This is a genomic window from Micromonospora sp. WMMC273, assembly GCF_027460285.1.
Lineage (GTDB): Bacteria > Actinomycetota > Actinomycetes > Mycobacteriales > Micromonosporaceae > Micromonospora > Micromonospora aurantiaca.
In genome coordinates, this window is sequence record NZ_JAPZBE010000001.1 from 4,740,001 (window position 1) to 4,796,050 (window position 56,050).

Genomic DNA, 56,050 nt, shown 5'->3' on the forward strand with positions numbered 1-56,050 from the left:
GCTGTCGATCAGGCGCCTGGCCCGGCGCGGCCCCTCCCGGATGACCACCGCTCTCCTGGTCACTGCGGCGGCGATCGCCGGGATCGCCGCCCTGGGCCTGCTCTTCGGGGGCTGACCTCGGCTCAGAGCCGGCGGTTGGCCAGGCTGGGCAGCTCGGCGCGGATCGTCCGCAGGCGCTCCAGGTCGATCTCGGTGACCGCCAGCCCGGGGCCGTCGGCGACCTGGCTCAGCACGGTCCCCCACGGGTCGACCACCATGCTGCGCCCGAAGCAGGTCCGGCCCGGGTCGTGGTCACCTGTCTGTCCGGCCGCCGCCACGAAACACTGGTTCTCGATCGCCCGGGCCCGCAGCAGCACCTCCCAGTGGTCCCGCCCGGTGTGCATCATGAACGCCGCCGGCACCACGAGCAGTTCGGCGCCGCCGTCGGTCGCGAGCTGCCGGTACAGCTCCGGGAACCGCAGGTCGTAACAGATGGACAGACCGACCCGCAGGCCCTCGACGTCGACCACCACGGGCTTCTCGCCCGGCGCGACGGTTGCCGACTCGAGGTAGGAGACGCGGCCGGGGATCTCCACGTCGTACAGGTGGATTTTGCGGTAGGTGGCGGCGAGCGCGCCCTCGCGGTCGAAGACCAGCGAGGTGTTCCAGGTGTGCGCCGGGTCCGGACCGGCCTCGTGGAACGAGCCGGCGATCACCCACATGCCCAGCCGGCGGGCGGTCTCCGCGAAGAACCGCCCCACGGTCCCGTCGACCGGCTCGGCGGGCGGCATCCGGTCGGCGTGACCGAGGTAGTCGACGTACTCCGGAAGGAGGGCGAGATCCGCGCCCGCCGCCGCGGCCCTGACCAGCAGGGCCTCGGCGGCGGCGAGGTTCGCCGCCCGGTCGTCGCGGGCGTTGAGCTGGCAGACGGCGACGCGCATGACCCGAGGGTACGGGCGGAAGCGGGCGCGCGACAGGGCTCAGACGCTGGACAGGACGAGCGCCGCCGCGGCGAAGCCGAGCCCGGCCACCTGTGCCGGCCGGAGCCGTTCCCGGTCGACGGCGAGCGCGAGCAGGACGGTGCTCGCCGGGTAGAGCGAGGCGATGGCGGCCACCACGCTCAGGTGCCCCCGGCCCGCCGCGGCGAGGAACAGCGCGTTCGCGGCGGAGTCGAGCAGGCCGGCGGTCGCGGCCCAGCCGAGGACGCGCCGCCCCAGTCGCAGGCGTGCGCCGGTGCGGACGGCGAGCGCGAGGCCGAACGCGATCGAGCTGACGCGTACCGCCAGAACCGGCCACATGCCGGCCGCCTCGTCGGCCTGGCCGAGCAGCGCGAAGAAGACGCCGAAGAGCAGCCCGGCGGCCAGTGCCATGCCGATCACGCGGCCGGAGACGCGGCGTGCCGCTCCGCGCTCTCCCAGGCTGACCAGGCCGATGGCGACCACGGCGAGCCCGGCGCCGCCGAGCGCTACGGCACCCGGCGAGTGCGCGAGGACCAGGCCGGCGACGATCGGCACGATCGCCGCGGTGATCGCGGTGACCGGCGCGACGACTGCCATCACGCCGGTGGCGAGCGCGCGGTAGAGCAGCATGACGCCGCCCGCGCCGGCTACCCCGGCGAGCAGGCCCCAGCCCAGGTCGAGTGGGCTCGGCGTGCCGGGCACCACGAGGACGAGGACGAGCAGCAGCGGAACGCTGAGGATCTGCGACACCACGGTCACGGCGATCGGGTCGGCGCGCCGGGACGCCTTGCCGCCGGCGAAGTCGGCGGTGCCGAAGGCGAGCGCGGAAACGGCGGCGAGGACAATGGGGAGCACCCCGCAGTCGTACCACAATAGTGACCGTGAAGGACAGTGTGATGACCGAGACCGGTGGACGGGTCGGCGCGGTGACCTCAGCCGTCGCCCGCCAGGTACGTGAGCTGCGAGCGGCGCGGGGCTGGTCGTTCGAGGAGCTGGCCGGCCGGTCCGGGGTCAGCAAGGGCATGCTGGTGCAGATCGAGGGGGCGCGCACCAATCCGAGCATCGGCACGCTCTGCCGGGTCGCCGACGCGTTCGGCGTCAGCATCGCCCGGCTGCTGGAGCCGGCGGAACAGAGCACGGTACGGGTCAGTGCGGCGGACGAGGCGCCGGTGCTGTGGCGCGGCCCGCACGGCGGCCTGGCGCGTCTGCTCAGCGGACTCGGCGAACCCGACCTGGTCGAGCTGTGGGACTGGCGGATGGAACCCGGGGAGGCGTTGCGCTCCTCGGACCACGCCCACGGCACCCGGGAGATCCTGCACGTGCTCGACGGCACCGCGACGGTCACCGTCGACGGTGTCGACCACGAGGTACGCGCCGGTGAGACGGTCGAGTTCCACGCCGACCGGGAGCACGGCTACCGCACTGCCGGTGACGGGCCGGTGCGCCTGATGATGGTGGTGGTCACCCCGTCGGGCGAGTGGGACCGGCGGACCCGTTCACGCGGACCGCGCCCGAGCTGACCCGGGCGCGGTCGCGACGGCGATCAGGCCGATTTCTCCTCGCGGTCCCGCCGGCGCCGGCCGGTGAACTCGCGGGGCACGATCGTCGGGTTGACGTTCTCCAGGACGACCTCGCGGGTGATCAGCACCCGGGCGGCGTCGGGGTTGCTCGGCACCTCGTACATCACGGAGAGGAGCACCTCTTCCATGATCGCCCGCAGTCCGCGGGCGCCGGTGCCGCGGAGCATGGCCTGGTCGGCGATGGCCTCCAGCGCGGGCTGCTCGAACTCCAGCTCGACGCCGTCGAGCTCGAACAGGCGCTGGTACTGCCGGACCAGCGCGTTGCGCGGCTCGGTCAGGATCCGCACCAGGGCCGAGCGGTCGAGGCTGCGCACGTTGGTGATCACCGGAAGCCGGCCGATGAACTCGGGGATGAGCCCGAACTTCAGCATGTCCTCCGGCATGACCTGGCTGAAGATGTCGTCGGTCGACCGCTCGGACACCGACCGGAGCCGCGCGCCGAAGCCGGTGCCGCCGGAGCCGGTGCGGGCCTCGATGATCTGGTCGAGCCCGGCGAACGCGCCACCGCAGATGAACAGCACGTTCGTGGTGTCGATCTGGATGAACTCCTGGTGCGGGTGCTTGCGCCCGCCCTGCGGCGGCACGTTGGCGACGGTGCCCTCGAGCATCTTCAGCAGCGCCTGCTGCACACCCTCCCCGGAGACGTCACGGGTGATCGACGGGTTCTCCGACTTGCGGGCGATCTTGTCGACCTCGTCGATGTAGATGATGCCGGTCTCGGCGCGCTTGATGTCGTAGTCGGCGGCCTGGATCAGCTTCAGCAGGATGTTCTCGACGTCCTCGCCGACGTAGCCCGCCTCGGTGAGCGCGGTGGCGTCCGCGATCGCGAACGGGACGTTGAGCATCCGGGCGAGCGTCTGCGCCAGGTGCGTCTTGCCGCAGCCCGTCGGGCCGAGCAGCAGGATGTTCGACTTGGCCAGCTCGACGCCGTCGGTGCCGGAGCCCGGCGCTCCAGCGGCCTCGGCCTGGATCCGCTTGTAGTGGTTGTAGACCGCGACGGCGAGCGCCTTCTTGGCCTGCTCCTGACCGACGACGTAGTTGTCGAGGAACTGGCAGATCTCCATCGGCTTGGGAAGCTCTTCCCACTTCACCTCGCCGGACTCGGCCAGCTCCTCTTCGATGATCTCGTTGCAGAGGTCGATGCACTCGTCGCAGATGTAGACACCAGGGCCCGCGATGAGCTTCTTGACCTGCTTCTGCGACTTGCCGCAGAACGAGCATTTCAGTAGGTCGCCGCCGTCACCGATCCGTGCCACCTACGTTCTCCCTGCACTCGTCGGCCGGAACGCCGGCCCTGACCTGCGAGCGCCGGAGCGCCCGTCCGTCCTGTCGTCCCACCATGCTGTCGGCTCCACCTGATCCGACCGGCGGAGCGGTACAGACCCGACGTTACCCGGTGGCCGGGTTTTCTCCGACCCCCAAAACGGGTGTGTCAGAGGTCGACCGGGAACGATACCCCGACCGACCTCCGACCACACGTTGCTCAGCCCGCGGCGTGTGACGCCAGCAGACCCTTCTTGCGGCTGGTCAGGATCGTGTCGACCAGCCCGTACTCCTTGGACTCCTCGGCCGTCATGATCTTGTCACGGTCGATGTCCTTGCGGACCTGCTCGATCGGGCGGTTGCAGTGCCGGGAGAGCATGTCCTCCAGCTGCGTCCGCATCCGCAGGATCTCCCGCGCCTGGATCTCGATGTCCGAGCCCTGGCCGTAACCGCCCTCGGTGGCCGGCTGGTGGATGATGATCCGCGAGTTCGGCAGCGCCATCCGCTTGCCCGGGGTGCCGGCCGAAAGCAGCACCGCCGCCGCGCTGGCCGCCTGCCCGAGGCAGACGGTCTGGATGTCCGGCCGGACGTACTGCATGGTGTCGTAGATCGCCGTCATGGCCGTGAAGGAGCCACCGGGCGAGTTGATGTACATGATGATGTCGCGGTCCGGGTCGGTGCCCTCCAGCGTCAGCAGCTGGGCCATCACGTCGTTCGCCGACGCGTCGTCCACCTGCACGCCGAGGAAGATGATCCGGTCCTCGAAGAGCTTGTTGTACGGGTTGGACTCCTTCATCCCGTACGACGTGCGCTCGACGAACGACGGAAGGACGTAGCGGTTGTGCACGGCCGCGAACTGGGGCGGCAGGCTCAGGTCGGTCATCGTCAGCTCCTCGCTCAGCTCAGGGTCCCGGCGCCATCCGGAACCTGGGCGGCTCCGATGATCACCTTGTCGATGAAGCCGTAGTCCATGGCCTCCTGGGCGGTGAACCAACGGTCGCGGTCCGAGTCGGCCTCGATCTGCTCCTGGGACTGGCCGGTGTGGAACGCGACCCGCTCCTGGAACATCCGCTTGGTGTAGAGCATCTGCTCGGCCTGGATCGCGATGTCCGACGCGGTGCCGCCGAGACCGCCCGAGGGCTGGTGCATCATGATCCGCGCGTGCGGCAGGGCGTAGCGCTTGCCCTTGGTGCCGGCGCAGAGCAGCAGCTGGCCCATGGAGGCCGCCATGCCCATCGCCACTGTCGAGACGTCGTTGTCGATGTACTGCATGGTGTCGTAGATCGCCATGCCGGAGTAGACCGAGCCACCCGGCGAGTTGATCCAGAGGAAGATGTCGCGGTCCGGGTCCTCCGCGGCGAGCAGCAGGAGCTGCGCGCAGATGCGGTTGGCCACCTGGTCGTTCACCTCGCTGCCGAGGAAGATGATCCGTTCCTTGAGCAACCGGTTGTAGACCGAGTCGTCGAGGTTGCCAATGGAGTCGCCACCGCGGGCCTCGTTCACCCGGAGCGACTTCTTGGGGATGTGCATGTCGGTCATGGCAGCCCTTCGCTCTCCGTACCGTCCTACCCGACACTAACCGCTCAGCCGGGAGGCGTACTCCCGGTCGGGGCACTGTTCGCTCTCAGCGCAGTCACCCGCACGGCGTACCCCGGAAAGGGTTTCGGCCGCCTCCCGGCGCGCAGCGCGGGACGGCGGCCGACACCCCCGATGATCAGTGCTGGTGGTCGTGCTCGGCCTCGTTCTGGGCCCGCAGCGCGTCGAGGGAGACCTCGTTGCCCGCCGAGTCCTTGATCTTGATCTTCTCCATCACCGCGGCGAGCGCCTTGCCCCGGCGGACGTCGCCGAAGACGGCAGCGGCGGCGCCGGAGCGGACCAGCTGGTCGTAGTACTGCTGCGGGGCCATGCCGGCGCGCTGCGCCCGGTGCACGATCTCGTGACCGAACTCGTCGTCGGAGACCTGCACGTCCTCGGCGTCGGCCAGCGTGTCCAGCAGAAGCTGGATCTTGACGCCGTCGGTCGCCGCCTCGGTCAGCTCGGTGTCGATCTGCTCCTCGGTCTTCTCCTCCGCCGCGAGGTATTCCTCCAGGGAGGCGCCGATGCGCTCGAGCTGGTCGACCATCGCGGCCTTGCGGCTCTCGACCTCCTCCTTGACGACGCCCTCGGGCGCCGGCACCTCGGCGGCGGCCACCATCTGCTCCAGGGCCTTGTCACGGGCGGCGTAGATCTGCTCGACCTGCTTGCCCCGGGTGACCCGCTCCCGCAGGTCGCCGCGCAGCTCGTCGATGGTGTCGAACTCGCTGGCCATCTGCGCGAAGTCGTCGTTGAGCTCGGGGAGCTCCTTCTCCTTGACCGTGCGGACGGTCACCGCCACGTCGGCGTCGCGGCCGGCGTAGTCGCCGCCGACGAGCTGCGTGGTGAAGGTGGTGCTGTCGCCGGCGGCCAGGCCGACCAGCGCCTCGTCCAGACCCGGCAGGAGCTGCTTGCTGCCCACCTCGTGCGAGATGTTGCTCGCCGAACCGCCCGGGACCTCCTCGCCGTCGACGGTGGCGTTGAGGTCGATCTGCACGAAGTCGCCCTCCTGGGCGGCCCGCTCGACGGTCTTCAGCGTGGCGAAGCGCTCGCGCAGGCTGTTGATCTGCTCGTCGATCTCGCTGTCGGCGATCTCGATCTCGTCGACGGTCACCTCGATGGTGGCCGGGTCCGGCAGGGTGATCTCCGGCCGGACGTCCACCTCGGCGGTGAAGTTGAGCGAGTCGCCGTCGTTGAACTCGGTGATGTCGACCTCGGGACGGCCGAGCGTCTTCAGGTCGTGCTCCCGGACCGCGGCGAGGATGTTCTGCGGGATGGCCTCCTGGATCGCCTCGTTGAGGACGGTCCCCCGGCCCACCCGCTGGTCGATCACCGCGCTGGGAACCTTGCCCCGGCGGAAGCCGGGAACCTGGACCTGCTGGCCGATCTCCCGGTACGCCTTCTTGAGGCTCGGCTCGAGCTCGACGAACGGCACCTCGATGGCGAGCCGCACGCGCGTCGGGCTCAGAGTCTCGACGGTGCTCTTCACAGGCGTACTCCTTGACGGATCTGGGTGTTCAGTCTGGGGCGTGATTGCGCGCATCGAGTGTAGGCGAGCCGGCCGACGGCATCGGCAGGGCCCGGGTACCGCGCGGAAAAAACCGGCGGTTCCCGGGACGATCCGGTCGCGAACGACAGTCGGGGTGGCGGGATTTGAACCCACGGCCCCTCGCTCCCAAAGCGAGTGCGCTACCAAGCTGCGCCACACCCCGGTGGCGACGAAGAGTGTATGCCGTCCGGCCACCCGCGCGGGTGACGGGGCACGGCGCGGCGGCCGCCGGGGCGCGGCCGGGCGGGCGGTGCCAGGCGCCAGTTCGGGGAAGTGGCTGGGTCCGAGGGCCCGGGAAGGCGCCACCTCGCCGAAGTGGCGTGGATCTTGAAGGTCGGCGGGAACCTCCGGGTACGCGCTGCGCGGTGGCCGTGGTTCATTGGGTACGCTGTCGGCGCGCCCTGCTGTGGTGGGGCGCTCGCGGGCGTAGCTCAATGGCAGAGCTTCAGTCTTCCAAACTGACGGTGCGGGTTCGATTCCCGTCGCCCGCTCCAACCACGAAGGCCCAGGCAGACCGCATGAACGCGGCACCTGGGCCATCTCACGGTCACGCCGATGGTGTGCTGATGGAGCAGGGCCGCCCGCATGGTGCTGTGACCCCTGCGCTAGCCGCCGCGTCTCCCCGAGTGACTGAGATGCGCGCACGGCATCTCCGCCTCCCGCTCCCAGGCGCTTCCTTTTACGGCGACGGGGTAGCTGACCTCTCTGACCTGCCGGTCGGCGGTCTCGACCGAGAACCGTATCGACAACGGCTCACTCTCGAACGCGGTGGCACCAGCGCACTCGACGCGCACCTCGACCTCGATCCAGCCGGTACCGCCAGGGCGTAGCAGCTTCGGCTGGCCGGTGTCACGGACCTGGATGCCGGGTCGTTGACCGACAGCCGCACCGACAGTGATCGGCGCGGGTCCCGTGTTGATCACCGCGAGCTGTCCGTTCAGCTGGATGACGCCCAGGGCTTCAGTACCCGAACCTCCGCTGACCCTGTCTTGAGGTAAGGCCACGAGCGCGACCGAGGCGTTCCGCTCCCGCTCGTCCCGCGAGACTCGCAGCTCGCTCACACCGACACCGCCGAGCACAGCGCCGATCACGAAGGCAGCAACGAGCCGTACGTTCATTGTTCGTCCGGACACGCGGCGACCGGGAACAGCGCCGCTCGAATCCGCCGGCCGGTGATCGCGTTCGTCCAGGTCGATCACTTCGTGCTCCGCCGACATGGCGTCAGCCTAGGGCTCTCCCCGGCCACGCATCGACCGGCCGTACAGCCGGGATCGCGATGAGTTTCGTTACCGCGTCCGGTCAGCATTCCTGTGCACCTATCTCCGGACACCGGGCAGAGCGTCATGACCGCTACGCGCAGGAGGCAAGCGTGAAACTTCTCCTCACATCCGCAGGCGTCCAGAACCCGAGCATCAACGATGCTCTGGTCGACCTGCTGGGCAAGCCGATCGCCGAATCCAGCGCACTCTGCATCCCCACTGCGGCGTACCCGATGGGCGGACCGGCCTCGGCCTGGCGCTTCATCACCGGTCAGACGCCGCTGCCCATGAGCGGCCTCGGCTGGAAGTCGCTGGGCGTACTCGAACTGTCAGCGCTACCCAGCATCGGCCAGGAGCACTGGGTCCCCTGGGTCCGGGAGACCGACGTCCTGCTCGTGCACGGCGGCGACGCGACGTACCTGTGCCACTGGATGCGGCAGTCCGGGCTGGCGGACCTCCTGCCGTCGCTGCGGGACACCGTCTGGGTGGGGCTGAGCGCCGGCAGCATGGTGCTCACCCCCCGGGTCGGCACGGAATTCGTCGAGTGGCAGTCCGCACCCGACGACCGCACGCTCGGGCTCGTCGACTTCTCGATCTTCCCGCACCTGGGCCTCGAACCGGACAACACCATGGCGGCTGCCGAGAAGTGGGCGGCCGAGATCGCCGGTCCGGCGTACGCGATCGACGACCAGACGGCCGTCAAGGTGACCGACGGCGCCGTCGAGGTCGTCTCCGAGGGGCAGTGGAGGTGGTTCCCCGCGTGAGCACCCGCCCATGCCGCGATCAGCGCGCCGCGTACCCCGGGTCGGTCGCCGGTAGACGGCGCTGCAGCCAGGTGACGACGAGTTCGTCGAAGCCCGGCGCCCGCTCGGCAGGGGTGTAGCGCCCCTCCCTGACCTGCGCGGGCCCTTCCCCCGTGTAGACGCGGATGCTGTGGTCGGCGCCGGGGAAGACCACGGTCGTGTGGTCGGCGTGGCGTGCGTCGTCGAGGGTGCCGCTGATGGCGCGCACGCTCGCCTCCACCGGCACCAGCAGGTCGTCCGCGCCGAAGATCGCCAGCAGCGGGCAGCGCAGAGCCGCCAGTGCCGGGGCGGGGTCGTAGTCCGCGATGCCCGCGATGAACGCGATGGACTCGGGTGTCGTCCCGGCGAGCATCGGATACCAGGGAGCGCCGTGCCAGTGCGCCTGCGCGGCGTGCACGCGCGCCGGGTCGTCGCCCGACTGGACCCGCCGGATCTGGTCGCGTAGCAGGAGAAGGGCCTGCTGGATGTCGGCGCCGCCGAAGCCCTCCGCAGCGAGTTGGTGGCGGAGCCGGTACTCCTCCTGGTCCCGTACGCGCACGCCCGGACCCGACACCGTCACCACCGCCGCGATCCTGTCGTCCGCTGCCGCCGCGAGGTGAGCCACCCAGCCGCCCTGGCTGCCGCCGATCAGCGCGACCGCGCCGGACAGCACGTCCTCGCGGCTCCGCACGGCCCGGACCGCGGCCACGGTCTCGGCGGCGCGGTCGGCCATGGTCTGACGGGTCCAGTCACCCGTCGACGCGCCGGAACCGGGCTTGTCATGGGCGAGGCTCGCGAAGCCGGCTGCGGCCAGCCTCGTCTGCCACGACCCCTGGTCGCGACCGCCCGGCCCGGAACCCTCGACGAAGACCACCGCCGGGTACGGCCCCGGCCAGGGCGGCCGCACGAAGTTCCCGACCAGTTCGTTCCCGTCGCCGAGGAACGGGAACTCCGCGGTCACCGGTTCGAACAACACCCCGTCGACCGTACGAGGCTCCTGCCACCCGCCCGCGTCCTCAGGCATTGGCCCCGCATGCTCGCTCGATGTCGAGCAGGTCCTGGACGTTGTTCTCCCTGACGCAGGCGAGGAACCGTCGACGGGCGATGACCCGGCTGATCCGATGGATCGGTGAGCCACCGGTCAAGGTGTAGGTGAGCTGGAGGTCGGTGGTACCAACCGCGGCACCGGGAACCAGCCGGTACTCGGTCACACTGTGCCCGCCCGCGAAGCACTCGACGACGTAGCGGAACGGGGGCCGGCAGTCGGTCACGCGGAGTTCCACGGTGACGGGCCAGCCGTACGGCCTGCGGGTCTCCCGCCATCTCGTGCCCGTTCCGAACGCCTGGCTGTGGAGCAGCTCGGTCGCGTCGACCTTGGTCAGCAGCGCCGGATACCGCGCGACGTCGGCGAGGCACCGCCACACCTTCTCCGGCGGTGCGGAGATCGTGTGGCTGAATGTCATCGGCTGCAATGTCTGTCCTCTGCTGGGCGTACGGTCGAGTCGGAGGCCACCTTCGGAGTGCCGGCCGCCGACTACGACGCGATGTGTGACGTCCTCAACGACCCGGAGCGCTGGCCGGCGGTCTCGGTGCGGCTCGACGCAGACGTGTGGCTTCGGATCGTCTACCGCAACCTCGAGGACGAGGCGGGACTCGACTTCGTGGAGGACCGGCCGGGGCAGCCGGCGAAGGTTCTCGCCTCGGTCGGCGGCCACGGGTTCACGTCCGCGATGACCTGGGCGGAACTGCTCGCCGTGGCGGCACTGCCGGACGAGCGGCTGGGCGCAGCGGCTAATCCTGATACTGCCGATGCTCGGTCCGCGGGAACTGCCCGAGGACGCCGGGAACGTCATGCACCGGGCGCTGGAGGGATCGGCGCGGCGAATCGGTCGGCCCTGGTAGAGGTCCTGCTCGCCGCCATGGACTGGCGTACCCACCAGCTGGAACTCCGCTCTCATCGCCGAGAAACTGCCCGATGGCGCCGCGAAGACGCTGGTCCGGGTCACGAGGGCCCGGACCGGCGTCGGAGGACGGGCGACCGGCGACGAGCTCCGCCAGAACCGACCGCAGCCGCTCCCGTTCCGTTCGCAGGCCCGACCACGCCGGGCCGGGAAGCCGCAGCACGTTGGCGAGCAGGTCACCCGGGTAGTAGTCGCCCTCGGCCAACGGATCGCGGAGCAGGACCTGTACCGCGAGAGGCAGCAGAGCCGACACGCCGATCCCCTGCCCGAGCATGATGCGCAGGTCTTCCACGGTGAACTCGGCCAGCGGCTTGCGTCGTAGCTCCGAGCAGCGCCTCACGAGAGACGTGGCCTCCCGGCCGGGGTCCGGCCAGACGTCCCGTTCCAACTGCTCGATCGTCGTCACGGCGGTCAGGCTAGCCCGCATCCGGCGGCTGTCTTCCTCGTCCCGGGCCGCTTCCCGTCGTCGACGAAGCGCAGCCCCCGAAGAATGGACGAACCACCGAAGACCCATCGGCATCCGCTGGTGCCGAGCCAGGCCGAGCACGAACCCTGCGGCCACGAACGAGATGGGAGTGGCTGACTCATGACGAGCCCCTGGCATGTCCTGACCGAGGCAGAGCGAGAGCAGTGGACGTACACGCCGTCGGTCAGCGTGGAACCTCTGCGGTTCGGAATGAGCCCCGACGAGGCCGCCGAGGCGCTACCCGGGTTTACTGCATCGGTCTGTGTCGCACAACACGACTCTGACCAGCCGAAAAAGGCAGAGTTCCGCAAGGCCAGGGCCCGAGGGCCAGGCCGGCCGTGCCGAACAGCAGCGCGCCGAGCAGCGCCATCGCGACGTACCCAGCCGACGCCCCACCGGCCCACCCGCTGACGCCGTGCGGCAACAGCGCAGCCATCGCGCGCCATCCGCACTGCCCGGCTCGGAGCCCTCGCTCCGCAGGCACCAGGCGCAACTTCCCGCCGAGGGTCACTCGCTGATAGTTGTCCTCGGTCGGTCGTCACGCCTCGTCAGACAGCTTGGATCCGTCGTCCCGCGCTGCGGGGTGCCATGAGGTGCCCGGCTTCATCTCGGCGAACGGCTGGCCGGCGGTGCCGGCCAGCCGTTCGCACTGAGCTGATCAGGCCGCATGACCTAGTGCCCAACCACCGCCCGACCCCCCATAGCGAGGTCGGGTTGCTCAGGGTCGCTTGAGGAGCTGCGGCACGCCGCACTCGGGCGCGCAGAGATAAACGTGAACGCTCAGGATGCCACCGACAGGCCCTTCCTGGGTCCAGTTGAAACTGCGGCAGGCGCCATCAGGGGCCGTGCGACTCTCATAACTGTGCGGGGTGCCGGAGCCGGTGCGGTTGGTGTAGAAGTAGAACCACGCGGCGGTCGTGGTGCCGCCGCCATTGCAGACCTCGCCTTGCACGCCGACTGAGCGGTTGTACCAGGTGATTCCACCCTTTGTGTGGCCAAAGTCTGAACCGGCCGAGATACTGAAGGGAGTCGGGGATGCGGCATGCGCCGGCGCGGCCGCGAGCCCGACCGATGCCATAAGCGCGCTGACGGTGACAATGACACCGAGTTTTAGGCGATGCACGAGTCTCTACTCCTCTTCCTGGCAGCAAATGCCGATCTGGCAGGCCGCGAAAGCACGGCCGACCAAGTTGATCGTGGGAAGAAGCTATCAGGAGAAGTCGATGTCCGGGGCCCCTGCGGTAGGCCGACGGCCTAGTAGTGGTCCTCGATCGGCCGCCGCGCCTCGTCGAACAGCGCCGGCCCGTCGTACCGCACCGGACGCGGCGCGGGCGTCGCGGGCTTGACCTGCTCGAACTGCTCGGTGGACAGCGCGTACACGACCCGGCCGAGACCTGATGCGTTGATCGCGACCGTGCACATCGGGCAGGGTTGGCAACTGGTGTACATGGTGGTGGCGACAGCCGCCTCGGGGGCGAGCTGACGGGCGGCCCAGCGGGCCAGCTTCAGCTCCGGGTGGGCGGTGACGTCCCGGTCGGAGACCACAGTGTTGTGGTCCTCGATCAGGACGGTGCCGTCCGCGCCGACGAGCAGCGACGCGAACGGCCGCTCGCCGGACGCGCCCGCCCGGTCGGCGAGTTCCACGGCACGGCGCAGGAACGCCTCGTCGTCGGGTGTCATCAGCCCTCCACGTGTCGGCGGTACCGAGCCGAGGCCGTCAGTCGGCGGCGATCTGCTCGACGGATCGGGCGGCCACGGCGCGCAGGGCCGGGTCGCCGCTGCGGGCGTACGCGTCGCTCAGGGTGTCGATGAATTTGATCGCGTGCGCGTCCCCGGTGTCCAGCGCCCGCGCCATGACGTCGTCGAGTTCCGGCCCGGCGGCCGTCGGAAGGGCACGGGCCCCGGCCGGGGCGTAGGCGGCGGTGACGGCGGCGGTCGCCGCCCAGGCGGCGGCCAGGCTCGGCTGCCAGAGCACAGGCGGCAGGGCCGGCAGCGTACGCAGGACGGCATTCGGCGCGGTCGCCGCGTGCACGAGCATGACCGGGGCGGCGTACCCGTGCGTGCCGTGCCGCGCCACAGCGGCGTCGACGACGGCGGCGAGGCGGGCCGGCACCTCGGCGGCGGCGTCGCCGGGCACTGCGGCCGCGGCGGCCGGCCACCGGTCCAGGTCGGCGAGCTGCGCCAGGCGGGACCGGATGCCGAACCGCTGATCGGGTACGCGGGGCACGGCGTCGAGCGCGGACCGGGCGTCGGTTGCTGGGTACGCCCCGGTGCCGGGCGGGGCGAGCGGCTGCCAGCGGGCGGCCCAGTAGGCGAGCCCCTGGCCGAGTTCGGTCACCCGCGGTGCGGTCTCGGCGTCGAGCAGCGCGCGCACGGCGTGCCCGACCCGGATGACACCGTGCGTGGCCCCGGCGGCGATGCCCGGCAGCAGGCGCGGCCACCAGCGGGTCAGCACGTCGCGCCACGGCTCGCCGGCCAGCTCGCGGTCGAAGAGGTCGAGCCAGTCGCCGGTACGCACCGGGTCGCCCAGCGGGTCACGCCACTCGTCGACGGCGATACGCCGGATGCCGCGCGGGCGTTCCTCCAGCCGGCCGGCGTACGCGTCGATCCAGCGGTGCACCGCTCGCCCGTGGCCGTGGCGCGTCAGGGCCTCCGCCGCCATCGGTACGTGGTTGGACAGCCACCCGTTGCGCTCGGGACCGGTGTCGCGTACGCGCTCGTACGCCTCGTCGAGTACGGAGTTCAGCACACCGGGAAGCGTCCGACCTGAAGTGTGGTTCAGGTCAAGCGGCGGCGGATCCGCGCCATGTCCTCCTCCGGGAGCGCGTCGGCGACCAGCAGCCGGGGCAGCAGGTCCGTCTCCAGCGTGATGGCCCGGAACACCAGCGCCACCGTCACGTCGTGGTCGGGCCGGTGCACGACCTCGACCGGGTCTCCGGCGCCGACGCTGCCCGGTGTGACCACCCGCAGGTACGCCCCGGGTCGTACCTCCTCGGTGAACCGCTTGATCCAGCCGCGTTCGCCCAGCCACCCCTGGAACGTGCCGCAGGGGATGCGCGGGCAGGAGACCTCCAGCACCAGGTCCGGACCGATCCGCCACCGCTCGCCGATCAGCGCGCCGTTGACGTCCAGCCCGCTGGTGGTCAGGTTCTCGCCGAAGCTGCCGTCGGCGAGCGGGCGGCCCAGCTCGGCCTCCCAGTGGTCGAGGTCCTCCCGCGCGTACGCGTAGACCGCCTGGTCGGTGCCGCCGTGGTGGGCCACGTCGTAGACCCGGTCGCCGGCGAGCCCGACGTCGCCGTTGCCCTTGGGGCCGGGCGCGGTGACGGCGACCCGGCCGTCCACGGGCCGCTTGTCGATGCCGGTGGCCCCGATGCCCTTCCACGGGTTCGGTTGCGGTCGGCCCACGTTGACGGAGATCACCCTCATGACGGCGACGGTATGCGGCGCAGGGCCGGACGGGCCAGTCCATTCCCCGGGCCGGGGGAACGGCGAGGCGGCGCGGCCTGCGTACGATGCGGGCCGGACATCCTCGTCGGGTGGTGGAGGTAGCCGCGGATGGCAGGCCAGCAGGACGGTTTCGCCCTCGGCGTGGACCTCGGCACCTCGAACACGGTGGCGGTGCTGCGCTGGCCGGACGGGCGGACCCGGCCGGTGCTCGTCGACGGCCATCCGATCCTGCCGTCCGGCGTCTACGCCGACGCGGACGGTCACCTGCACGTCGGGCGGGACGCGCAGCGCCTCGCCCAGGCCGACCCGGCCGGCTACGAGCCGAACCCGAAGCGCCGGGTCGACGAGGAGACGGTGGAGCTGGGCGGGCGCGCGTACCGGCCGGCGGAGCTGCTGGCCGCGACGCTGCGCGCGGTCGCGGACGCGGCGGTGGCGGCGGTCGGGCTGCTGCCCCCGGCGGTGGTCACCCACCCGGCGGCCTGGACGCCGGCCCGCCGTCAGGTGCTGCACGACGCGCTGGAACTCGCCGGCTGGCCGGCCGCGGCCGAGCACACGCTGGCCGGGCCGATCGCGCCCGGCACCCGCCTGCTGCGGGAGCCGGTGGCCGCGGCCCGCTACTTCACGCAGGTGCTGCGCCGGCCGGTGCCGGTGGGCGGTGCGGTGGCGGTGTTCGACTTCGGCGGCGGCACGCTCGACGTGGCGGTGCTGCGCAACGAGGGCGCCGACCCGTGGGGCGACTCCGGTTTCCAGCTGGTCGCCACCGGCGGGATCCCCGACCTCGGCGGCCTCGACCTGGACGCGGCCCTGCTCGGACGGCTCGGCGAGCTGGTCGGCCCGGCCCACCCGCGCGAGTGGGCCCGGCTGACCGACCCGACGACCACCGCCGAGCGGCGGGACCGCCAGCAGTTGTGGGACAACGTGCGCGGCGCGAAGGAGATGCTGTCCCGGGCGATGGTCGCGCCGGTGGCCGTACCGGGGGTGGAGGCGGCGGTGCCGCTGTCCCGGGAGGACTTCGAACGCCTGGCCGCGCCGCTGCTGGCCCGGGCGGTGACGGAGACCCGCGAGGTGACCGCCGCCGCCGGGCTGCGCCCGGAGCAGCTCTCCGGTCTGTTCCTGGTCGGCGGGTCGACCCGGGTGCCGCTGGTGGCCCGGCTGCTGCACGCCGAGCTGGGCATCGCGCCGACGGTGCTGGAGCAGCCGGAGATGCCGGTCGCCGAGGGCGCGCTCACCGACCTGCCGCTGCCCCGGCGCTCCGGCCGTCCGGCCGTGCCGGTCCAGGCCGCGCCGGCACCACCCACGCCGACGCAACCCGAATCGACACGGCCCGCGCCGGCCGCGGGCGAGACCGCCGCCACGGTCCCGGCCGGTGGGACCAGGACGAACCCGACCGCGCCGCTCGGCGGTCCGGACGCGGCGTCCGCCGGACCGCACGGCACGCTGGTCGCCGACGGCCCCGCCCCGCAGACCGCCGCCACGAGGTACGACGGCACGCCCGGCCCGGTTCCGCCACAGCCCACGAGGTACGACCACATGCCGGCCACCCACGGGCCGGTTCCGCCTCACCCCGCCGGCTACGGCGTACCCGGACCGTCCGCTCCCCCGCCCGGCGGCTGGCAGCCCGGCGTACCCGGGACGCCTTTCTCCCCCGCTCCGGGCGGTGTCCGGCCCGGCGGCGGCCGGCCCCGGCGCGGCCGGTGGATCGCGCTCGGCGCGGGTCTCGTGGTCGTCGCCGTGGCGGCGTCGGTGCTGCTCTGGGTGTTCCGGGACCGGCATCCGGCGCTGGACTTCCACACCGCGGAGCTGGTGAAGACGGTGGCCGCCGGTGACACGCGGCCGGACCAGATGTTCACCGCGACGCTCGGGGAACGTGCCTACCTGGCCCGTTCGCTGCCCGACGGGCACCTCCACGTGACAGCCGTCGAGGCGGCCACCGGCAGGACGGTCTGGGAGAAGCGGACCGACGCGACGACGCAGCGGTGGGCGGGGATCCGGGCGCTGCCCGACGGGCTGCTCGTCCTCGGCGACGCCACCGGAAGCGACACCCCCCGCGTGCTCGCGGTGCTCGACGAGGACTCCGGGGACCAGCGCTGGCGGACCGACGTCGGCCGCGACGACACCCTGTACCTCGGGCCGGACACGATCGTCCGGCTGGACCGCACCGGCGAACGCCTGGTCGGGCTGCGGCTGAGCGACGGCGGGCAGCGGTGGGAACGGCCCAACCCGCGCACCGAGTACGGCGACGCGCGCACGAAGGTGGTCCCGGTCGGCACCGGCGCGGCACTGGACGGGCCCGGCAACGCCGAGGGCTCGCCGCTCGCCCCGTGGGCGGGGCAGGCGGACCGGCTCGTCCAGGTCGGCGCGGACCGGTCGGTCCGGGTGCTGGACATGCGCAGCGGCAAGGTCCTCAAGGACCGGGGCAACGTCGCCGGGCTCGACGATCCGGTGGCCGCCCGCGACGACCGGCTGTACGTGGCGGAGAACGAGCGCGGCCTGCGGCTGCTCGCCTACGACCTGGGCGGTCTCGGCACGCCCAGCATGCTGTACGAGGCGCCGGAGCAGGGCGGCCGGGTGAAGGATCTCGTCACCTGCGGAGAACGTCGCGTGTGTCTGCTGGAGACGCCGGGCAGTGGCGCCGACGACACCCGGGTGGTGGCGGCGACCGAGGGCGAGGGCACCCGGCAGTGGCCGGCGCCACGCGCCGAGTCGCTGGTGCCGGTCGGTGAGCACGTGCTGGCCGGGCAGGACTCGCCGGACGCGGTGACGCTGTTCGCGCCGGACGGCACGCCGGTGCTGCGCGACCGGGACGGCGTCGCGGTCCGGCTCGACGCCGGCAACCTGCTGATCTTCTCCGAGGCGCCCAGCGCGTACGAGGACGACCGCGTCCTCGCCGGGACGGCGGTGGACGGCAAGCCGGTCGAGATGGGGCAGCTCAAGCAGATCCGCAGCGAGTCCTGCTCGTGGAACACGGAGATGCTGGTGTGCGGCGCGGAGAAGGAGTTCCGGTTGTACCGGTTCGCCGGCTGACCGGAACTGAGCTTGACAGTGATCGATGTCTCGGCTGGTGTGAACGGCAGAGAGATCGACGTTCGTCAGGAGGCCCCGTGTTCGTCCGACGACGGTGGACCGCACTCGCCACCACCAGCATCCTGATCGCCGCGGCGCTGGCCCATCCCGGGCCGGGCGCCGCCGCACCATCCGCCCCCACGATCACGCTCGCCCCCGCCGAGACCGCGCTGGTCCGCGTCCGACTGGCCGACCGGGCGCAGCTCGACCGCCTGGTCGCAGGCGGTGCCGACCTGGCCAACCGCCCCCGATCCCGCGACGGCGAGTGGATCGCCGACCTGGTCCTCACCGGACGGCAGCTCACCGACCTCACCCGGCAGGGGGCCACCGCAGTGCAGGTGGTGCAGCGCGCCGGCGACGGGGACCGGCACCTGGCCGAGAGCCGCCGCGCCGCACAGGAGCGCACCCGCGCCGGGCTGCGCGCGAGCGGCGCTGCCACCGCTGTCGACACGCTCCAGTTCCTCCAGGCGTACTGGTGGACCACCAGCGGCCGGACGTTCCTCCAGGCCCAGGTCGCCACCACCGCCACCGACGACCCGGACGTGGAGATCACCGTCACCTGGCGGACCGCCGACGGCGCCACCGGCTCTTTCCCGCTGTACCGCTTCGAGGACTCGGGCGAGTACCAGTACCACTACGCTCTGCCGCAGCCGGTGCCGAGCCGGCCGGTGCAGCTCACCGCCACCTCCACGCTGGGCGGCACGAGCCGGCCGGTGACGCCGTCGCTGTGGCCGAACGCGACCCCGCCGCCGCAGCCGGCCGGCTACCAGAAGGACTTCATCGACGCGTACCTGACGCCGGTGGACATCAAGGCGCGCATCGCCCGGCTCGGCCGCCAGTACCGCGACCTGGTCGACGTGATCGACCTGCCGAACAAGACCCAGGGCTACCGGCGGAACGCCGCCGCCTACCTGGGCGACCCGGCGGCCGCCGCCGTGGTGGTGGAGTCGGTCCGCTTCGGTGACCAGGGCATGAACGGCGTGCAGGTACGCACCGTCGACCCGGGCCGGCCGAACCGGCCGCTGAGCATGCGCTACCGGGACCGGGTGCTCACCGTCTCGCTGGCCACCGACCGCGCGGGCAAGGTCACGAGCACCACCGACGACGTCGCCGCCCTGATCAACGCGCCGCGCGGCGCCCGCTTCCGGGCCACCGTGGAGGACGGCTCCGCCGGGCTGCCGATGCCGGTGGCCGGACCGGTACGCCTCGACGACGGGTTGCAGGGCACCGAGGTGCCGGCCCGGCCGTGGACGGTGCAGGCGCTGCGCATCGGCAAGCACCGCGACGGCTCCCGGATCGGTGTGCTGGCGTACTCGCAGGAGCACGCCCGCGAGTGGGCCACCCCGCTCGTCACGCTGGAGTTCGCCGAGCGGCTGCTGGCGAACGCGCGTACCGACGCGGCGACCCGCAGGCTGCTGGAGCAGGTGGACGTGTTCGTCATCCCGACGGTGAACCCGGACGGCGCGAACTACTCCTTCAACGACTACAACTTCCAGCGCAAGAACCTGGTCAACCACTGCACCGGCGCATCCCGCGACCCGAAGTACCGCACCATGTGGGGCGTCGACGTCAACCGCAACTACACCGTCGGCTCCCTGTTCGACGGGTACGTGGGCGCGAGCGCGAACTGCCTGTCCGGCAACTACGCGGGCACGGCGGAGCTGTCCGAGCCGGAGAGCCGCAACGTGATCGACCTGGCCAAGGCCCACCCGAACATCAAGTTCGCGATGAACGTGCACTCGTACGGCGGCTACTTCATGTGGCCGCCCGGGGCGTACAAGGCCGACGGGCGGGTGACGCTGCCGCGCCCGTCGATCGACGAGTCGACGCTGTTCCTGGGCAGCGCGCGGCGCATCGTCGGCGCGATCGCGGCCGAGCGCGGCACCGTCACCTGGCCGTCGCAGACCGGCCCGGTCGCCGACGTGCTGTACTCGGCGGCCGGCAACTCGGCCGACCAGCTCTACTACGAGCTGGGCATCTTCGCCTGGGACTTCGAGGTCGGGAACGACAGGTGGAACGAGGCCACCGGCCAGTGGGAGGGCGTCGGCTTCCAGCCGCCGTTCGACGAGGCGCACGCCGAGGCGCAGGAGTACGCCGGCGGCCTGGTGGAACTGGTCCGCGTCGCCCGCGACTACGCCGCCGACAACCCGGTCCGGCGCTGACCGCAGGCGGTCCCCGGCCGGACTCCACCGGCCGGGGACCGCGTCAGTGCGTCCGGGGCGGGTCCGCCCGGCCGGCTCAGTCGGTGGTACCGAGGTCGCGGAAGACGGTGAGCGCGCCCGGGTCGTCGATGGTCGCCGGGACCGGCTCGTCGCGCCCCTCCACCAGGCCCCGCATGGTGCGCCGCAGGATCTTCCCGGAGCGCGTCTTGGGCAGCGCCGGCACCACAGTCACCCGGCGGAACGCCGCCACCGGGCCGATCCGCTGCCGGACCAGCGCGACCAGCTCGGCGGCGAGCGCGTCCGGGTCCACGTCGGCGCCGGCCTTGAGCACCACGTACCCGCTGGGCACCTGCCCCTTGAGCGCGTCGGCCACGCCGATCACGGCGCACTCGGCCACCGCCGGGTGCGTCGCCAGGACCTCCTCCATCGCGCCGGTGGACAGGCGGTGCCCGGCCACGTTTATGACGTCGTCGGTGCGGCCCATCACGTACAGGTAGCCGTCCTCGTCGAACCTGCCGCCGTCGCCGGTCAGGTAGTGACCCGGGAACGTGGACAGGTAGGAGCGGACGAACCGCTCGTCGTCGCCCCAGAGCGTGGGCAGGCAGCCGGGCGGCAGCGGCAGCCGGATCACGATCGAGCCGTCCGTGCCGGGCGGCACGTCCCGGCCCGCGCCGTCGACCACGCGCACGTCGTAGCCGGGCACCGGCACCGACGGCGACCCCGGCTTGATCGGCAGCGGCTCCAGGCCGCGCGGGTTGGCCGCCACCGGCCAGCCGGTCTCCGTCTGCCACCAGTTGTCGACCACCGGTACGCCGAGCCGCTCCCCCGCCCAGGCCCAGGTGTCCGGGTCCAGGCGCTCACCGGCGAGGAAGAGGGTACGCAGCGCACTCAGGTCGTACTGCTCGATGTGGCTGCCGTCCGGGTCCTGCCGGCGGATCGCCCGGATCGCGGTGGGCGCGGTGAACAGGGCCGCCACCCGGTGCTCGGCGGCGACCCGCCAGAACGCGCCGGGGTCGGGGGTGCCGACCGGCTTGCCCTCGTAGAGCACCGTCGTCGCGCCGGTGAGCAGCGGCGCGTACACGATGTAGGAGTGGCCGACCACCCAGCCCACGTCGGAGGCGGCCCAGAAGACCTCGCCCGGCTCGATGCCGTAGACGTTGCGCATCGACCAGCGCAACGCCACCGCGTGCCCGCCGTTGTCCCGCACCACGCCCTTGGGCCGGCCGGTGGTGCCGGAGGTGTAGAGGACGTAGAGCGGGTCGGTGGCGGCCACCGGCTCGCACGGCGCCGGTTCCGCGTCCGCCATCACCTCGGCCCAGGTCAGGTCGCGGCCCGGCACCAGCGGGGCCGGTTCCTGCGGGCGCTGCACCACCACGCAGCGCTCCGGCACGTGCGCGGCCTCGTCCAGCGCGGCGGCCAGGATCGGGTGGTACGGCACCACCCGGTCGGCCTCGATGCCGCAGGAGGTGGCCACCACCACCTTCGGCCGCGCGTCGTCGATCCGGACGGCCAGCTCGTGCGCGGCGAAGCCGCCGAAGACCACCGAGTGCACCGCGCCGATCCGGGCGCAGGCCAGCATGGCGATCACCGCCTCCGGGACCATCGCCAGGTAGAGCAGTACCCGGTCGCCCCGGCCGACGCCGAGCCGGCGCAGCGCACCGGCGAACCGGGCCGTCTCGTCGAGCAGCTCGGCGTAGGTGAGCGTCCGGACCGTGCCGGTCACCGGGCTGTCGTGGATCAGCGCGGGCTGGTCACCACGGCCGGCGGCGACGTGCCGGTCCAGCGCGTTGTGGCAGGTGTTCAGCACCCCGTCGGGGAACCAGCGGTAAAGCGGCGCCGTCTCCTCGTCGAGGATGCGTTCCGGCGGGATGACCCAGTCGATGTCGGCCGCCGCGTCCCGCCAGAAGCCGGCCGGGTCGGCGATGCTCCGCTCGTACGCTGATCGATACGCGCCCATACCGCCATGCTGCGCCCCGGCGCCACGCCGGCACGACGGCCGGACGGGTCCGGTGCGCCGGAAGCACGTCCCGGCTCGCTGAACGGCCGGTCACGGCGGTGGGCGGTGACCGCTCAGCCCAACGGGCGACGGATGAAGCCCGCGGGGCGGGGTAAGGCAACACGGTCCTGGTGGAGAGACGACCGGTGTCGCGGCGTACCGCGGCCGGGCACGCGGGCGGGCGGCGCGAATGCCGCCCGCCCGCGCATCCCGGGGCCGACCCGGGCAAACCGAGTTTGATCGATGACGACCGTCGACTAGCGTGCGCAGGCGTGAAAACCAATCGGATCTTGCCGATCCTCCTGACCTGTGCCGTGCTGGGGCTCACCGCGTGCGGCGACGAGAAGCCCTCGACCACGGCCGGGCCGGCGGCCACCTCGGCCTCCGCCGCCCCCTCCTCGGCTGCCCCCTCGCCGTCGGCGGCCGCGATGAGCGACAAGGAACTCTGCACCGCCGCCGAGAAGATCAACAAGGACATGCGGGCGAAGCTCATGACCGCCGTGCAGTCGGGCGGCGACCTGACGAAGCAGACCGGCGCGATCCTGACCGAACTCGGTGACCGGGTGACAGAGCTCGCCGGGACCGCCGGCGACGGCAAGGCGGCCACCGCCCTGAAGGAGTTCGGCGCGGAGGCCGGCAAGGCGGGCTCGGCCGCCGACCCGGGCACCGCCGCCGACAACCCCGCCATGGAGAAGGCCAGCAAGGACATCAACGCCGCCTGCAAGACGGCCGGCGCGCCGACCACCTTCTGACGCCGGCACCCCGGGTCGTCCCGTCCGGCGCGTACCGGACGGACGACCCGCCGGCTCAGTTGCCGGTCACCCAGTTCCAGGCGGAGACCACCCACTCGGTCTGCTGGAGATACGCCACCCCGACGCCGGCCAGGAACAACGCGGTGACCAGGTGAGCACCCTTGGCGCTGCGGCGCACCCGGCCGAGCTGCCGTTCCAGGATCAGCCGGCCGAGCAGCCGGGCCAGCGCGAACAGGCCGACCGCGGTGAGCAGGCTGAGCACGAACGTGAGCAGCGGAGCGACCAGGTTGCCCCGGCCGGAGATCGCCCAGATTCCCCAGCACACGAACGCGAACAGCGCGCCGGCGGCGCTCAGCTCCCCGCCCTTGCGCGCCTGGGCGAGATGCCAGCTCATCGGCCGGCGCGGCGCCGGCTCGGCCGCCCAGTCGCCGTGCTCGACAGTGGGGAACTGCTCGGTGCGGGGCGTACGCGAGTCGCGCGGCCGGCCGACCGCCGCCACCCCGCGCTGGAACGCGTCCCGCTGCGGGGGCACCACCCCAGGCTGGGGCGGCACCTCCACGGTGCGCTCGGCCCACGGCTGTGTCTGGTCCGCCATCTTCCGTCCTCCCCCTCGACCGATTCCGGCCTCGGTTCCGAGGGTAGCCAGCCCGCAAATAGGGTGCCGACCCCCATCGCGGTGCGATACACACGTGCCGTGGCTGACGTGCTGGTATCCCGGGCCGAGGACTTCGACGACATCGCGGCGCTGCTGGCGCTGGCCTTCCACGGCGATCTCGACCCCGACGTGCAGGCGCTCGAACGCCCGATCTTCGAGCCGGACCGGTCGTTACTGGTCCGCGACGGCGGGACGGTCGTGGCAAACGCCGCCGCGTTCAGCCGCGAGCTCGCGGTACCCGGCGCGAACGTGCCGGCCGCGCACGTGACGATGGTCGCGGTCGCGCCGACGCACCGGCGGCGCGGCCTGCTCACCACGCTGATGCGGCGCCAGCTGCGGGACGTCCGCGACGCCGGCCGGGAACCGATCGCGGTGCTCTGGGCCAGCGAGGGCCGCATCTACCCCCGGTTCGGCTACGGGTCGGCGGCCCCGCGCTACGTCCTGTCCGTGGACACCACCGGCCTGCGGCTGCCCGCCCCGGCGCCCGCCGAGGGCAGGCTGCGTCTGGACCGTCCGGACGCGCACCGGGACGAGCTGGCCCGGCTGTACGAGCGGGTCCGCGCCGAGCGTCCCGGCTGGTCCCGGCGGGACGAGCGCTGGTGGTCGTACGTGCTGGCGGACCTCAAGGCGCACCGGGGTGGCGCCACCGAGCGCCGGGTGCTGCTGCACGAGGGCGCCGACGGCCTCGACGGGTACGCGCTGTACCGGACGAAGGACAGCTCGACGGCCGTCGGGCCGCAGGCCGAGGTGCAGGTCGGCGAGGTGGTGGCGGCGACGCCGGAGGCGTACACGGCGCTGTGGCGGCTGCTGCTCTCGGTCGACCTGACCCGCCGACTGTCGTTCGGCATCGCGGCCCTGGACGAGCCGCTGCTGCGGCTGGTGGACGAGCCCCGCCAGCTCTCCCCGCATCTCGCCGACGCGCTCTGGGTGCGGGTGGTGGACGTGCCGGCCGCGCTGGCCGCCCGGCGCTACGCCACCGACGTGGACGTGGTGATCGAGGTCGCCGACGAGCTGCTGAAGGAGAACACCGGCCGCTGGCGGCTGGTCGGCGGCCCCGACGGGGCGGAGTGCACGCCCACCACCGCACCGGCCGGGCTGGCGTGTGACGTACGTGCCCTCGGTGAGCTGTACCTCGGCGGCGCGAACCCGTACGCGCTGGCCGCCGCCGGCCGCGTGAAGGAGCTGATCCCCGACACGCTGACCGCGCTGACGCCCGCCTTCACCTGGCACCGCGCCCCCTCCCCCATGGAGGTCTTCTGACCGCCCCGCCCGCCCCGCACCCCTCCCCGCCCACCCCCGCCCACCCCAGCCCGGCTGGCCCGGCTGGCCCGCGCGATCATGAAGTTAGCGGCGCGGATCGTCCGATTTGTTCCGGCTAACTTCATGATCGCGCGGGGGCGGGGGCCGGGGGCATGGGGCGCGCACGCCCGTCGCGGGACTCGTCGGCGCGCGCCTCGTCGACCTTGGAGTTGTGGCACCTCACATACCTCGCTGACCGGGCACTCCGGGCGCCACAACTCCAAGATCGACGGAGGCTGGCGGGATCGGGTGTGCCGGGAGCGGGTATGGGACGGCTGGGTCAGCGGGCCGCGCGGGGTGCTAGCGGCGCGCGGGTGGGCTCGGGGACGGTACGGTCGGGGGATGGGTGAGGCGGAGCGACGGCGACGACGGCTGCGGCATCACGGCGAGGCCGCCCCGCCGACGGAGACCGCCGGAACCGGTGCCGACGGCACGGGCACTGGCGGCACCACCGCCAGCACCGCCCCCGTACACGACGACGTGGTGCCCCGGTCCCCGCGCGGCGGCCGGCCGGGCGAGCCGGAGCCCCGCGGACGCCGCGCCGCGCCGCCCGCCGAGGAGGGCGAGCGCGGGCTGCGTGGGCTGGTCGGCTCCGGCTCGTCGCAGGTGAGCGTGACGGCCGCGCTGCGGGCACGCGACGCCGCCCGCCCCACCGAGGACGACCTCGCCGAGGCCGAACAGCGGGTGGTGCTCATCCGTCGCAACTGGGTGCCGCGCGAGGACCTGCCCCGCAACGGGCGCTGAGCCCGGAGGTGTCCGCTCAGGCGGGCAGCTCGGGCAGGCGGCGGCTCTGCTCGTAGGCGGCCACCTGCTCGATGCGCCGGCTGTGCCGGGGGTTGCCGGAGAACGGCGTGGTCAGGAACGCCTCGACCAGCGCTGTCGCCTCGTCCAGCGTGTGCTGCCGGGCGCCGATCGCCACGACGTTCGCGTCGTTGTGCTCACGGGCCAGCTGGGCGGTGTCCACGTTCCAGGCGAGCGCCGCCCGGACGCCCGCGACCTTGTTCGAGGCGATCTGCTCGCCGTTGCCGGAACCGCCGATCACCACGCCGAGGCTGCCCGGGTCACCGACCACCCGGTCACCGGTGTGCAGGCAGAACGCCGGGTAGTCGTCGTCCGGGTCGAACACGTGCGGTCCCACGTCCACCACCTCGTAGCCCTGCTTGGCCAGGTGGTTGGCGAGGTGCACCTTCAACTCGAAACCGGCGTGGTCGGATCCCAGGTAGACGCGCATACCGCGCAGTCTGACAGGCCCGCCTCCGGGCCGGCGAACCGGCGGCGACCCGGAGGCGGATTCGTCACACGGTCAGTGCGGCAGCTCGGCCACGACCAGGCCGGCCCGCGCCTTCGGGGTGAACCAGGTGCTCTTGCGCGGCATCTTCTCCCGGGCCAGGTTCACCGCGACGAAGTCGTCGACGGTCACCGGCGCGACGAGCACCGCCAGCTCGGCCCGGCCGGCGTCGACCTCACCGACGAGCCAGTTCGCCGGGTAGTCGCCGCCCACGTACGTGATCCGCTTGTCGCCCGGGTCGAGGCCCAGCGCGTCGCGCAGCAGCAGGCGCTCGACGAGCGCGTGGTCGAGGTTCTCCAGCCGACCGGCGCCGACGTGCGGCAGCGTCACCGCGTACCCCCGGCCGCCGAGATAGAGGTGCACGACGCCTCCGGTCGCCGGCACGTCGGCCGGCCCGTTCACCGGGGTGATCTCCGCGCCCGCCGCGCGCAGCCGGTCGAGCAGCTCGTCCGGCGTGGTGGTCAGCTCGCTGACCAGCCGGTTGTAGGGCTGGATGGCGACCGACGCGGGCGTGGTGACCACCGCGAGGAAGCGCGGGAAACCGCCGGTCTGCGCGGCCAGGCTGCGGTGGTTGCCGTCCGCGACCACCAGCTCCCCGCCACCGGCCAGCGCGGTCAGCTCGTCCTGCACCGGGCCCGGACCGAGCAGCCAGATCGCGTGCGTCCGGCCGGACTGGTCGACGTCCGTCGCGGCGGGCGCACCGGCCGCGTCGGTCGCCGCCGCGAGCGCGGCGTGCAGCTCGTCGCCCCTACCGGTCTGGAGCAGGAGTACGGGCGAGAGCAGGTGACCGAGCGCCTCGGCCAGCGCGACGCGCTCGCGCACCTTGGCGATGAACACGTCCTCGTTGCGGATCACCAGTCCCGGCTCGTCGGCGCGGGTGGAGATCTGGTCGGTGTCGACCATGACCCACAGCCCGTACGCGCTCTCCTCGCCCGGCGCGCTGATCCGGTAGAGCACCACCACCTGCTCGGCCGGCGTGTAGCTGCCGTCCGCCTTCGCCTCGGCCAGGCGCGCCACCGCGTCCGGCAGCGCGTCGAGGAAGGACTTCCCGAGACTGCCGGGCGCCCGGTGGGGCATCTCGATGCCCAGGGCGCTGTGCGGATTCGCTTCGACGATGGAGGTGATCTCCGCGTCGTCGGCGAACTCGTCGTAGTTCTGCGCGCCGGTGCCGCCAGTGGTGATCCAGGCCCGGGTGATCGGGTGCACGACCGTCATGTCCGCTGACGCTACCCGGGCCCCGATCACCCCCGCCGCCGGACTCACCCCCTTACCACCAGGTGAAAGGAAGGCAGCTCAGGCGGTGGGGTTGCGGTGCCGGCCCGGGGCGGGGCGGCGCACCGGCGGGGCCGGGCGGGAGCCGGCGTTGAGGCGTACCGTCGTCGCACCCGCGGCGGCCGGGTGGGCGGCGGGGCCGGACCGCGACGGCGCGCGGGCGGGCCGGACGGTCTCGGCCGGCGGTGTCATCCGCGAGGTGGCCACCACCCGGGCCACGCCGACCACGATCGGCGGGGCCAGCAGGTCGGCCACCTCGGCCGGGCCCGCCGGCCAGTCGCTCTCGGTCACCGACCAGTACGTCGCACCGGAGTCCTCGGTCGCCTGCTGCGGCGCGTCGTCGGACATGTGGCGGTGCTTGGCCATGGGAACGCCTCCAGGAGCTGCCGTGTTGCGGCCCCGCGGGCCGTCGGCTGGGACACCCGGTGAAACGAGCCCCGCACCGGCCCGGTGACGGGCGGTGCGGGGCTCGGGGCGCGCTGCCGGTGTTAAGAAGGGGCCCTTCCTTTCACCTCAGTCGAAGATCGGGCCCTGTTCGCGGGTGCGCTTCAGCTCGTAGAACCCGGGGGTGGCGGAGACCAGCAGTACGCCGTCCCAGAGCCGGCCGGCCGCCTCGCCCTTCGGTGCCGGCGTGATCACCGGGCCGAAGAAGGCGACCTGCTTGCCGTCCGGGCCGGGCGCGTGGATCACCGGGGTGCCCACGTCGGTGCCGACCGGCCGCATGCCCGCCTCGTGGCTGGCCCGCAGCGCCTCGTCGTACTGGGTGGATTCGGCCGCGTCGGCGAGCGCCGGGTCCAGCCCGACGTCGGTGAGCGCGCCCGCGAGCATGTCGCGGCCCAGTTCCTCCTTCTTGAGGTGGATCCGGTTGCCCATCGCGGTGTAGAGCTTCGCCAGCGCCTCGGCGCCGTGCGCCTGCTCGACGGCGATGCACACCCGTACCGGGCCCCAGCCCTTGACCATCAGGTCCTGGTACTCCGCCGGCAACTCCCGGCCCTCGTTGAGCACGGACAGGCTCATCACGTGGAACCGGATGTCCACGTCCCGGACCTGCTCGACCTCCAGCAGCCAACGGGAGGTGATCCACGCCCACGGGCACAGCGGGTCGAACCACATGTCCGCGGTGACACGTTCGGTCACTGTGTCTTCCCTTCACGACATCGTCGCGCCGGGGCTCCGGCGCGGTCACCTCCGATCCTCACCCCGTACCGCATCGACAGGTACCGGAATGAGAGCGTGACCTCGACCACCGAGAGCGGTCCGTGCATGGAAGACTCGGTTCTCGACGGGCCGTCACGAGCGGCCGGGCAGTACCGGCGCCGCGGGGCGCGGCGAGACGAGTGGGATGGAGACGAACAGTGCCGGGAGTGCGCAACCTGACCCAGGTCGAGGCTACCGAGCGGGCCCGCCTGCTCGAGGTGACCGGGTACGACATCAGCCTTGACCTGTCGACCGCGGTGCAGCCCACCGGTCGCACGTTCCGCTCGGTGACCGAGGTCCGGTTCCGCTGCGCCGAACCGGGGGCGACGACGTTCATCGAGACAGCCGCGGAATCGGTGCGGTCGGCCACGCTCAACGGCGAGCCGGTGGACCTGTCCGGCTGGTCCGCCGAGAAGGGACTCACGCTCAGCGGCCTGGCCGCCGAGAACGTGCTGGTGGTCGACGCCGACTTCGGCTACTCCAACAGCGGGCAGGGCCTGCACCGCACGGTCGACCCGGTGGACGGCGAGACCTACCTCTACAGCCAGTTCGAGACCGCCGACGCGCAGAAGGTCTACGCCTGCTTCGACCAGCCCGACCTGAAGAGCGTCTACACCTGGCACGCCACCGTCCCGGACCACTGGCGGGTCGTGTCGAACATGCCGGTGGAGCGCGAGGAGGCGGCCGGTGAGGGCCTGAAGACGGTGCACTTCACCGTCTCGGAGCGGATGAGCACCTACATCACCGCGCTCTGCGCGGGGCCGTACCACGAGGTGCGCCACAGCCACGACGGCATCGACATGGGCTACTTCTGCCGGGCCAGCATGGCCCCGCACATGGACGCCGACGACCTGCACCTGATCACCACGCAGGGCTTCGACTTCTTCCAGGAGAAGTTCGGCGTCCGCTACCCGCTGCCCAAGTACGACCAGCTCTGGGTGCCGGACTTCAACGCCGGCGCGATGGAGAACTTCGGCTGCGTCACGCACGCCGAGTCGCACTACATCTTCCGGTCGCAGGTCACCGACTTCGAGTACGAGCAGCGCGCCAACACGATCCTGCACGAGCTGGCGCACATGTGGTTCGGTGACCTGGTCACCATGCGCTGGTGGAACGACCTGTGGCTGAACGAGTCGTTCGCCGAGTGGGCCAGCCACTGGTGCAACACGCACGCCACCCGTTTCACCGACGCGTGGACCACGTTCCTGTCGATCCGCAAGAACTGGGGTTACCGGCAGGACCAGCTCTCCTCCACCCACCCGGTCTACTGCGAGATGCCGGACCTGGAGGCCGTCGAGGTCAACTTCGACGGCATCACGTACGCCAAGGGCGCGAGCGTGCTCAAGCAGCTCGTCGCGTACGTGGGTGAGGAGCCGTTCCTGGCCGGTCTGCGCGCCTACTTCGGCAAGTACGCCTGGGGCAACGCCACGTTCGACGACCTGCTGTCCGAGCTGGAGGCGGCCTCCGGCCGGGAGCTGCGCAAGTTCGCCGCCCAATGGCTGGAGACCGCGCAGGTGAACACGTTGCGCCCGGAGGTGACCATCGGCGCCGACGGCACGTACGAGCGGGTGGTGGTCCGCCAGGAGGCGCCGTCGGGCTACCCGACGCTGCGTACCCACCGCATCGGCGTCGGCCTGTACGACCTGACCGACGGCCGGCTGGTGCGCCGGGAGCTGATCGAGACGGACGTGACCGGCGAGCTGACCGAGCTGTCCGAGCTGCACGGCAAGCGGGCCGCCGACGTGCTGCTGCTCAACGACGAGGACCTGACGTACGCCAAGCTGCGGCTGGACGAGCGGTCGATGGCCACTGTGGTGCAGCACATCGCCGGCTTCGACTCGTCGCTGGCGCGGGCGCTGTGCTGGACCGCCGCGTGGGACATGACCCGTGACGCCGAGCTGTCGGCCCGCGACTACGTGGCGCTGGTGCTGGCCGGGCTGACCGCCGAGACCGACATCAACCTGGTGACGGCGACGCTGCGGCAGGCGACCACGGCCCTCACCTTCTACGCCGACCCGGCGTGGGCGCCGACCGGCTGGGCCGACCTGTCCCGTACCGCCCGGACCGCGCTCGCGGCGGCCGAGCCGGGCAGCGGCTTCCAGCTCGCCTGGGCCCGGGCGTACGCCTCGTCGGCCCGCTCCGGCGAGGACCTGGCGACGCTGCGCGGCTGGCTGGACGGCAACGGGGTGCCGGAGGGCCTGACCGTGGACACCGAGCTGCGCTGGGCGGTGCTCCAGTCGCTCGTCGCCAACGGTGCGGCGAGTGCTGCCGACGTTGACGCGGAGCTGGCCGCCGACCGTACCGCCAGCGGCGAGCGGGAGGCCGCGTACGCGCACGCGCTGGTGCCGACCGCCGAGAACAAGGCGGCGGTGTGGGCGCTGCTCACCGGCCCGGACGCGCTGCCCAACTGGCGCAACCGGGCGCTGCTGCAGGGCTTCACCCACCCGGCGCAGGTCGAGCTGACCGCGCCCTACCGGGAGCGGTACTTCGCCACGGTGGACCAGGTGTGGGCGCAGCGCGACAGCGAGCCGGCGCAGGAGTTCGTGCAGCTCGCCTACCCGGCGTACCTGGTCGAGGAGGACACGGTGGCGGCCACCGACGCGTGGCTGGCCCAGGACGGGCGGCCGGCGTCGCTGCGGCGGCTGGTGGCTGAGGGTCGCGACGGCGTGGTCCGCGCGCTGAAGGCCCGGGAACGGGACGCGCGCAGCGCCTGAGTGAGGCACGCCGGCCGGGGCCGGCGCGGGTGGCAGCCCGCGCCGGCCCCGGCCGCTGTCGTGGGGCCCGCCCCGCTGACACGAGAAAGCCCGGCCCGCGTATACGCGGGCCGGGCTTCGTCGTGTGTACGGGCGGGGATCAGCCCTTGCCGGCGTGGCTGGCGAGCTGGTCGAGGCCCTGGATGATGCCGCCGGCCAGGTCGCCGCCGCCGAAGGAAGCCACCATGGAGAGCGCGGCCAGCTTGGCGTACGTGTCCGGGATGCGCTTGCGCGCGTACTTGCCGGTGACGATCTCCAGCTGCCGCTGGTTGGGCGACACCGCGATCAGCACCGAGCGGTCCGGGTCGGCGAGCTGGCGGTGCAGCCGCTCGGCGTGTTCCCGGATCGGCTCGTCGAGGCCGCCGACGTAGACCGAGAAGACCAGGCCGGTGCCCTGGTCGGCGAGGCGAAGCGCCTCGTCGATGCGGAGCAGCTGACGGGTCGAGAACGGTCCGTCCAGCACGTCGGGCGGGGTGCCCGTCCCCGTCGTGGGCCGCGCTTCACCAACGGTCACTTGCGCCTCCGGTTCCACCGGCCGGCGCCTCCCGGCCGGCCTGTTCCTGCTTGCGGCTGGTCAACGCCGGCGCCTGCGCCCCGGCGGCCAGCGCCGTGCCGGCCGAGTCGGCCAGCTGCTCCGGACGGCCCAGGAACCAGACCGGAGTGAAGTCGAAGGGCCGGCCCGGCCGGTAGCGCTTGGCGCCGCCACCGTTGCCGCGGCTGCCGACGGCCGCCAGGGCGGCGATCAGCAGCACCGCGGCGGCCGGGATGCCGACGAAGACCACCAACGTCTCGGTAACAGACAATCCCAACGCCCCCAGGCGGAAAGAGAGACCAGGAATGGTGCGGGTCGGCCGGTCAGGACCGGTCGCGCCCCACGTCACTTGTGATGTTCACGTTAGCGGAGTCGGCGGCCCGCCAGATTGCGGGGTGCTGATCCCATCCGTCACTCCGGTGCTCCAGTTGCGCGGCAGTGGCGAGCAGTGTCGCGTCGTCGCCGTACCGGCCGGTGAGGAGCACCCCGACCGGAAGCCCGTCGGTGGTCCGTCCGAGAGGTAACGAAACGGACGGATCGCCCGTGACGTTGAAGACCGCGCAGTACGGCGAGAAGCGCCGCTGCCGGTCGAAGTCCGCTGCCGGTTCGAGGGCGGCGAACGCGCCCACCGGCGCCTGCGGGGCCGCGAGCGTAGGGCAGAGCAGCAGGTCACACCCGGCGGTACGGCGTACGCCACGGCGTACCTGCGCCTGGAGCTCGCCGAGCGCGGCCATCAGCCGGGCCGCGCCGAGCGCCTCGCCGCGCTCGCGCAGGTACCGGGTCAGCGGCAGCAGGTCGCCCTCCCGCCCGGCCGGGACGGGGGTGACAGCCAGCGCGTACCAGACGGTCTCGAACAGCGGCCACGCCTCGGGGCCGAGCGGCGCGGGGACGTCGACCACCTCGTGGCCGGCGTCGCTGAGCAGCGCGGCGGCCCGGTCGACGGCGGCCACGCAGTCCGGGTGGACCGGTTCGTCGGCGAGCATCGGCGTGGTGAAGCGGCCGACGCGCAGCCGGCCGGGGCCGGTGACGCGGGCGGCGCGGGTGACGCCGAGGTAGCCGCCGGCGGGCGCGGCCGGCGGCAGGTACGGCTCGCCGGGTACCGGGCGGGCGAGCACGTCGAGCAGCGCGGCCACGTCGGCGACGGTACGGCCGATCGGCCCGTTCACCGGCAGCCCGAAGCCGCCGAAGCCGAGCGGCCCGCCGGAGACCATGCCCCGGCTGGGTTTGTAGCCGACCAGCCCGCAGAGCGCGGCCGGGATGCGCAGCGAGCCGCCACCGTCGGAGCCCTGCGCCACCGGCACCAGCCCGGCGGCGACCGCTGCGGCCGCGCCGCCGCTGGACCCGCCCGCGGTGTACGCGAGGTCCCACGGGTTGCGGGCCGGCGGCGCCACCAGTCCCTCCGAGTAGAGCGAGCAGCCCAGTTCGGAGGTGGTGGTCTTGCCGAGGCTGACCAGGCCGGCGTCGGCCATGAGGCGGACCACGTCGGCGTCGACGGGCGGGACGAAGTCGGCGAAGGCGGCCGAGCCGAATGTGGTGCGGACCCCGGCGGTGAGCGTGAGGTCCTTGATCGCGGTCGGAACGCCGTGCAGCGGGCACCGTTCCTCGGCCGCGAGCGCGTCGGCGGCGCGGGCGGCGGCACGGGCCTGTTCGGCGGTGACGGTGACGAACGCGCCGACGGTCTCGCCGAGTGCCTCGACCCGGCGCAGGTGGTGCTCGACCAGTTCCAGGCTGGACAGCTCGCCCCGGCGGATCGCGGCGGCCTGTTCCAGCGCGGTCAGGTCGTGCGGCTCGGCCATGCCGTCCATCCTGCCGGTACGGCGGCCGGGAGGCCCGGCGACACGTCCGGCCGGTCCTGAACAGCGCCGGGTGCGTCCGTCGACTCTAGGGCGACGACGGACGCACCCGCGCCGGCTTCAGCGGCGGCCGAGGAACCGCAGCGCGTTGCCGCCGAGCAGCGCGTCCCGCTGCGCGTCGGTGAGGAAGTCCGCCCGGTGCACCACGTCACCGACCGGCCGCTCCCCCAGCGGGTACGGGTAGTCGCTGCCGAGCAGCACCCGCTCGGTGCCCAGGGTGTCCACGAGCAGCCGCAGCGCCGCCGGTTCGAAGACCACCGAGTCGACGTGGAACCTGTCGACGTACGAGCTGGGCGGTGCGCTCGACGCGCCGCGTACCAGGTCGCCGCGGCGGTGCCAGGCGTTGTCGGCGCGGCCCAGCCAGAACGGGAAGCTGCCGCCGCCGTGCGCGAAGCAGATCCGCAGCGTGTCCGGCACCCGGTCGAACACGCCGCCGAGGATCAGCGCGAGCACCGAAAGGTGTGTCTCGGCCGGCATCCCGGTCAGCCAGCGGGCCATCCACCGGTCCAGCCGGGGGCCGCCGGGCATGTCCCACGGGTGCACGAACACCGGCGCGCCGACCTCGGCGCAGTGGGTCAGGAACTGCACGATGCCCTCGTCGTCCAGGTCCCGGTCACCGACGTGGTTGCCGATCTCCACCCCGGCGTGCCCGGCCGACAGGCAACGGTCCAGCTCGGCGCAGGCCGCGTCCGGGTCCTGCAACGGCACCTGGCAGAACGGCACCAGCCGGCCGCCACCGCCGGCGGTGACCTCCAGCGTGAGGTCGTTGAAGATCCGGGCCACCTTGGCCGCCTGGTCGGCCGGGCGGTCGTAGCTGAAGAACACCGGGGTGGGCGAGACGACCTGCACGTCCACGCCGTCGGCGTCCATGTCGGCCAGCCGGGTCGGCGCGTCCCAGCACTGCGCGCCGACCGGACGGAACTCCGTCTCCCCCACCATGATCATGGCGGCGCGCTCGGAGTCCACCCGCAGCCAGGGCCAGCCGGACCCGCCGCACGCCGCGGCGAGGTCCGGCCACCCCTTCGGTACGACGTGCGTGTGCACGTCCACGACCGGCACGCGTCAGCCCTTGCCCGGGTGCAGCGCGCCGCAGTTGTCGCAGGTGCGGGCCTTCTCGTCGGCGTAGAACGCGGCGAAGACCGGGGGCAGGTCGGCGGCGATGTCGCGGACCTGCAACTCGACCTCGTGCACCTTGTGGTCGCACTCGCCGCAGTACCACTGGAACTTCTCCAGTGTGCCCTCCTCGCGGACCCGCTCGATCACCATGCCGATCGAGCCGGCCTCGGGACGCTGCGGCGAGTGCGGGGTGTTGCGCGGCAGCATCCACATCTGCCCCTCGCGCACGTGCACCGTACGCGGGCCCTCGGGCAGCATCAGGTTGATGTGCATGTTGCCCTTGACCTGGTAGAAGAACTCCTCGTACGGGTCGACGTGGAAGTCCGTGCGCTGGTTCGGGCCGCCCACCACCATGACGATGAAGTCGTCGCTGCCGGGCAGCATCTCCTTGTTGCCCACCGGGGGCTTGAGCAGGTGCTGGTTCTCGCCGATCCAGCCGGAGAAGCTGAACGGCTCGGCGATCTCACTCATGGGAACCTCCCGACGGAAGTAGGGCGACGGCCTGCATCTCGATCAGCAGATGCGGGTGCGGAAGCTGGTGCACGGCGACTGTGGTCCGGGTCGGCCCGGTGGCGTCGAAGAACTCCGCCCACACCTCGTTGTAGCCGCCGAAGTCGTTCATGTTGACCAGGTAGCTGGTGACCTGCACCAGATCGCTCAGGTCGGCGCCGACCGAGCGGAGCAGGTCGCGGATGTTCTCGATCACGGCCCGGGTCTGCTCGCGGATGTCCAGGTCGGTGGTGCCGAACTCGTCCACCGACACCCCGGCGAACGTGTTGTCCGGCCGGCGCGACGACGTACCGGAGACGTAGACGAACCCGCCGGCCACCTTGACGTGCGGGAACGCGCCCCGCGGCACGGCCTTGCCGGCCACCACGCGGGCGGTCATGGGAGGGCCTTCAGGGAGGCGGAACCCAGCTTCTCCACAGTGGCGCGGACGTGCGCCCCGGGGCGCAGCGGCACCGCGGCGGTGGCCGCGCCGGCCAGGAACACCCAACCCTTGCGCAGCCGTACGCCGTGCCGGCCGGCCAGCCGCAGCCCCTCGTCCAGCGCGCGGCGCGGGTCGCCGAGGATGGCGGCGGTCGAGCCGACCTGCGCCACCCGCCCGTCGATCTCCAGCAGCACGCCGAGGTTGTCCAGCCCGTCCGGCACCGGCGACCACGGCCCGACCACGAACGCGGCGGCCGAGGTGTTGTCGGCGATCACGTCCGGCAGCGAGAAGGTGAAGTTCGCGTACCGCGAGTCGATCAGCTCGATCGCCGGGGCGACCGCGCGCACGGCACGGGTGAACGAGCCGACCGGTTCGCCCGGGTCGGGCAGCCGGTCCAGCAGGAACGCCACCTCCGGCTCGACCCGGGGGTGGATGAAGTCGCCGACGTCGACGCCGCCGCCGTCGGGCACCCGCATCACGTCGGTCAGCCGGCCCCAGATCACCTCGTCCACGCCGACCTGCGCCATCTTGGCCTTGCTGGTGAGCCCCATCTTGAGGCCGACCAGCCGCTCACCCCGGTCGAGGCGGCGCTGCACCAGCGCGGTCTGCACCGCGTACGCGGCGTCGACGTCGAGGCCGGTCTCGGCGGCGAGCTGCGGGATCGCGGTGGCGTCGTCGGCCGCCGCACCCAGCTTCTCCGCGATGCCGGCGATGTCCGGCCCGATCATGAGGTCTCCTTGCTCGCCAGGTCCAGTGCCACGTCCACGATCATGTCCTCCTGGCCGCCGACCATCCGGCGGCGGCCCAGCTCGACCAGGATCGAGCGGACGTCCACGCCGTACTTGGCCGAGGCCCGCTCGGCGTGCCGCAGGAAGCTGGAGTAGACGCCCGCGTACCCGAGGGAGAGCGTCTCCCGGTCGACCTGGACCGGCCGGTCCTGCAACGGGCGGACCAGGTCGTCGGCGGCGTCCATCAGCGCGAACACGTCGCAGCCGTGCTTCCAGCCGTGCAGCTCGGCGACCGCGACGAAGACCTCCAGCGGCGCGTTCCCCGCGCCCGCGCCCATGCCGGCCAGCGACGCGTCCACCCGGACGGTCCGCCCGGACGGCGAGCCGACCGGGCCGTCGCCGAGGATCCGGCCGTGCTCGACCGCGAGCACGCTGTTCGCCACACCCAGCGACAGGTTGTGGTGCGCGTGGATGCCGATCTGCGTCTCCGGTTCCAGCACCTGCCGGTACGCGTCGACGCGCTGCCCCACGTCCGACATCAGCAGCCGCCCGCCGGAGTCGGTGACGTAGACGCAGTGCGCGCCGTACGACTCCATGAGCTTGGCCTGCGCGGCCAGCCCGGCCGGGTCGTTGAGGTGCGACATCATCAGGAACCCGGAGACGTCCATGTCGTTCTCCCGGGCCCACGCGATGTGCTGGGCGGAGATGTCCGCCTCGGTGCAGTGCGTGGCGATCCGGACGCTTGTCACGCCGAGCGCCTTGGCCGCCTTCAGGTCGGCGATGGTGCCGATGCCCGGCAGCAGCAGCGTGGTGAGCCGCGCGGTGGTCAGCACCTCGGCGGCGGCGGCGATCCAGTCCGCGTCGGCGGCAGCGCCGTGCCCGTAGTTGACGCTGGAACCGGCCAGGCCGTCGCCGTGCGCCACCTCGACCGCCGCCACACCTGCGGCGTCGAGCGCGGCGGCGATGGTACGCACCTGGTCGACCGTGTAGCGGTGCCCGATGGCGTGCATGCCGTCGCGCAGCGTCACGTCCTGGATGTAGAGGTCGGTCATCGGGATGCCCCCTCCGGGGAACGCAGCGCCACCAGCCGCTCCGCGGTACGCAGCGCGGCCGACGTCATGATGTCCAGGTTCCCGGCGTACGCGGGCAGGTAGTGCCCGGCGCCGGAGACCTCCAGGAACACCGACACCTGGAGGCCGGTGAAGTGCCGGCCGAGCACCGGCGCGTACGTGTCCACGGCGTCGAACTGCACGTCCTGCTTGAGCCGGTAGCCGGGCACGTACTCCTGCACGGTCTTCACCATGTCGGCCACCGAGGCGGCGATCTTCACCCGGTCGGCGTCGGCGTCCGGGCACAGGCAGTAGACCGTGTCCCGCATCAGCAGCGGCGGGTCGGCCGGGTTCAGCACGATGATGGCCTTGCCGCGCTCGGCGCCGCCGACCACCTCGATGGCGCGGGCGGTCGTCTCGGTGAACTCGTCGATGTTGGCCCGGGTGCCCGGACCGGCCGACTTCGAGGCGATCGAGGCGACGATCTCGCCGTACGCGACGGGGGTGACCCGGCCGACCGCGTGCACGATCGGCACCGTCGCCTGTCCGCCGCAGGTCACCATGTTGACGTTCGGCTCACCCAGGTGCTCGTCGAGGTTCACCGGCGGCACCACGTACGGGCCGATAGCCGCAGGCGTCAGGTCGACGACGGTACGGCCGTGTGCCCGCAGCACCTCGTCGTGACGCTTGTGCGCGCCGGCCGAGGTGGCGTCGAAGACGAGCTGGACGTCCGCGAACTCGGGCAGCGCGACCAGGCCGTCGACGCCCTCGGCGGTGGTGGTCACGCCGAGCCGGCGGGCCCGGGCCAGACCGTCCGAGTCCGGGTCGATACCGGCCATCGCCACCATGCGCAGGCTCTCACTGAGCCGCAGCACCTTGATCATCAGGTCGGTGCCGATGTTGCCCGACCCGAGCACCGCCACTCCGACAGTCATGACGTTCCCTCCGAGGAGAAACAGGTACGCACCGAGCCGAGCCCGGAGATGCGCGCCTCGTACGCGGCGCCGGGCGTGACCGGCACCATCGGGCCGAGCGCGCCGGAGAGCACCACGTCGCCGGCCCGCAGCGGGTCACCGGCGCGGGCCATCGTGCCGGCCAGCCACTGCAGCGCGTGCAGCGGATTGCCGAGGCAGGCCGCGCCCGCGCCGACCGAGACCGGCTCACCGGCGTGCTCCAGTACCATGCCGCACAGCCGCAGGTCCACGTCGGCGAGCCGCCGGGGCGCGGTGCCGAGCACGAACAGCCCGCTGGAGGCGTTGTCCGCCACCGTGTCCACGATGGAGATGTCCCAGTCCGCGATCCGCGAGTCGACGATCTCGATGGCCGGCAGCACGTGGTCCACCGCCCGGATCAGGTCGACAGTGGTGACCCGCTCGTCCGGCAGGTCCGCGCCGAGCACGAAGGCGATCTCCGCCTCCACCCGCGGCTGGAGCAGCCGGTCGATCGGCACCTCGACGCCGTCACCGACGGCCATGTCGTCGAAGAGCACCCCGAAGTCGGGCTGGAAGACGCCGAAGCTCTCCTGGACGGTCCGCGACGTCAGGCCGATCTTCGCGCCGACGCGGCGGTGTCCCTTGCCCAGCCGCTGCCGGGTGTAGACCTGCTGCACCTGGTACGCGGCCTCGATGTCGCCCTCGGGCAGCAGCCGGCCGCGCAGCGGCGGGCAGGGCTTCCCGTCCTGCCGGGCCACTGCCAGTTCCCGGTTGGCGGCCTCGATGTCCACGGTCATGGCGGCTCCTCGCTCACGTCGCTGGGGATTCCGGCCATTCTGCCCACCACGCGCGCTCATGTGAGATCCACGCAGACGTTTGTCAGCTCGGAGTAGAAGTCGAGCGAGTGCACGCCGCCCTCGCGGCCGACACCCGACGCCTTCACCCCGCCGAACGGGGTACGCAGGTCGCGCAGGAACCAGGTGTTCACCCAGACGATGCCGGCGTCGAGCCGGGCGCCGGCCCGGTGCGCCCGGCCCACGTCCCGCGTCCACACCGTCGCCGCGAGGCCGTAGGCGGTGCCGTTCGCGAGCGCGAACGCCTCGTCCTCGTCGTCGAACGGCGCGACGTGCACCACCGGTCCGAAGATCTCCTCCTGGTTGGTGCGGGCGTCCGCGCCGAGGCCGGTGAGCACCGTCGGCTGCACGTACGCCCCGCCGTCGCGGGCGTCGCCGAAGCGCGGCGTGCCGCCACCGGCGCGCACCTCGGCGCCCTCGGTACGGGCCAGCGCGTAGTGGCCGAGCACCTTGTCCCGGTGGCCGTGCGAGATGAGCGGCATGTTCGCCGTCGCCTCGTCGTCCGGCCAGCCGTACGCCAGCTCGTCGGCACGCTTGGCCAGCCGCGCGGTGAACTCCTCGAACACCGGCCGCTGCACGTAGATGCGCTCGGTGCACAGGCACACCTGGCCGCCGTTTGTGAAGCTGGACCGCACCGAACCGGCGACCGCCGCGTCCAGGTCGGCGTCGGCGAACACCAGGCCGGCGTTCTTGCCGCCCAGCTCGAAGCTGACCGCCTTCACCCCGTCGGCGGCGGCGCGCATGATCGCGCTGCCGGTCGCCGACTCGCCGGTGAACGTGATCGCGTCCACACCGGGGTGCCGGGTCAGGTGCTCGCCGGCCGAGCCGGGGCCGAAGCCGTGCACCAGGTTGAACACGCCGTCCGGCACGCCCGCCGCGGCCATCACCTCGGCCAGCAGCGTGGCGGAGGCGGGGGTCTCCTCGCTGGGCTTGACCACGACGGCGTTGCCGCAGGCCAGGGCCGGGGCGACCTTCCAGGTGAGCAGCAGCAGCGGCAGGTTCCACGGCACGATCACCGCGACCACGCCGACCGGCTTGCGGACCGCGTAGTTCAGCGCCCGGCCCCCGGCCGGGGTGACAGTGGTGAACGACTCGGTGGGCGCGGTCGCCACGATCTCGGCGAATGCCCGGAAGTTCGCCGCGCCGCGCGGGATGTCGAGCGTCCGGGCCTGCGAGATGGCCTTGCCGGTGTCCGCGACCTCGGCGGCGACCAGGTCGTCGAAGCGCCGTTCCAGCTCGTCGGCGACCCGGCGCAGCACCTCGGCGCGTTCCCGCTCCCCCATCCGGCCCCACGGGCCGCGCAGCGCCGCCCGGGCCGCGGCGACCGCGTCGTCCACTGTCGACTGCGACGCCTCGACCACCTCGAACACCGGCTCGCCGGTGACCGGGCTGCGCTTGGTGAACCGGGAACCGGCGTCGACGAACTCGCCGCCGACGAAGTTGCGCAGCAGGCCGGGGCCGTGCGGCGCGTGGCCGGTCATCAGCCGGGGATCCCAGAGCGTCATCGCCGCCTCCCCAGCGCCGCGCGGACACCACCGGCCAGCAGCGCGACCGCGCCGGCCGCGACCGCGCCGACCACCGCGTACTGCGCACGCACCCGGCGGCGCACCTGCGCGTACGGGGTGGTGGAGAAGGAGACGAGCTCGTACTGGGAGACGTAGCGGCCGGGCAGCGCGCGCTCCAGCGCGTGCTCGACCTGCTTGCGGGTGCGGAACACCGGCGAGGCGACCTTGTCCCGCATCTCCACGAAGTTCGCCAGCGCCATCCGGGCGATCGCCTCGGCGTTGTCCTGACGGCGGTGCTGGAACAGCGGCAGCGCGGCGGCCCACTCGTCGTCGCACTCGTCCAGGCAGCGGTCCAGCTCGACCACGTCCTCGAACGCGCAGTTCGCGCCCTGGCCGTAGAACGGCACGATGGCGTGCGCGGCGTCGCCGATCAGGCCGACCTTGCCTGCTACCTGCCACGGCGTGCAGCGCACAGTGCCGAGCACACCGACCGGGTTGTGCTGGTAGTCGTCGACCAGGTTCGGCGCGAGCGGGACCAGGTCCGGGTAGTGGGTGGCGAAGAACCGCTCGATCGCCGCCGGGCTGCTCAGCGACGCGAAGCTGCGGGTGCCGTGGGTGGGCCAGAACAGCGTGCAGGTGAAGGAGCGGTCCGGGTTCGGCAGCGCGATCATCATCGAGGTGCCGCGCGGCCAGATGTGCAGCGCGCCCGGGTCGAGCGCGAACTCCCCGCCCAGCGGCGGGATGGTCAGCTCCTTGTAGCCGTAGTCGAGGAAGTCCAGGCTCTCGGTCAGGCCCCCGTACGCGAGCAGTTGCCCGCGCACCGCGGAGCCGGCGCCGTCGGCGCCGAGGATGACCGAGGCGGTGGCGGTGACCTTGCCCTGCGGGGTCTCGAACGTCATCTCGCCGCCGAGCGGGGCGAGCCCGACCAGCCGGTGGTCGAACGCGACGCGCACGTTCGGCAGCGCGGCGGCGGCGTCGAGCAGCGCGTTGTTCAGCGCGCCCCGGCTGATCGAGTTGATCGCGCGGTCCCCGGAGCCGCTGTACGACTGGAACTCCGGCTCGCCCTCGACCGGGTGGATCATGCGGCCGCGCATCGGCAGCGCGTCCGTCATCACCTCGTCCTCCAGGCCGATGCGGCGCAGCGCGTCCAGGCCCCGCTCGGACAGCGCCAGGTTGATCGACCGGCCCCGCTCGACGGTGCCGGTACGCGGGTCGGGCCGCCGCTCGTAGAGGGCCACCGGGTAGCCGCGGCGGGCCAGGTAGCAGGCCAGCAGACAGCCGGCCAGCCCGGCGCCGACCACCGCGATCTCGTCGCGCTCACTCGTCACGCTCACGAGCCCTCCTTGTCGAACGTCGCGGCCAGCGCCTCGGCGACCCGCCAGCAGTCGTGGTACGTGGAGTAGAGCGGCACCGGCGCGAACCGGACGATGTCCGGCTCCCGGGCGTCGGCGACCACGCCGTGCTCGTGCCGCAGCCGCTTGGTCAACTCGTTCGCGCTTCCCACGCCGATCCGGACGGAGAGCTGGCAGCCGCGCCGGGCCGGGTCGCGCGGGGTGACCACGCTCAGCGGACGACCGGGCGTCACCTCGTCGAGCAGCTGCTCCAGGAAGGCGGTGAGCCGCAGGCTGCGCTCGCGCAGCGCCGGCATGCCGACGGAGTCGAACAGCTCCAGCGAGGTACGCACCGGGCCCATCGCGAAGATCGGCGGGTTGGAGATCTGCCACGCCTCCACGGTGGCCGGCGGCCGGGACACCGGGGTCATCTCGAACCGGGTGGCCGCCTCGGTGCTCCACCAGCCCTCGAACCGCGGGATCGACGGGTCGCCGAGGTGCCGCTCGTGGACGAAGACACCGCCCAGCGCGCCCGGGCCGGAGTTGAGGTACTTGTACGAGCACCAGGCGGCGAAGTCCACGTCCCAGTCGTGCAGCGCCAGCGGCACGTTGCCCGCGGCGTGCGCCAGGTCCCAGCCGACGACGGCGCCCGCGGCGCGGCCGGCGGCGGTGATGGCGGGGATGTCCATCAGCTCGCCGGTCAGGTAGTTCACGCCGCCGAGCATCAGCAGCGCCACCGTGTGGCCCTCGCGGGCCAGGAAGTCCAGCACGTCCTCGGTGCCGAGCGTATCCGAGCCGGGACGCGGCATGAGGCGTACCACAGTGGTGTCCGGGTCCAGGCCGTGGAAGCGGGCCTGGCTGCGCACCGCGTAGCTGTCCGAGGGGAACGCGCTGTCCTCGATGACGATGCGGGTGCGCTCGCCGGCCGGCCGGTAGAAGCTGACCATCAGCAGGTGCAGGTTCACCGTGAGGGAGTTCATCACCACGGTCTCCGCGGGCAGCGCGCCGACCAGGCGGGCGGCCGGTGCGGTCAGCAGCTCGTGGTACGGCAGCCAGGGCCGCTCCGACTCCAGGTGCCCCTCGACGCCCAGGCGCCGCCAGGCGTCCAGGTCGGCGAGGAGTTCGTCCCGGGTGGCCCGGGGCTGGAGGCCGAGCGAGTTGCCCGCCAGGTACGCCGTGTCCGGGTAGCGCCCGCCGTCGGCGGGTGGGATGTGGAACAGGTGCCGGTGGCCGGGGTCTGCGGCGTCGCGGCGGAGGGCTTCGTTCTCGGGGGTGTGCATGCTGTTCTCTCTCGTCACATCGCGGTGCGGGCCGACCACAGCTCCGGGAAGACCACCCGGGCCATGCTGCGCTGCAACCATGCCAGTCCGGCGGACCCGCCGCTGCCGACCTTGGCGCCCATCGTGCGCTGGACGGCCTTGACGTGGTTCCAGCGCCAGTCGCCGAACTCCTCGGCGATCTCGGTCAGCGCGTCGCCGAGCAGGCGGAGGTGGTTGTCCGGCCCGTTGTCGCCGTAGATCCGGACCCAGGCCGCCTCGATCGCCGGGTGTCCCTCGTGCTCGACGTTCACGTCCCGCGACAGCAGCTCGGCCGGCACGTCGAAGCCCTTGCGGGCCAGCAGCGCCACCACCTCGTCCCAGAGGCTCGGCGTGGCGAGCGCGGCGGTCAGCTCGTCGTACACCTCGGTCTGCCGGCGGAACGGGCGGATCAGCGCCCGGTCGCGCAGGCCGAGCAGGAACTCCAGCTGCCGGTACATGGCGGACTGGAAGCCGGAGCCCTCGCCGAGCCGGTCGCGGAAGCGGTTGAAGTCGGCCGGGCTCATCCAGCGCAGGCCGTGCCAGGCGGCGTTGAGGCCCTCCAGGTGCAGGGCGGCGCGGCGCAGCGGGGGCAGGGCCTCCCAGATCCGGTCCTCGCGCAGCTCGCGCTTGGCGTGCCGCAACTCGTGGCAGGTAAGGCCGAAGTACAGCTCCATGATCTGGCTGACCATCAGGAAGGACATCTCGCCCGGGTCGTCGCTGAGTGGCTCCTGGAGCCGGTGCAGCGTGCTGGCCCGCACGTACGCGTCGTACGGCACGCGGTCGGCGAACTCCAGTGTCGGCTCGCCGCCGTTGCGCGCCGCCCGAGCCGCCCGTTCCTGGGGGGTTACCGGGCGCACCGCCGTCGTCTGTTCCACAGTCATTCTCCGTCCGTGCGCGGGGTAGACGTCATGATCCCGCTGGTGGGCGGCCGAATGGAATGCCTGTTCAACGGCGGTATGGTGGTCTCACTTCGCGAACCGAAACCATCTCGCGTCGCCGTCTTTACGGAAGGAAGGTCCGCGCGTGGACGACATGGACTGGGCGCTGCTGCGCGAGCTCCAAGCCGACGCCCGGCTGTCGTACAGCGAGTTGTCCCGCCGGGTCCACCTGTCGCCGCCCGCTGTGGCCGAGCGGGTCCGGCGGCTGGAGGAAGCCGGTGTGATCACCGGCTACCACGCCCACGTCGACCTCACCCGGGCCGGGCGGACGGTGCTCGCCCTGATCCGGATGTCCTGCTACGGCGCGCGCTGCATCCTCAACGACCCCGACGTCGCGGGCTGGCCGGAGATCATGGAGATCCACCGGATCACCGGTGACGCGTGCAGCATGCTCAAGGTCGCCGCCACCAACATGGGCGAGTTCGAGGAGGTCATCGACCGCCTCGCGCCGTACGGGCAGCCATCCAGCACGATGGTGCTCTCCACCCCGCTGGCCTGGCACCCCGTGGTCAAGGCGCCCCGTTAGCTTCCCCCGCCCTCCGGGAAAGCAGGCGCCGCTGCCCGTCAGTGGTCCGGCGCACCGTCGCGCCGGGAGGGGGGAACCATGCGAGGGCTCCTGTCACATCGTGCGTTGTCGTCCCTGTTGGGCCTGTTCGGCCTGGTGGCGGCGTTCGTCCTGACCACCGCGCCGCCGGCCCGGGCCGGCGAGAGCGTGTTCATCGAGGTGACGCCGAACAGCGTCCAGGCCGGTTCCCGGGTCAACCTGCGGGCCGGCTGCGACAACAGCAACAACCGTCAGGCGCAGGTCACCTCGGACGCCTTCGGGCGGGTGACGCTGCGGCCGGACAACGGCTTCCTCACCGGCTCGGTCACCGTGCCCGGCAACAAGGCGCCCGGCGACTACCCGGTGAACCTGGACTGCTCCAACGGCAACACCGCCTCGACCATGCTCACCGTGCTCAACATGGCGCAGCCGAGCAAGGGACCGGCGACCGGCGGCGGTGGCACCGCGGGTAGCCGGGGCACCGGTTCGCTGCTGCTCGTCGGCGGTCTGGTCGCGGTGGCAGTGGTGGCCGGTGTGAGTGCCCGCCGTAAGACCGGCGGCCGTGCCTGACGAGAGGTGCCGCAATGGCCCGCTCATCGCGCCGCCGGGACCGTACCGGCCCGGCGGCGGACCGCAGACGCCGCGACGCCGCCCGTCCCGGCCGCCGGTCGCGACAGCGCGCCGGCCGGCTCCGGGCCGCGCTGCGGCTGACGTCCCGCGCCGCGCGCCGGTTCGCCCACGTCGCCGGGCACGCGTTCTCGGCCAGCGTCGCCACCGCCGACCCGCAGTCCCGGCCGGTACCGGCCCGCGCCGCCAGGACCACCACCCGCCGGTACGCCCCGAGCCGCAACCCGGGTGTCCCGGTGCTCGTGGTGGCGAGCGTGATGGCGCTGATCGTGGCCATGCTCGGTGTGGAACGGGTGACCGGCGTCAGCGTGCTGCCGGACCGGATCGTCGCCGGCCTGCGCCCGCCGCCGAAGAAGTTCCCGGTGCTGCCGGCCAGTCCACCGACCGGCCTGAGCATCGGCAAGCTCGACCTGCGCGCGCCGGTGCACCGGGTCGGCATCGCGCCGGACGGCAGCATCGCCGTGCCGGACGTGGAGCGGGCCGGCGAGGTCGGCTGGTACGACCAGGGCCCCACGCCCGGCCAGTACGGCCCGGCGGTGCTCGTCGGGCACGTCGACACCACCACCGGTCCGGCCGTCTTCCACGGGCTGAGGGAGCTGGACGACGGCGACCGGATCGAGGTGACCCGCGAGGACCGCTCGGTGGCGGTGTTCGAGGTGACGTCGATCGAGCGGTACGGCAAGGAGAAACTGCCGGTGGAGGACGTCTACGGCGACTTCAGCCGGCCCAACCTGCGGCTGATCACCTGCGGCGGGCGCTGGGTGGGCGGCGAGACCGGGTACGCGGACAACCTGGTCGTCTACGCCGCGCTGGTCAAGGCGCGCTGAGCGGGCGGGTCAGGCCGCCTCGGGCTCGGGCTCGCGCAGGTCGAGCCAGTCCGCCCAGCGCGGGTCGGGGGCGCGGTGCCCGAGCACCCGCCAGGCGGCTCCTTTGGGCGCGGCCGGCAGGTGGTGCAGCCGCCAGCCCAGCTCGGCCGGGGTCTTGTCGCCTTTGGTGTGGTTGCACCGCGCGCACGCGGCGACCACGTTCTCCCAGGCGTGCCGGCCGCCCCGGCTGCGCGGGAAGACGTGGTCGATGGTCTCGGCCGGCCCCCGGCAGTACGCGCACCGCCACCCGTCGCGGGCGAACACCGCCCGCCGGGACAACCCGACGTGGGTGCGGTACGGCACCCGGACGTAGCGGGTCAGGCGTACGACCGAGGGCACCGGTAACGCGTTGCGCGCGCTGTGCAGGATGCCCTCGCCGTCTTTGACGCAGACCGCCTTGGCGCTGAGGACGAGGATCGCGGCACGACGCACCGACACGACGCACAGGGGCTCGTAGGTGGCGTTGAGAACGAGTGCACCGGAGCCCGCCGTGGGTCGTATGTCAGGCATCGCGCTCACCCTCCCGGTCCAGTCGCTCCCGCCTCGTCTGCGCCGGAACCGCCCCGCGGACAGCGCGGAACGGCTCCGACGCCGGCCGGATCACCGACGTCCGTTGCGCCAATAGTCCCTGATCGCGCCCCGGATTGCACGTACTAATCCGGGCTACCCCCCGCCCGGCGGCCCTTCGCCGAGGTGGCGGTGTCCGTCGCCCGCCGGGCGTGCGGTACGAAAGCAGAGTGAACGTCTCCGACCTGATCTCCGCCGTGCTGGCCGCCGTCTCCGACCGGAAGCCGGACTGCCAGGGCAGCAGCTCCTGCGAGTGGGTGTACCGAGTGACGAACTCCGCCTGGTTCGCCGAGAGCAGCTACTGGATCCTGTTCAAGCCGCTGCGGGTGGCGCTGATCCTGCTGCTCGCGGTGGCCGCCCGGTGGGCGCTGCACCGGACCATCAACCGGCTGGTGCGGACCACCACCGACGGCGCGGTGCCGACCATGCTGCGCCCGCTGCGCGAGCGGATCCCCAGCGCCGCACTCGACCCGGACCAGTTCGTGCCGGAGCGGCGGCGGCAGCGGGCCGAGGCGATCGGGTCGGTGCTGCGCAGCATGGTCACCGCGTTCGTCTTCGGCATCGCGCTGCTGATGGTGCTCAAGGAGTTCAGCTTCGACCTGGCCCCGCTGCTGGCGAGCGCGGGCATCGCCGGCGTGGCGCTCGGCTTCGGCGCGCAGAGCCTGGTCAAGGACCTGATCGCCGGCCTGTTCATGCTGATCGAGGACCAGTACGGCGTCGGCGACACGGTCGACCTGGGCGAGGCGACAGGCGTGGTCGAGGCGGTCGGGCTGCGGGTCACCACGGTCCGGGACGGCCGGGGCGTGCTCTGGTACATCCGTAACGGCGAGATCGTCCGCGTCGGGAACAAGAGCCAGGGCTGGGCGCTCGTCGTGGTCGACCTGCCGATCGGGTTCGCCGGCACCGAGGAGGCCACCGCCGTGCTGCGTACCGCGGCGGCGTCGGTGGCGCTGGACCCGGAGCTGGCGCCGAGCATCGTGGAGCAGCCGGAGGTCCTGGGCGTCGAGCAGATGACCGTCGACGGCGCGGTGATCCGTACCGTCGTCAAGACCACCGCGGACGGGCAGTTCGCGGTCGGGCGTGAGCTGCGCCGCCGCCTCGCGGAGGCGCTTGAGAACTCGGGGATCGTCGCGCAGATCGCGGCTGCCCGGCTGTTCCCCGGCCTCCCGGTCCAGCCGCCGGCGCCGCCCGCCGCCGAGGGTACCGGTACCGGCGGACCCACCTGAGCCACCGGACGAGCCGGACGATTTCCGGGGTTCCGCACCGCGCGGCCCCTCGGGTATCGTCCGTTCGTTCAGTCGGAGATGCGACGATCAATCCGTTCGCCCTAGCCAGTTGTCAGACGATCGGGCAGAATCCGGTGCACACGCTCCACCGGGGGGCGTGCTCGTGTCCTCGCTGATCGATCGATCTGACGACGGTTCCCGGTCGGGCCATCACAAGTGGTCGACCAGGAACGATGGAGGCGACGGTGTCCGACGCGCGACCCGCCCGGGATGCCCCGGCCACCTTCCGGGACGTCTTCGGTCAGTCGGAGTTCCGCGCCATCTTCGCCGCCAACACCCTCTCCTGGGTGGGCGACTACCTGGCCCGCGCCGCGGTCACCGTGCTCGTGCTGCGCGAGACCGATTCGGTCGCGCTCTCCGCCGCCGCATTCGCCGCCAGCTACCTCCCCTGGCTGGTCGGCGGCCCGCTGCTCTCCGCGCTCGCCGAGCGGCACCACTACCGCCGGGTCATGGTCATCTGCGACCTGCTGCGGATGGCGCTGATGGCGCTGGTCGCGATGCCCTGGATGCCGACCTGGTCGATCTTCGCGCTGATCTTCCTGGCCACGCTCGCGAACCCGCCGAGCCAGGCGGCGCGGTCCGCGTTGATGCCGCACATCCTGACCGGGGACCGGCTGGTCGTGGGCCTGGCCGCGTTCACCAGCGCCGGCCAGGCCGCCCAGGTCGTCGGCTACCTGATCGGCGCCACGGTGGCGGCCCTCAACCCGAACACCGCCCTGCTCGTCAACGCCGTGACCTTCGCCGTGTCGGCCGCGATCGTCCGCTTCGGCGTACGCGAGCGGCCACCGGCGATGGCCGAGGTGCACCGTAGCCACCTGCTGCGGGAGACCGTCCAGGGCTTCCGGATCGTCTTCGAGCGGCCGGTGCTGCGCGCCATCGCGGTGCTGGTGTTCAGCGCGATGCTCTTCTCGATCGTCCCCGAAGGGCTGGCCGCGGGCTGGGCCGCCGACCGGACCGACGGCCGGATGGACGCCGGCACCGCCCAAGGTCTGATCATGGCCGCCGTCCCGGTCGGATACATCCTCGGCGGGCTGACCATCAGCCGGCTCGTCGGCCCGGAGCGGCGGCTGACGCTGATGCGACCGTTGATGATCATCGCGCCGGCGACGCTCGTACCCGCGCTGTTCAACCCGCCGCCGGCGGTGGTGGCGCTGCTGGCCGCCGGGTGCGGCTTCGCCGTCGCCGGGCTCGTCCCGGTCGCCAACGGCCTGTTCGTGCAGGCGCTCCCGGACGGCTTCCGGGCCCGGGCGTTCGGCGTCATGGCCAGCGGCACACAGATCATCCAGGGCGCCGCGGTGCTGGCCACGGGCGCGCTCGCCGAGCGCTTCTCGGTCCCGTCGGTGGTCGGCGTGTGGAGCGCCGCGGGGGTACTGATCATGTCGGTGGCGGCGCTCGCCTGGCCCCGGCCACAGGTGATCCACGAGGCCGTCGCGGCCGCCCGCGCGGAGTCGGCGGCCGGCGGCGGACCGGCGCACGCCCACGCGCCCGGCCCCGCGTCCGGTGACCGGAACCGGGAGCACGGCCGACGCCGGCACGCGGTGACGTGATCCGCGCCGCCCGGCGGGCGGGCGCGGGTGCCGGGCGGCACCTGGCAGGATGGAAGCGTGACTTCCCCAGGCGAGTCGATGACCCTCTTCGAGGCGATCGGCGGCGAACCGGCCTTCCGCAAGCTGGTGGACGAGTTCTACGCCGGTGTGGCCGACGACCCGCTGCTGCGGCCGATGTACCCGGAGGAGGACCTGGGCCCGGCGGCGGACCGGCTGACCCTGTTCCTCATCCAGTACTGGGGTGGCCCGCACACCTACTCGGAGCAGCGCGGCCACCCGCGGCTGCGGATGCGGCACGCACCGTTCCGGATCGGCGCGGCCGAGCGGGACGCCTGGCTGCACCACATGCGCCGGGCGGTGGACACGCTGGGCCTGCCGCCGCAGCTCGCCGCTGCGCTCTGGGACTACCTGGAGCGGGCCGCCTACTTCATGGTGAACGTGATGGAGGACCCGGCCGGCTGAGCCCGGCTCAGAGCAGGGCGCCCTCGTCGTGCAGCCAGTCGACGAACGTCACCGCGACGGCGGCGCCGCAGTCGAGCATCTCGACCAGCAGCGCGTCGTGGGCGCCGGCGCCGAGCGGGACCTGCAACTCGGCGTAGATCGGGAGCTGACCGCGCTCGGTCGGGTCACCGATGTACGCCTTGCAGAAGCGCCGGGTGTGGTTCCACTCGTTCACGACGCGGTAGGCCCGGTCGGCCCAGTCCGGCGGGACCGTCGCGTGCGGGCGGGCCCGCATCACGAGGATCTCGTCCTCGGGGCCCTCCAGCGCGACGAGCACGGCGTGCCGCTCCCACATGGCCAGCAGGTTGCCGTCGCCGTCGGCCAGATAGCGCACGTCGAGCAGGTCGAGCGCGTCGCAGACCCGGCTCAGCGTGACCGGCGCGACGGTGGCCGGCATGTCCGTGAGGGCCGGCCGCTCGGGCGGCGCCACGTCGTCCCCCGGCTGGCGAGGGGTCGGTGGTCCGACCCGGATGGTGTCATCCACTGTGGTCCCGCTTCGAGTCTCCGGCTCCCCGCCAGCGGCGGGACCAGGGCGCCATGACCACCACGGCATCGCTCGCGCACCTCACTCCCCAGCGGATCCGGACGCCTACGGTGCGTTGGATCCGAGGATGGACGGTACCCGGACAGGCGGCCTGAGGCATCCCCCCAACGACCGCCCCAAACCGGAAGGACGACACGGGGTCATCCGTTCGGACGACCCGGCGTCGGCCTGAGTGCAAGATCGGCGACGGTCCGCGACCAGGCCGCCCCGAACGGTCCGACGAGTCCGACCCATCGACCGGCCGTCCGCACCTGAACGTCGTCCGCGCCGGTGCCGAGGAAACCCATCCGGACCAGCGCCTGCACCAGTCGCTGCGACACCTCCACCGGCGTCCGCGGCGCCTCGTCCGGGGTCACCACCACGGCGACGTGGTCCAGCAGCGCGTCCCGCAGCACCCGCTGCCCGACCGCGCGGCCCGCCACGCCCTGCGTGGCCGCCTCGCGCAGCGTCCCGGCCGCCGCCTCCGCGATCCGGCGCAGCTCGGCGCCGGGCAGCGCCTCCACCGCCCGGCTCGCCGCCGGTGGGAGCTGCCACCGCCAGCCGTCGTCCCGGCGCACCGGAAGCGCCTCGCCCTCGGCGGAGAGTTCGGCCAGCAGTTCCCCCGCCGCCACCGTGACGTCGCCGGGGGCGGTGCCGGGCACGGTACGGACCACGAGCACGCCCCACGGCAGCCGCCCCCAGAGGGCGGTACGGCCCGCACCCGGTACCGGCCGCAGCCGGACCACAGTGGCCGGGTCGAACCGGACCAGCCGGGCCAGGAAGGCCCCGGCGTCGGCCGTCCCGGTCAACCCGTGCCCGGTCATCCGCTCAGCCCCGGCGCGTAGCGGAGCAGGAACGCCCGCTCCTCCGGCGAGATCCGGCGCGGGCGCTGCGCCGTCAGGTCGAACGGCACCAGCAGCGACCGGGCGGTACCGGCCAGCGTGTCGCCGTCGTACAGCTCGTAGGCGACCGAGAAGGAGGCGGCCCTGATCTGGTCCACCCACAGCTCGATCCGTACCGTCGGGGCGGCCTCCGCGCTGGCCCGGCCGAGCGCGTAGTCGACCGGGCGCAGGTAGTCGACCTCGTGCCGGCGGATGACCACCCCGTCGGCGAACGAGCCCACTCCCCACGCCCGGCCGCCGGCGAACATCATCGCCACCCGGGCCTCCTCGTAGAGCGTGAGGAAGCGGGCGTTGTTGACGTGGCCGTACGCGTCCAGGTCGGACCAGCGCAGCGCGCAGTGGTAGACGAAGCGGTCAGTCACGGGTGAGCTTGCGGTAGGTCACCCGGTGCGGACGGGCCGCCTCGGCGCCGAGCCGGTCGACCTTGTTCTTCTCGTACGCCTCGAAGTTGCCCTCGAACCAGAACCACTTGGCCGGGTTCTGGTCGTCGCCCTCCCAGGCCAGGATGTGCGTGGCGACCCGGTCCAGGAACATCCGGTCGTGGGAGATGACGACGGCGCAGCCGGGGAACTCCAGCAGCGCGTTCTCCAGGCTGGACAGCGTCTCCACGTCCAGGTCGTTCGTCGGCTCGTCGAGCAGGATCACGTTGCCGCCGATCTTGAGCGTCAGCGCCAGGTTGAGCCGGTTGCGCTCGCCGCCGGAGAGCACCTTCGTCGGCTTCTGCTGGTCCGGCCCCTTGAAGCCGAACGCGGCGATGTACGCCCGCGACGGCATCTCGACCTTGCCGACCATGAGGTGGTCCAGCCCGTCGGAGACGACCTCCCAGACGGTCTTGTCGCCGTCCAGGCCCTGCCGGTTCTGGTCGACGTACGACAGCGAGACGGTCTCGCCGACCCGGACCGAGCCGCTGGTCGGCTGCTCCAGACCGACGATGGTCTTGAACAGCGTGGTCTTGCCGACGCCGTTCGGGCCGATGATGCCGACGATGCCGTTGCGGGGCAGCGAGAACGACAGGTCGTCGATCAGCACCCGGTCACCGAACGCCTTTGTGAGGTTCTGCGCCTCGATGACCGTGTTGCCCAGGCGCGGGCCCGGCGGGATCTGGATCTCCTCGAAGTCCAGCTTCCGGGTCTTCTCCGCCTCGGCGGCCATCTCGTCGTAGCGGTCCAGGCGGGCCTTGGACTTGGTCTGCCGCGCCTTGGCGTTCGAGCGGACCCACTCCAGTTCCTCGGAGAGGCGCTTCTTCATCTTGGCGTCGCGGCGTCCCTCGACGGAGAGCCGGGCGGCCTTCTTCTCCAGGTAGGTGGAGTAGTTGCCCTCGTACGGGTAGGCCCGGCCGCGGTCCAGCTCCAGGATCCAGTTGGCCACGTTGTCCAGGAAGTACCGGTCGTGGGTGATCGCCAGGACGGTGCCGGCGTACTTGGCCAGGTGCTGCTCCAGCCACTGCACGCTCTCCGCGTCCAGGTGGTTGGTGGGCTCGTCGAGCAGCAGCAGGTCCGGCGCCTCCAGCAGCAGCTTGCACAGCGCCACCCGGCGGCGCTCACCACCGGAGAGCTTGGTGACGTCGGCGTCCGGCGGCGGGCAGCGCAGCGCGTCCATCGCGAGTTCGAGCTTGGAGTCGATGTCCCACGCGTCGGAGGCGTCCAGCTCCTCCTGGAGCTTGCCCATCTCCTCCATCAGCTCGTCGGAGTAGTCGGTGGCCATCTGCTCGGCGATGGCGTTGAACCGCTCCAGCTTGGCCTTGGTCTCGGCGACCGCCTCCTCGACGTTGCCGAGGACCGTCTTCTCCTCGTTGAGCGGCGGCTCCTGCGCGAGCATGCCGACGGAGTAGCCGGGCATGAGCCGGGCCTCGCCGTTGCTCGGCCGGTCCAGCCCTGCCATGATCTTGAGGAGGCTGGACTTACCGGCGCCGTTCGGACCGACCACCCCGATCTTGACACCCGGCAGGAAGTTCAGCGTCACGTTGTCGAGCACGACCTTGTCGCCGTGCGCCTTGCGCGCCTTGTCCAGGACGTAGATGAACTGGGCCACGGTGCGGGCTACCTCCGTCGGTTGCGATCGCGGGCTTGTCGGGTGCGGGGCGCGGGCGTCGATCTCCGCCCGCCGCCGCCGGCCGGGAGCCGGCCGCACGCACGCCGCCGTCAATCCTGACAGGTACGGACCGCCACGCCCACATCACCCCACCCCAGGGGTACGGCGGCCTGCCGCGTTGCCGGCGCAGGTACTACTCGTTAACGTCGACGGTATGACCAAGAAGATCGCCATCAGCGTCCCCGACGACGTGGCCGAACGACTGGCCCAGGAGCCGAACGTCTCCGCGTTCATCACCGAGAGCGTGCGGCAGCGGATGACGGGAGAGCGCACCCGGCGCACGCTCCGGCAGGTCGGCTTCCGGCTGTCCGACGGCGGGCTCGCCGACGCGGGCCACGCGCTCGACGAGGCCCAGGCCAAGATCACCCCGGAACTGCGCGCCCGGGCCGCCGCACTGCTGAGCGAGTCGTCACGTGGACGGCTGACCCGTGACTGACCCCGGGCTGGTGCTCGACACCGCCTGCCTGCTGGCCTACTCGGAGGGCACCGAGGCGGTCGGGGAGCAGATCGCGTCGGTCGCGGACCGGGGGCAGACGGTGATCGTGCCGGCACTATGCCTCGCCGAGGCGTACCGGCAGGTGGCCGTCGACGGCTGGCGCCTGCTGGACATCCTCGGCGATCTCGACCACGTGGTCGTCAGCCCCGTGGCGCACGACATGTGCATGTTCCTCGGCGGCTGGTCGCGCACGCTCCTGAGCATGGACCTCGCCCAGGTGGCGCTGGAGGCCGCACGGGCCACCACGCCGATCATGAGTGACCGGCGGGAACTGCTCGGTGAGGTGCTCCCCAAGGAGTGGCCGATCATCGACCTCTGAGCCACCGGTGTCGACAAGATCACGCGGTGGGTTCGGCGGTTCTGGGACGGGTAGGTAACTCCGGCACGGGGGATCAGACGCCGCAGCTACGCTCAGTACGCTCATCGCGGTGGACCCGTCAGTACCCGGAGGTGGCCGATCGTGACCGTCCGTAGCTCCTTTGTCGTAGTGGCCAACCGTCTGCCGGTCGACGAGGTGAGCACACCCGAGGGACGGCAGTGGCGGCGCAGCCCGGGCGGGCTGGTGACCGCGCTGCACCCGGTGCTCGCCGAGCACCAGGGAACCTGGGTGGGGTGGGCCGGCGGCACCGGCGCCGCGCCCGAGCCGTTCGACCTGGAGGGCATCCGGCTGCACCCGGTGCCGCTGAGCGCCGAGGAACTGGAGCGCTACTACGAGGGCCAGTCGAACGCGACGATCTGGCCGCTCTACCACGACGCGGTGGAGACGCCTGCCTACAAGCGCCGCTGGCGCGAGGCGTACCGGCTGGTGAACGCCCGGTTCGCGGAGGCCGCCGCGGACGTGGCGGCCGAGGGCGCCACGGTCTGGGTCCAGGACTACCAACTCCAGCTCGTGCCGGCGATGCTCCGCGAGCTGCGGCCGGACCTGCGGATCGGCTTCTTCCTGCACATCCCGTTCCCGCCGATCGAGCTGTTCATGCAGATGCCGTTCCGCACCGAGATCCTGCGTGGACTGCTCGGCGCGGACCTGGTCGGCTTCCAGCAGCGGCTGGCAGCGCAGAACTTCGTCCGGCTGGCCCGGCACCTGCTCGGCCTGCGCTACGAGGGCCAGATGATCCAGGTCGACGGCCGGCAGGTGAAGGCGGGCGCGTTCCCCATCTCGATCGACACCAAGGAGATGGAGCGGCTGGCCGAGGACCCCGCGATCCAGGCCCGGGCCAAGCAGATCCGCGAGGAGCTGGGCAACCCGAAGACGATCATCCTGGGCGTCGACCGGCTCGACTACACCAAGGGCATCGAACTCCGGCTGAAGGCCTTCCGCGAACTTCTCGCTGACGGAAAGTTGACAGTTCCGGACGCGGTTATGGTGCAGGTCGCCACGCCCAGCCGCGAGCGCGTGGAGCACTACCAGGCACTTCGGGTGAAGGTGGAACGCGAGGTTGGCCGGATCAATGGTGAATTCGGCCGGGTCGGCGTGCCTGCAGTGCATTATCTGCATCAGTCGTACAGTCGCTCCGAACTGGCCGCGATGTACGTCGCGGCCGACGTGATGATGGTGACCCCGCTGCGAGACGGAATGAATCTGGTGGCCAAGGAGTACGTCGCATCGCGCGCCGACCAGGGCGGCGCGCTCGTGCTCAGTGAGTTCGCCGGCGCCGCGACAGAGCTGCGCCAGGCGTTCCTGTGTAATCCGCACGACCCGGACGCGGTGAAGGACGCGTTGCTGCGGGCCGTGCATGTCGAAAAGCCCGAAGCCCGCCGCCGGATGCGCGTCATGCAGCG

57 protein-coding genes and 2 tRNA genes (2 of these 59 running past the window's edge) are annotated in these 56,050 nt (G+C 72.4%); 19 read left to right on the forward strand and 40 right to left on the reverse strand.

What is annotated here, in order from left to right; genetic code table 11:
* Positions 1–115, forward strand: the 3' portion of a protein-coding gene (locus O7611_RS21845) for a hypothetical protein (protein WP_013288029.1). The gene continues 107 nt to the left of window position 1, outside the view; only the last 115 of its 222 coding nucleotides appear in the window; its start codon lies beyond the left edge, outside the window; the stop codon is at positions 113–115.
* A gap of 7 nt (positions 116–122) precedes the next feature.
* Here O7611_RS21845 and O7611_RS21850 read toward each other — a convergent pair whose 3' ends face one another.
* Both O7611_RS21850 and O7611_RS21855 read right to left on the reverse strand, forming a co-directional pair.
* Positions 123–920: a carbon-nitrogen hydrolase family protein gene (locus O7611_RS21850; protein WP_194803424.1), complete on the reverse strand. Its 798-nt coding sequence runs from the start codon at positions 918–920 to the stop codon at positions 123–125.
* A gap of 39 nt (positions 921–959) precedes the next feature.
* Positions 960–1,793, reverse strand: a complete 834-nt coding sequence (locus O7611_RS21855) for an EamA family transporter (RefSeq protein ID WP_151013689.1) — start codon at positions 1,791–1,793, stop codon at positions 960–962.
* 41 nt (positions 1,794–1,834) lie between these two features.
* Between O7611_RS21855 and O7611_RS21860 the strand changes: the two genes are divergently transcribed.
* Positions 1,835–2,458: a helix-turn-helix domain-containing protein gene (locus tag O7611_RS21860; RefSeq protein WP_194803423.1), complete on the forward strand. Its 624-nt coding sequence runs from the start codon at positions 1,835–1,837 to the stop codon at positions 2,456–2,458.
* A 23-nt stretch (positions 2,459–2,481) separates the two neighbouring features.
* On the opposite strand, the gene clpX is transcribed toward O7611_RS21860, so the two are convergent.
* From clpX to O7611_RS21885, 5 genes are all read right to left on the reverse strand, one after another.
* Positions 2,482–3,774 (reverse strand): ATP-dependent Clp protease ATP-binding subunit ClpX, encoded by a 1,293-nt coding sequence (clpX, locus tag O7611_RS21865; protein ID WP_013288033.1) that lies wholly within the window; start codon positions 3,772–3,774, stop codon positions 2,482–2,484.
* Between the two features lie 227 nt (positions 3,775–4,001).
* On the reverse strand, positions 4,002–4,664 hold the full coding sequence (locus tag O7611_RS21870) for an ATP-dependent Clp protease proteolytic subunit (protein WP_013288034.1): 663 nt from the start codon (positions 4,662–4,664) through the stop codon (positions 4,002–4,004).
* Positions 4,665–4,678: 14 nt separating this feature from the next.
* The gene (locus tag O7611_RS21875) at positions 4,679–5,320 is read right to left on the reverse strand and encodes an ATP-dependent Clp protease proteolytic subunit (RefSeq protein WP_018786886.1); all 642 of its coding nucleotides are present in this window, start codon (positions 5,318–5,320) and stop codon (positions 4,679–4,681) included.
* Between the two features lie 175 nt (positions 5,321–5,495).
* Positions 5,496–6,842 carry a trigger factor gene (gene tig / locus O7611_RS21880; RefSeq protein ID WP_269697494.1) on the reverse strand — a complete coding sequence of 449 codons (1,347 nt, stop codon included), beginning with the start codon at positions 6,840–6,842 and terminating at the stop codon, positions 5,496–5,498.
* Positions 6,843–6,991: 149 nt separating this feature from the next.
* Positions 6,992–7,065, reverse strand: a tRNA-Pro gene (locus O7611_RS21885).
* A 257-nt stretch (positions 7,066–7,322) separates the two neighbouring features.
* Here O7611_RS21885 and O7611_RS21890 point away from each other — a divergent pair.
* Positions 7,323–7,396 (forward strand) — tRNA-Gly (locus O7611_RS21890).
* A gap of 111 nt (positions 7,397–7,507) precedes the next feature.
* On the opposite strand, the gene O7611_RS21895 is transcribed toward O7611_RS21890, so the two are convergent.
* Positions 7,508–8,119 carry a hypothetical protein gene (locus O7611_RS21895; protein WP_269697495.1) on the reverse strand — a complete coding sequence of 204 codons (612 nt, stop codon included), beginning with the start codon at positions 8,117–8,119 and terminating at the stop codon, positions 7,508–7,510.
* 152 nt (positions 8,120–8,271) lie between these two features.
* On the opposite strand from O7611_RS21895, the gene O7611_RS21900 reads away from it, so the two are divergent.
* A complete protein-coding gene (locus O7611_RS21900) occupies positions 8,272–8,925 on the forward strand; it encodes a Type 1 glutamine amidotransferase-like domain-containing protein (protein WP_194803421.1) in 654 nt (217 codons plus the stop codon).
* 19 nt (positions 8,926–8,944) lie between these two features.
* Here the strand turns inward: O7611_RS21900 and O7611_RS21905 are convergent, their stop codons facing one another.
* From O7611_RS21905 to O7611_RS21935, 7 genes are all read right to left on the reverse strand, one after another.
* Positions 8,945–9,919 carry an alpha/beta hydrolase family protein gene (locus tag O7611_RS21905; protein WP_269697496.1) on the reverse strand — a complete coding sequence of 325 codons (975 nt, stop codon included), beginning with the start codon at positions 9,917–9,919 and terminating at the stop codon, positions 8,945–8,947.
* A 40-nt stretch (positions 9,920–9,959) separates the two neighbouring features.
* Positions 9,960–10,406: an SRPBCC family protein gene (locus tag O7611_RS21910; RefSeq protein ID WP_194803419.1), complete on the reverse strand. Its 447-nt coding sequence runs from the start codon at positions 10,404–10,406 to the stop codon at positions 9,960–9,962.
* A 328-nt stretch (positions 10,407–10,734) separates the two neighbouring features.
* Positions 10,735–11,310 carry a contact-dependent growth inhibition system immunity protein gene (locus tag O7611_RS21915; RefSeq protein ID WP_269697497.1) on the reverse strand — a complete coding sequence of 192 codons (576 nt, stop codon included), beginning with the start codon at positions 11,308–11,310 and terminating at the stop codon, positions 10,735–10,737.
* Positions 11,311–12,088: 778 nt separating this feature from the next.
* Positions 12,089–12,493, reverse strand: coding sequence for a hypothetical protein (locus O7611_RS21920; protein ID WP_194803418.1), 405 nt, complete (start codon positions 12,491–12,493; stop codon positions 12,089–12,091).
* 131 nt (positions 12,494–12,624) lie between these two features.
* Entirely contained in the window at positions 12,625–13,050 is a 426-nt protein-coding gene (locus O7611_RS21925) for a nucleoside deaminase (RefSeq protein WP_194803417.1), read from the reverse strand.
* Positions 13,051–13,087: 37 nt separating this feature from the next.
* Entirely contained in the window at positions 13,088–14,119 is a 1,032-nt protein-coding gene (locus O7611_RS21930) for a questin oxidase family protein (RefSeq protein ID WP_194803416.1), read from the reverse strand.
* A gap of 29 nt (positions 14,120–14,148) precedes the next feature.
* Positions 14,149–14,796 (reverse strand): MOSC domain-containing protein, encoded by a 648-nt coding sequence (locus O7611_RS21935; RefSeq protein WP_194803415.1) that lies wholly within the window; start codon positions 14,794–14,796, stop codon positions 14,149–14,151.
* A gap of 129 nt (positions 14,797–14,925) precedes the next feature.
* Between O7611_RS21935 and O7611_RS21940 the strand changes: the two genes are divergently transcribed.
* Together O7611_RS21940 and O7611_RS21945 are read left to right on the forward strand one after the other, a co-directional pair.
* A complete protein-coding gene (locus O7611_RS21940) occupies positions 14,926–17,841 on the forward strand; it encodes an Hsp70 family protein (RefSeq protein ID WP_194803414.1) in 2,916 nt (971 codons plus the stop codon).
* A gap of 77 nt (positions 17,842–17,918) precedes the next feature.
* Complete coding sequence (locus tag O7611_RS21945) at positions 17,919–20,042, forward strand: M14 family zinc carboxypeptidase (RefSeq protein ID WP_194803413.1); 2,124 nt, start codon at positions 17,919–17,921, stop codon at positions 20,040–20,042.
* A 76-nt stretch (positions 20,043–20,118) separates the two neighbouring features.
* On the opposite strand, the gene O7611_RS21950 is transcribed toward O7611_RS21945, so the two are convergent.
* Entirely contained in the window at positions 20,119–21,999 is a 1,881-nt protein-coding gene (locus O7611_RS21950; RefSeq protein ID WP_269697498.1) for a propionyl-CoA synthetase, read from the reverse strand.
* A 185-nt stretch (positions 22,000–22,184) separates the two neighbouring features.
* Here O7611_RS21950 and O7611_RS21955 point away from each other — a divergent pair, with 185 nt between their 5' ends.
* Positions 22,185–22,790, forward strand: a complete 606-nt coding sequence (locus O7611_RS21955) for a hypothetical protein (RefSeq protein WP_269697499.1) — start codon at positions 22,185–22,187, stop codon at positions 22,788–22,790.
* 55 nt (positions 22,791–22,845) lie between these two features.
* Here O7611_RS21955 and O7611_RS21960 read toward each other — a convergent pair whose 3' ends face one another.
* Positions 22,846–23,385 carry a hypothetical protein gene (locus tag O7611_RS21960; protein ID WP_194803411.1) on the reverse strand — a complete coding sequence of 180 codons (540 nt, stop codon included), beginning with the start codon at positions 23,383–23,385 and terminating at the stop codon, positions 22,846–22,848.
* A 99-nt stretch (positions 23,386–23,484) separates the two neighbouring features.
* Between O7611_RS21960 and O7611_RS21965 the strand changes: the two genes are divergently transcribed.
* Together O7611_RS21965 and O7611_RS21970 are read left to right on the forward strand one after the other, a co-directional pair.
* The gene (locus tag O7611_RS21965) at positions 23,485–24,705 is read left to right on the forward strand and encodes a GNAT family N-acetyltransferase (RefSeq protein WP_269697500.1); all 1,221 of its coding nucleotides are present in this window, start codon (positions 23,485–23,487) and stop codon (positions 24,703–24,705) included.
* Between the two features lie 381 nt (positions 24,706–25,086).
* Positions 25,087–25,488 carry a hypothetical protein gene (locus O7611_RS21970; RefSeq protein ID WP_194803409.1) on the forward strand — a complete coding sequence of 134 codons (402 nt, stop codon included), beginning with the start codon at positions 25,087–25,089 and terminating at the stop codon, positions 25,486–25,488.
* A 16-nt stretch (positions 25,489–25,504) separates the two neighbouring features.
* Here O7611_RS21970 and O7611_RS21975 read toward each other — a convergent pair whose 3' ends face one another.
* From O7611_RS21975 to O7611_RS21990, 4 genes are all read right to left on the reverse strand, one after another.
* Entirely contained in the window at positions 25,505–25,975 is a 471-nt protein-coding gene (locus tag O7611_RS21975; RefSeq protein WP_013288048.1) for a ribose-5-phosphate isomerase, read from the reverse strand.
* A gap of 72 nt (positions 25,976–26,047) precedes the next feature.
* The gene (locus tag O7611_RS21980; RefSeq protein WP_194803408.1) at positions 26,048–27,247 is read right to left on the reverse strand and encodes a DUF1015 family protein; all 1,200 of its coding nucleotides are present in this window, start codon (positions 27,245–27,247) and stop codon (positions 26,048–26,050) included.
* Positions 27,248–27,325: 78 nt separating this feature from the next.
* Positions 27,326–27,670 (reverse strand): hypothetical protein, encoded by a 345-nt coding sequence (locus tag O7611_RS21985; protein ID WP_194803407.1) that lies wholly within the window; start codon positions 27,668–27,670, stop codon positions 27,326–27,328.
* 147 nt (positions 27,671–27,817) lie between these two features.
* A complete protein-coding gene (locus O7611_RS21990) occupies positions 27,818–28,441 on the reverse strand; it encodes a mycothiol-dependent nitroreductase Rv2466c family protein (protein WP_135241648.1) in 624 nt (207 codons plus the stop codon).
* Between the two features lie 227 nt (positions 28,442–28,668).
* Here O7611_RS21990 and pepN point away from each other — a divergent pair, with 227 nt between their 5' ends.
* Positions 28,669–31,215, forward strand: coding sequence for an aminopeptidase N (gene pepN / locus O7611_RS21995; protein ID WP_194803406.1), 2,547 nt, complete (start codon positions 28,669–28,671; stop codon positions 31,213–31,215).
* 139 nt (positions 31,216–31,354) lie between these two features.
* Here the strand turns inward: pepN and O7611_RS22000 are convergent, their stop codons facing one another.
* The 14 genes from O7611_RS22000 to O7611_RS22065 form a co-directional block, all read right to left on the reverse strand.
* On the reverse strand, positions 31,355–31,768 hold the full coding sequence (locus O7611_RS22000) for a DUF5130 family protein (protein ID WP_091423148.1): 414 nt from the start codon (positions 31,766–31,768) through the stop codon (positions 31,355–31,357).
* A complete protein-coding gene (ctaJ, locus tag O7611_RS22005; RefSeq protein ID WP_013475475.1) occupies positions 31,755–32,057 on the reverse strand; it encodes an aa3-type cytochrome oxidase subunit CtaJ in 303 nt (100 codons plus the stop codon). The genes O7611_RS22000 and ctaJ overlap by 14 nt, the downstream gene beginning before the upstream one ends.
* 52 nt (positions 32,058–32,109) lie before the next feature.
* A complete protein-coding gene (locus O7611_RS22010; RefSeq protein WP_194803405.1) occupies positions 32,110–33,582 on the reverse strand; it encodes an amidase in 1,473 nt (490 codons plus the stop codon).
* A 117-nt stretch (positions 33,583–33,699) separates the two neighbouring features.
* Positions 33,700–34,698, reverse strand: coding sequence for an amidohydrolase family protein (locus O7611_RS22015; protein WP_194803404.1), 999 nt, complete (start codon positions 34,696–34,698; stop codon positions 33,700–33,702).
* A 3-nt stretch (positions 34,699–34,701) separates the two neighbouring features.
* Positions 34,702–35,226 carry a 3-hydroxyanthranilate 3,4-dioxygenase gene (locus O7611_RS22020; RefSeq protein WP_194803403.1) on the reverse strand — a complete coding sequence of 175 codons (525 nt, stop codon included), beginning with the start codon at positions 35,224–35,226 and terminating at the stop codon, positions 34,702–34,704.
* Positions 35,219–35,644, reverse strand: coding sequence for a RidA family protein (locus O7611_RS22025; RefSeq protein WP_194803402.1), 426 nt, complete (start codon positions 35,642–35,644; stop codon positions 35,219–35,221). The genes O7611_RS22020 and O7611_RS22025 overlap by 8 nt, the downstream gene beginning before the upstream one ends.
* A complete protein-coding gene (locus O7611_RS22030) occupies positions 35,641–36,414 on the reverse strand; it encodes a 2-keto-4-pentenoate hydratase (RefSeq protein ID WP_091423125.1) in 774 nt (257 codons plus the stop codon). The genes O7611_RS22025 and O7611_RS22030 overlap by 4 nt, the downstream gene beginning before the upstream one ends.
* Complete coding sequence (gene dmpG, locus O7611_RS22035) at positions 36,411–37,466, reverse strand: 4-hydroxy-2-oxovalerate aldolase (RefSeq protein WP_269697501.1); 1,056 nt, start codon at positions 37,464–37,466, stop codon at positions 36,411–36,413. The genes O7611_RS22030 and dmpG overlap by 4 nt, the downstream gene beginning before the upstream one ends.
* Positions 37,463–38,398: an acetaldehyde dehydrogenase (acetylating) gene (locus O7611_RS22040; protein WP_194803400.1), complete on the reverse strand. Its 936-nt coding sequence runs from the start codon at positions 38,396–38,398 to the stop codon at positions 37,463–37,465. Before O7611_RS22040 ends, dmpG begins: the two co-directional genes overlap by 4 nt.
* On the reverse strand, positions 38,395–39,192 hold the full coding sequence (locus O7611_RS22045; RefSeq protein ID WP_120573580.1) for a 2-keto-4-pentenoate hydratase: 798 nt from the start codon (positions 39,190–39,192) through the stop codon (positions 38,395–38,397). Before O7611_RS22045 ends, O7611_RS22040 begins: the two co-directional genes overlap by 4 nt.
* Before the next feature lie 56 nt (positions 39,193–39,248).
* A complete protein-coding gene (locus O7611_RS22050; RefSeq protein WP_194803426.1) occupies positions 39,249–40,730 on the reverse strand; it encodes a 2-hydroxymuconic semialdehyde dehydrogenase in 1,482 nt (493 codons plus the stop codon).
* Positions 40,731–40,750: 20 nt separating this feature from the next.
* Entirely contained in the window at positions 40,751–42,082 is a 1,332-nt protein-coding gene (locus O7611_RS22055) for an FAD-dependent oxidoreductase (protein ID WP_269698147.1), read from the reverse strand.
* Positions 42,083–42,084: 2 nt separating this feature from the next.
* Positions 42,085–43,365 (reverse strand): kynureninase, encoded by a 1,281-nt coding sequence (gene kynU / locus O7611_RS22060; RefSeq protein ID WP_269697502.1) that lies wholly within the window; start codon positions 43,363–43,365, stop codon positions 42,085–42,087.
* Positions 43,366–43,379: 14 nt separating this feature from the next.
* Positions 43,380–44,264: a tryptophan 2,3-dioxygenase gene (locus tag O7611_RS22065; protein ID WP_194803398.1), complete on the reverse strand. Its 885-nt coding sequence runs from the start codon at positions 44,262–44,264 to the stop codon at positions 43,380–43,382.
* Between the two features lie 142 nt (positions 44,265–44,406).
* Here O7611_RS22065 and O7611_RS22070 point away from each other — a divergent pair, with 142 nt between their 5' ends.
* From O7611_RS22070 to O7611_RS22080, 3 genes are all read left to right on the forward strand, one after another.
* A complete protein-coding gene (locus tag O7611_RS22070; RefSeq protein ID WP_013288068.1) occupies positions 44,407–44,847 on the forward strand; it encodes an Lrp/AsnC family transcriptional regulator in 441 nt (146 codons plus the stop codon).
* 78 nt (positions 44,848–44,925) lie between these two features.
* On the forward strand, positions 44,926–45,435 hold the full coding sequence (locus O7611_RS22075; protein ID WP_135241659.1) for a hypothetical protein: 510 nt from the start codon (positions 44,926–44,928) through the stop codon (positions 45,433–45,435).
* 14 nt (positions 45,436–45,449) lie between these two features.
* Complete coding sequence (locus O7611_RS22080) at positions 45,450–46,319, forward strand: class F sortase (RefSeq protein WP_194803397.1); 870 nt, start codon at positions 45,450–45,452, stop codon at positions 46,317–46,319.
* 9 nt (positions 46,320–46,328) lie between these two features.
* On the opposite strand, the gene O7611_RS22085 is transcribed toward O7611_RS22080, so the two are convergent.
* The gene (locus O7611_RS22085) at positions 46,329–46,868 is read right to left on the reverse strand and encodes an HNH endonuclease (protein ID WP_194803396.1); all 540 of its coding nucleotides are present in this window, start codon (positions 46,866–46,868) and stop codon (positions 46,329–46,331) included.
* Positions 46,869–47,095: 227 nt separating this feature from the next.
* Here O7611_RS22085 and O7611_RS22090 point away from each other — a divergent pair, with 227 nt between their 5' ends.
* The 3 genes from O7611_RS22090 (at position 47,096) to O7611_RS22100 (ending at position 50,220) form a co-directional block, all read left to right on the forward strand.
* Positions 47,096–48,151 carry a mechanosensitive ion channel family protein gene (locus tag O7611_RS22090; RefSeq protein ID WP_370585037.1) on the forward strand — a complete coding sequence of 352 codons (1,056 nt, stop codon included), beginning with the start codon at positions 47,096–47,098 and terminating at the stop codon, positions 48,149–48,151.
* A 233-nt stretch (positions 48,152–48,384) separates the two neighbouring features.
* The gene (locus O7611_RS22095; protein ID WP_194803394.1) at positions 48,385–49,758 is read left to right on the forward strand and encodes an MFS transporter; all 1,374 of its coding nucleotides are present in this window, start codon (positions 48,385–48,387) and stop codon (positions 49,756–49,758) included.
* 78 nt (positions 49,759–49,836) lie between these two features.
* On the forward strand, positions 49,837–50,220 hold the full coding sequence (locus O7611_RS22100; protein ID WP_194803425.1) for a globin: 384 nt from the start codon (positions 49,837–49,839) through the stop codon (positions 50,218–50,220).
* A 7-nt stretch (positions 50,221–50,227) separates the two neighbouring features.
* On the opposite strand, the gene O7611_RS22105 is transcribed toward O7611_RS22100, so the two are convergent.
* The 4 genes from O7611_RS22105 to ettA all read right to left on the reverse strand — a co-directional run bounded on the left by O7611_RS22105 (position 50,228) and on the right by ettA (position 53,715).
* Entirely contained in the window at positions 50,228–50,812 is a 585-nt protein-coding gene (locus O7611_RS22105; RefSeq protein ID WP_194803393.1) for a YbjN domain-containing protein, read from the reverse strand.
* 131 nt (positions 50,813–50,943) lie between these two features.
* Positions 50,944–51,606 (reverse strand): hypothetical protein, encoded by a 663-nt coding sequence (locus O7611_RS22110; RefSeq protein ID WP_269697503.1) that lies wholly within the window; start codon positions 51,604–51,606, stop codon positions 50,944–50,946.
* Positions 51,603–52,046 (reverse strand): acyl-CoA thioesterase, encoded by a 444-nt coding sequence (locus tag O7611_RS22115; protein ID WP_135241665.1) that lies wholly within the window; start codon positions 52,044–52,046, stop codon positions 51,603–51,605. Before O7611_RS22115 ends, O7611_RS22110 begins: the two co-directional genes overlap by 4 nt.
* Positions 52,039–53,715: an energy-dependent translational throttle protein EttA gene (ettA, locus tag O7611_RS22120; protein WP_194803391.1), complete on the reverse strand. Its 1,677-nt coding sequence runs from the start codon at positions 53,713–53,715 to the stop codon at positions 52,039–52,041. The genes O7611_RS22115 and ettA overlap by 8 nt, the downstream gene beginning before the upstream one ends.
* 214 nt (positions 53,716–53,929) lie before the next feature.
* Here ettA and O7611_RS22125 point away from each other — a divergent pair, with 214 nt between their 5' ends.
* The 3 genes from O7611_RS22125 to O7611_RS22135 form a co-directional block, all read left to right on the forward strand.
* Positions 53,930–54,211 (forward strand): hypothetical protein, encoded by a 282-nt coding sequence (locus O7611_RS22125; protein ID WP_194803390.1) that lies wholly within the window; start codon positions 53,930–53,932, stop codon positions 54,209–54,211.
* Positions 54,204–54,590 carry a hypothetical protein gene (locus O7611_RS22130; protein WP_269697504.1) on the forward strand — a complete coding sequence of 129 codons (387 nt, stop codon included), beginning with the start codon at positions 54,204–54,206 and terminating at the stop codon, positions 54,588–54,590. Before O7611_RS22125 ends, O7611_RS22130 begins: the two co-directional genes overlap by 8 nt.
* Before the next feature lie 141 nt (positions 54,591–54,731).
* Positions 54,732–56,050 carry the 5' portion of an alpha,alpha-trehalose-phosphate synthase (UDP-forming) gene (locus O7611_RS22135; RefSeq protein WP_043328887.1) on the forward strand. The gene runs 82 nt beyond the window's last position, so only the first 1,319 of its 1,401 coding nucleotides appear in the window; it begins with the start codon at positions 54,732–54,734; its stop codon lies beyond the right edge, outside the window.

Coding starts and splice junctions, on each gene's coding strand:
- O7611_RS21850 (WP_194803424.1), bottom strand. CDS start 920: ATGCGCGTCGCCGTCTGCCAGCTCAACGCCCGCGACGACCGGGCGGCG.
- O7611_RS21860 (WP_194803423.1), top strand. CDS start 1,835: ATGACCGAGACCGGTGGACGGGTCGGCGCGGTGACCTCAGCCGTCGCC.
- O7611_RS21870 (WP_013288034.1), bottom strand. CDS start 4,664: ATGACCGACCTGAGCCTGCCGCCCCAGTTCGCGGCCGTGCACAACCGC.
- O7611_RS21875 (WP_018786886.1), bottom strand. CDS start 5,320: ATGACCGACATGCACATCCCCAAGAAGTCGCTCCGGGTGAACGAGGCC.
- O7611_RS21895 (WP_269697495.1), bottom strand. CDS start 8,119: ATGTCGGCGGAGCACGAAGTGATCGACCTGGACGAACGCGATCACCGG.
- O7611_RS21910 (WP_194803419.1), bottom strand. CDS start 10,406: ATGACATTCAGCCACACGATCTCCGCACCGCCGGAGAAGGTGTGGCGG.
- O7611_RS21925 (WP_194803417.1), bottom strand. CDS start 13,050: ATGACACCCGACGACGAGGCGTTCCTGCGCCGTGCCGTGGAACTCGCC.
- O7611_RS21935 (WP_194803415.1), bottom strand. CDS start 14,796: ATGAGGGTGATCTCCGTCAACGTGGGCCGACCGCAACCGAACCCGTGG.
- O7611_RS21940 (WP_194803414.1), top strand. CDS start 14,926: ATGGCAGGCCAGCAGGACGGTTTCGCCCTCGGCGTGGACCTCGGCACC.
- O7611_RS21950 (WP_269697498.1), bottom strand. CDS start 21,999: ATGGGCGCGTATCGATCAGCGTACGAGCGGAGCATCGCCGACCCGGCC.
- O7611_RS21960 (WP_194803411.1), bottom strand. CDS start 23,385: ATGGCGGACCAGACACAGCCGTGGGCCGAGCGCACCGTGGAGGTGCCG.
- O7611_RS21970 (WP_194803409.1), top strand. CDS start 25,087: ATGGGTGAGGCGGAGCGACGGCGACGACGGCTGCGGCATCACGGCGAG.
- O7611_RS21975 (WP_013288048.1), bottom strand. CDS start 25,975: ATGCGCGTCTACCTGGGATCCGACCACGCCGGTTTCGAGTTGAAGGTG.
- O7611_RS21980 (WP_194803408.1), bottom strand. CDS start 27,247: ATGACGGTCGTGCACCCGATCACCCGGGCCTGGATCACCACTGGCGGC.
- O7611_RS21985 (WP_194803407.1), bottom strand. CDS start 27,670: ATGGCCAAGCACCGCCACATGTCCGACGACGCGCCGCAGCAGGCGACC.
- O7611_RS22010 (WP_194803405.1), bottom strand. CDS start 33,582: ATGGCCGAGCCGCACGACCTGACCGCGCTGGAACAGGCCGCCGCGATC.
- O7611_RS22020 (WP_194803403.1), bottom strand. CDS start 35,226: ATGAGTGAGATCGCCGAGCCGTTCAGCTTCTCCGGCTGGATCGGCGAG.
- O7611_RS22025 (WP_194803402.1), bottom strand. CDS start 35,644: ATGACCGCCCGCGTGGTGGCCGGCAAGGCCGTGCCGCGGGGCGCGTTC.
- O7611_RS22030 (WP_091423125.1), bottom strand. CDS start 36,414: ATGATCGGGCCGGACATCGCCGGCATCGCGGAGAAGCTGGGTGCGGCG.
- dmpG (WP_269697501.1), bottom strand. CDS start 37,466: ATGACCGACCTCTACATCCAGGACGTGACGCTGCGCGACGGCATGCAC.
- O7611_RS22040 (WP_194803400.1), bottom strand. CDS start 38,398: ATGACTGTCGGAGTGGCGGTGCTCGGGTCGGGCAACATCGGCACCGAC.
- O7611_RS22045 (WP_120573580.1), bottom strand. CDS start 39,192: ATGACCGTGGACATCGAGGCCGCCAACCGGGAACTGGCAGTGGCCCGG.
- O7611_RS22050 (WP_194803426.1), bottom strand. CDS start 40,730: ATGACCGGCCACGCGCCGCACGGCCCCGGCCTGCTGCGCAACTTCGTC.
- kynU (WP_269697502.1), bottom strand. CDS start 43,365: ATGCACACCCCCGAGAACGAAGCCCTCCGCCGCGACGCCGCAGACCCC.
- O7611_RS22065 (WP_194803398.1), bottom strand. CDS start 44,264: ATGACTGTGGAACAGACGACGGCGGTGCGCCCGGTAACCCCCCAGGAA.
- O7611_RS22075 (WP_135241659.1), top strand. CDS start 44,926: ATGCGAGGGCTCCTGTCACATCGTGCGTTGTCGTCCCTGTTGGGCCTG.
- O7611_RS22080 (WP_194803397.1), top strand. CDS start 45,450: ATGGCCCGCTCATCGCGCCGCCGGGACCGTACCGGCCCGGCGGCGGAC.
- O7611_RS22085 (WP_194803396.1), bottom strand. CDS start 46,868: ATGCCTGACATACGACCCACGGCGGGCTCCGGTGCACTCGTTCTCAAC.
- O7611_RS22095 (WP_194803394.1), top strand. CDS start 48,385: ATGGAGGCGACGGTGTCCGACGCGCGACCCGCCCGGGATGCCCCGGCC.
- O7611_RS22100 (WP_194803425.1), top strand. CDS start 49,837: ATGACCCTCTTCGAGGCGATCGGCGGCGAACCGGCCTTCCGCAAGCTG.
- O7611_RS22105 (WP_194803393.1), bottom strand. CDS start 50,812: ATGCCGTGGTGGTCATGGCGCCCTGGTCCCGCCGCTGGCGGGGAGCCG.
- O7611_RS22110 (WP_269697503.1), bottom strand. CDS start 51,606: ATGACCGGGCACGGGTTGACCGGGACGGCCGACGCCGGGGCCTTCCTG.
- O7611_RS22125 (WP_194803390.1), top strand. CDS start 53,930: ATGACCAAGAAGATCGCCATCAGCGTCCCCGACGACGTGGCCGAACGA.